Origin of the sequence: Arthrobacter sp. 2MCAF15 (genome assembly GCF_052115605.1) — a bacterium.
GTDB lineage: Bacteria > Actinomycetota > Actinomycetes > Actinomycetales > Micrococcaceae > Arthrobacter.
The window spans coordinates 1-57,671 of sequence record NZ_JBFRGZ010000030.1; the positions used below are offsets into that span (position 1 = coordinate 1).

50 protein-coding genes and 1 pseudogene (1 of these 51 running past the window's edge) are annotated in these 57,671 nt (G+C 64.8%); 38 read left to right on the forward strand and 13 right to left on the reverse strand.

What is annotated here, in order from left to right:
- Positions 1-281: 281 nt before the first annotated feature.
- Together AB4089_RS21610 and moaA are read left to right on the forward strand one after the other, a co-directional pair.
- Positions 282-449, forward strand: a complete 168-nt coding sequence (locus AB4089_RS21610; RefSeq protein WP_441411325.1) for a hypothetical protein — start codon at positions 282-284, stop codon at positions 447-449.
- A 355-nt stretch (positions 450-804) separates the two neighbouring features.
- A complete protein-coding gene (gene moaA, locus AB4089_RS21615; RefSeq protein ID WP_441411326.1) occupies positions 805-1,860 on the forward strand; it encodes a GTP 3',8-cyclase MoaA in 1,056 nt (351 codons plus the stop codon).
- A gap of 79 nt (positions 1,861-1,939) precedes the next feature.
- Here moaA and AB4089_RS21620 read toward each other — a convergent pair whose 3' ends face one another.
- Positions 1,940-2,488, reverse strand: a complete 549-nt coding sequence (locus tag AB4089_RS21620) for a COG4315 family predicted lipoprotein (protein WP_441411327.1) — start codon at positions 2,486-2,488, stop codon at positions 1,940-1,942.
- Positions 2,489-2,897: 409 nt separating this feature from the next.
- Here AB4089_RS21620 and egtA point away from each other — a divergent pair, with 409 nt between their 5' ends.
- Genes egtA through egtD form a run of 4 tightly spaced genes read left to right on the forward strand, consistent with a single transcriptional unit; the run spans position 2,898 to position 7,280 of the window.
- A complete protein-coding gene (gene egtA / locus AB4089_RS21625; RefSeq protein WP_441411328.1) occupies positions 2,898-4,190 on the forward strand; it encodes an ergothioneine biosynthesis glutamate--cysteine ligase EgtA in 1,293 nt (430 codons plus the stop codon).
- Entirely contained in the window at positions 4,180-5,529 is a 1,350-nt protein-coding gene (gene egtB, locus AB4089_RS21630; protein WP_441411329.1) for an ergothioneine biosynthesis protein EgtB, read from the forward strand. Before egtA ends, egtB begins: the two co-directional genes overlap by 11 nt.
- A 3-nt stretch (positions 5,530-5,532) precedes the next feature.
- Complete coding sequence (egtC, locus tag AB4089_RS21635; RefSeq protein WP_441411330.1) at positions 5,533-6,297, forward strand: ergothioneine biosynthesis protein EgtC; 765 nt, start codon at positions 5,533-5,535, stop codon at positions 6,295-6,297.
- On the forward strand, positions 6,294-7,280 hold the full coding sequence (gene egtD, locus AB4089_RS21640; protein WP_441411331.1) for an L-histidine N(alpha)-methyltransferase: 987 nt from the start codon (positions 6,294-6,296) through the stop codon (positions 7,278-7,280). The genes egtC and egtD overlap by 4 nt, the downstream gene beginning before the upstream one ends.
- 41 nt (positions 7,281-7,321) lie before the next feature.
- Here the strand turns inward: egtD and AB4089_RS21645 are convergent, their stop codons facing one another.
- Together AB4089_RS21645 and AB4089_RS21650 are read right to left on the reverse strand one after the other, a co-directional pair.
- On the reverse strand, positions 7,322-8,500 hold the full coding sequence (locus AB4089_RS21645) for an aminotransferase class V-fold PLP-dependent enzyme (RefSeq protein ID WP_441411332.1): 1,179 nt from the start codon (positions 8,498-8,500) through the stop codon (positions 7,322-7,324).
- 193 nt (positions 8,501-8,693) lie between these two features.
- Positions 8,694-9,443, reverse strand: coding sequence for a formylglycine-generating enzyme family protein (locus AB4089_RS21650; RefSeq protein WP_441411333.1), 750 nt, complete (start codon positions 9,441-9,443; stop codon positions 8,694-8,696).
- A gap of 518 nt (positions 9,444-9,961) precedes the next feature.
- Here AB4089_RS21650 and AB4089_RS21655 point away from each other — a divergent pair.
- The 9 genes from AB4089_RS21655 to AB4089_RS21695 all read left to right on the forward strand — a co-directional run bounded on the left by AB4089_RS21655 (position 9,962) and on the right by AB4089_RS21695 (position 19,854).
- Positions 9,962-10,345, forward strand: coding sequence for a hypothetical protein (locus tag AB4089_RS21655; protein ID WP_441411334.1), 384 nt, complete (start codon positions 9,962-9,964; stop codon positions 10,343-10,345).
- 143 nt (positions 10,346-10,488) lie between these two features.
- Positions 10,489-10,875 carry a VOC family protein gene (locus AB4089_RS21660; RefSeq protein WP_441411335.1) on the forward strand — a complete coding sequence of 129 codons (387 nt, stop codon included), beginning with the start codon at positions 10,489-10,491 and terminating at the stop codon, positions 10,873-10,875.
- 176 nt (positions 10,876-11,051) lie between these two features.
- Positions 11,052-11,519 carry a hypothetical protein gene (locus tag AB4089_RS21665; protein ID WP_441411336.1) on the forward strand — a complete coding sequence of 156 codons (468 nt, stop codon included), beginning with the start codon at positions 11,052-11,054 and terminating at the stop codon, positions 11,517-11,519.
- Between the two features lie 451 nt (positions 11,520-11,970).
- Positions 11,971-12,690, forward strand: coding sequence for a ZIP family metal transporter (locus tag AB4089_RS21670; RefSeq protein ID WP_441411337.1), 720 nt, complete (start codon positions 11,971-11,973; stop codon positions 12,688-12,690).
- A 357-nt stretch (positions 12,691-13,047) separates the two neighbouring features.
- The gene (locus AB4089_RS21675; protein WP_441411338.1) at positions 13,048-13,578 is read left to right on the forward strand and encodes a hypothetical protein; all 531 of its coding nucleotides are present in this window, start codon (positions 13,048-13,050) and stop codon (positions 13,576-13,578) included.
- A 111-nt stretch (positions 13,579-13,689) separates the two neighbouring features.
- Positions 13,690-14,322 (forward strand): DUF305 domain-containing protein, encoded by a 633-nt coding sequence (locus AB4089_RS21680; protein ID WP_441411339.1) that lies wholly within the window; start codon positions 13,690-13,692, stop codon positions 14,320-14,322.
- Between the two features lie 460 nt (positions 14,323-14,782).
- On the forward strand, positions 14,783-14,929 hold the full coding sequence (locus AB4089_RS21685) for a lmo0937 family membrane protein (protein ID WP_390202122.1): 147 nt from the start codon (positions 14,783-14,785) through the stop codon (positions 14,927-14,929).
- A 176-nt stretch (positions 14,930-15,105) separates the two neighbouring features.
- Positions 15,106-18,372: an ATP-binding protein gene (locus tag AB4089_RS21690; protein WP_441411340.1), complete on the forward strand. Its 3,267-nt coding sequence runs from the start codon at positions 15,106-15,108 to the stop codon at positions 18,370-18,372.
- Between the two features lie 75 nt (positions 18,373-18,447).
- Complete coding sequence (locus AB4089_RS21695; protein WP_441411341.1) at positions 18,448-19,854, forward strand: FAD-binding oxidoreductase; 1,407 nt, start codon at positions 18,448-18,450, stop codon at positions 19,852-19,854.
- A gap of 373 nt (positions 19,855-20,227) precedes the next feature.
- Here AB4089_RS21695 and nagA read toward each other — a convergent pair whose 3' ends face one another.
- The 3 genes from nagA to AB4089_RS21710 all read right to left on the reverse strand — a co-directional run bounded on the left by nagA (position 20,228) and on the right by AB4089_RS21710 (position 23,396).
- Positions 20,228-21,388, reverse strand: coding sequence for an N-acetylglucosamine-6-phosphate deacetylase (nagA, locus tag AB4089_RS21700; RefSeq protein WP_441411374.1), 1,161 nt, complete (start codon positions 21,386-21,388; stop codon positions 20,228-20,230).
- Positions 21,389-21,494: 106 nt separating this feature from the next.
- Positions 21,495-22,277 carry a glucosamine-6-phosphate deaminase gene (nagB, locus tag AB4089_RS21705; RefSeq protein WP_441411342.1) on the reverse strand — a complete coding sequence of 261 codons (783 nt, stop codon included), beginning with the start codon at positions 22,275-22,277 and terminating at the stop codon, positions 21,495-21,497.
- A gap of 105 nt (positions 22,278-22,382) precedes the next feature.
- Complete coding sequence (locus AB4089_RS21710) at positions 22,383-23,396, reverse strand: ROK family protein (RefSeq protein ID WP_441411343.1); 1,014 nt, start codon at positions 23,394-23,396, stop codon at positions 22,383-22,385.
- 371 nt (positions 23,397-23,767) lie between these two features.
- On the opposite strand from AB4089_RS21710, the gene AB4089_RS21715 reads away from it, so the two are divergent.
- The gene (locus AB4089_RS21715) at positions 23,768-24,559 is read left to right on the forward strand and encodes a sugar phosphate isomerase/epimerase family protein (RefSeq protein ID WP_441411344.1); all 792 of its coding nucleotides are present in this window, start codon (positions 23,768-23,770) and stop codon (positions 24,557-24,559) included.
- Here AB4089_RS21715 and AB4089_RS21720 read toward each other — a convergent pair.
- The gene (locus AB4089_RS21720) at positions 24,556-25,599 is read right to left on the reverse strand and encodes a LacI family DNA-binding transcriptional regulator (protein WP_441411345.1); all 1,044 of its coding nucleotides are present in this window, start codon (positions 25,597-25,599) and stop codon (positions 24,556-24,558) included. The two genes, AB4089_RS21715 and AB4089_RS21720, sit on opposite strands and share 4 nt — an antisense overlap.
- A 155-nt stretch (positions 25,600-25,754) precedes the next feature.
- Here AB4089_RS21720 and AB4089_RS21725 point away from each other — a divergent pair, with 155 nt between their 5' ends.
- From AB4089_RS21725 to AB4089_RS21740, 4 genes and pseudogenes are all read left to right on the forward strand, one after another.
- Positions 25,755-26,924 (forward strand): Gfo/Idh/MocA family protein, encoded by a 1,170-nt coding sequence (locus AB4089_RS21725; RefSeq protein WP_441411346.1) that lies wholly within the window; start codon positions 25,755-25,757, stop codon positions 26,922-26,924.
- Positions 26,924-28,138, forward strand: coding sequence for a dihydrodipicolinate synthase family protein (locus AB4089_RS21730; RefSeq protein WP_441411347.1), 1,215 nt, complete (start codon positions 26,924-26,926; stop codon positions 28,136-28,138). Before AB4089_RS21725 ends, AB4089_RS21730 begins: the two co-directional genes overlap by 1 nt.
- Positions 28,135-28,974, forward strand: coding sequence for a sugar phosphate isomerase/epimerase family protein (locus AB4089_RS21735; RefSeq protein WP_441411348.1), 840 nt, complete (start codon positions 28,135-28,137; stop codon positions 28,972-28,974). Before AB4089_RS21730 ends, AB4089_RS21735 begins: the two co-directional genes overlap by 4 nt.
- 27 nt (positions 28,975-29,001) lie before the next feature.
- A pseudogene (locus tag AB4089_RS21740) lies at positions 29,002-30,030 on the forward strand (glycerate kinase); the annotation flags it as partial.
- Between the two features lie 82 nt (positions 30,031-30,112).
- Here AB4089_RS21740 and AB4089_RS21745 read toward each other — a convergent pair.
- Positions 30,113-30,889, reverse strand: coding sequence for a CPBP family intramembrane glutamic endopeptidase (locus tag AB4089_RS21745; protein ID WP_441411349.1), 777 nt, complete (start codon positions 30,887-30,889; stop codon positions 30,113-30,115).
- 335 nt (positions 30,890-31,224) lie between these two features.
- Between AB4089_RS21745 and AB4089_RS21750 the strand changes: the two genes are divergently transcribed.
- From AB4089_RS21750 to AB4089_RS21775, 6 genes are all read left to right on the forward strand, one after another.
- Entirely contained in the window at positions 31,225-32,310 is a 1,086-nt protein-coding gene (locus AB4089_RS21750; RefSeq protein WP_441411350.1) for a substrate-binding domain-containing protein, read from the forward strand.
- A gap of 138 nt (positions 32,311-32,448) precedes the next feature.
- The gene (locus AB4089_RS21755; RefSeq protein WP_441411351.1) at positions 32,449-33,762 is read left to right on the forward strand and encodes an ABC transporter substrate-binding protein; all 1,314 of its coding nucleotides are present in this window, start codon (positions 32,449-32,451) and stop codon (positions 33,760-33,762) included.
- Positions 33,763-33,816: 54 nt separating this feature from the next.
- Positions 33,817-34,749 (forward strand): carbohydrate ABC transporter permease, encoded by a 933-nt coding sequence (locus tag AB4089_RS21760; RefSeq protein WP_441411352.1) that lies wholly within the window; start codon positions 33,817-33,819, stop codon positions 34,747-34,749.
- Entirely contained in the window at positions 34,746-35,672 is a 927-nt protein-coding gene (locus tag AB4089_RS21765; protein ID WP_441411353.1) for a carbohydrate ABC transporter permease, read from the forward strand. Before AB4089_RS21760 ends, AB4089_RS21765 begins: the two co-directional genes overlap by 4 nt.
- Positions 35,669-36,688: a hydroxyacid dehydrogenase gene (locus tag AB4089_RS21770; RefSeq protein WP_441411354.1), complete on the forward strand. Its 1,020-nt coding sequence runs from the start codon at positions 35,669-35,671 to the stop codon at positions 36,686-36,688. Before AB4089_RS21765 ends, AB4089_RS21770 begins: the two co-directional genes overlap by 4 nt.
- A 124-nt stretch (positions 36,689-36,812) precedes the next feature.
- Positions 36,813-38,840, forward strand: a complete 2,028-nt coding sequence (locus AB4089_RS21775; protein ID WP_441411355.1) for an outer membrane protein assembly factor BamB family protein — start codon at positions 36,813-36,815, stop codon at positions 38,838-38,840.
- Positions 38,841-39,022: 182 nt separating this feature from the next.
- Here the strand turns inward: AB4089_RS21775 and AB4089_RS21780 are convergent, their stop codons facing one another.
- Both AB4089_RS21780 and AB4089_RS21785 read right to left on the reverse strand, forming a co-directional pair.
- Positions 39,023-39,997 carry an ornithine cyclodeaminase family protein gene (locus AB4089_RS21780; RefSeq protein WP_441411356.1) on the reverse strand — a complete coding sequence of 325 codons (975 nt, stop codon included), beginning with the start codon at positions 39,995-39,997 and terminating at the stop codon, positions 39,023-39,025.
- Positions 39,994-41,214 carry an amidohydrolase family protein gene (locus AB4089_RS21785; protein ID WP_441411357.1) on the reverse strand — a complete coding sequence of 407 codons (1,221 nt, stop codon included), beginning with the start codon at positions 41,212-41,214 and terminating at the stop codon, positions 39,994-39,996. Before AB4089_RS21785 ends, AB4089_RS21780 begins: the two co-directional genes overlap by 4 nt.
- A 72-nt stretch (positions 41,215-41,286) precedes the next feature.
- Here AB4089_RS21785 and AB4089_RS21790 point away from each other — a divergent pair, with 72 nt between their 5' ends.
- The 8 genes from AB4089_RS21790 to AB4089_RS21825 all read left to right on the forward strand — a co-directional run bounded on the left by AB4089_RS21790 (position 41,287) and on the right by AB4089_RS21825 (position 51,326).
- Positions 41,287-41,685, forward strand: a complete 399-nt coding sequence (locus AB4089_RS21790; protein ID WP_441411358.1) for a hypothetical protein — start codon at positions 41,287-41,289, stop codon at positions 41,683-41,685.
- Positions 41,686-42,063: 378 nt separating this feature from the next.
- Entirely contained in the window at positions 42,064-43,566 is a 1,503-nt protein-coding gene (locus AB4089_RS21795) for a xylulokinase (RefSeq protein WP_441411359.1), read from the forward strand.
- A complete protein-coding gene (locus tag AB4089_RS21800) occupies positions 43,550-44,920 on the forward strand; it encodes an iron-containing alcohol dehydrogenase (RefSeq protein ID WP_441411360.1) in 1,371 nt (456 codons plus the stop codon). Before AB4089_RS21795 ends, AB4089_RS21800 begins: the two co-directional genes overlap by 17 nt.
- A gap of 229 nt (positions 44,921-45,149) precedes the next feature.
- Positions 45,150-46,901: a glycerol-3-phosphate dehydrogenase/oxidase gene (locus AB4089_RS21805; RefSeq protein ID WP_441411361.1), complete on the forward strand. Its 1,752-nt coding sequence runs from the start codon at positions 45,150-45,152 to the stop codon at positions 46,899-46,901.
- A gap of 424 nt (positions 46,902-47,325) precedes the next feature.
- On the forward strand, positions 47,326-48,738 hold the full coding sequence (eat, locus tag AB4089_RS21810; RefSeq protein WP_441411362.1) for an ethanolamine permease: 1,413 nt from the start codon (positions 47,326-47,328) through the stop codon (positions 48,736-48,738).
- Between the two features lie 174 nt (positions 48,739-48,912).
- Positions 48,913-49,737 carry an HAD-IIA family hydrolase gene (locus tag AB4089_RS21815; protein WP_441411363.1) on the forward strand — a complete coding sequence of 275 codons (825 nt, stop codon included), beginning with the start codon at positions 48,913-48,915 and terminating at the stop codon, positions 49,735-49,737.
- A 93-nt stretch (positions 49,738-49,830) separates the two neighbouring features.
- On the forward strand, positions 49,831-50,514 hold the full coding sequence (locus tag AB4089_RS21820; protein WP_441411364.1) for a hypothetical protein: 684 nt from the start codon (positions 49,831-49,833) through the stop codon (positions 50,512-50,514).
- A gap of 44 nt (positions 50,515-50,558) precedes the next feature.
- Positions 50,559-51,326: a GntR family transcriptional regulator gene (locus tag AB4089_RS21825; RefSeq protein ID WP_441411365.1), complete on the forward strand. Its 768-nt coding sequence runs from the start codon at positions 50,559-50,561 to the stop codon at positions 51,324-51,326.
- A 169-nt stretch (positions 51,327-51,495) separates the two neighbouring features.
- Here AB4089_RS21825 and AB4089_RS21830 read toward each other — a convergent pair whose 3' ends face one another.
- From AB4089_RS21830 to AB4089_RS21840, 3 genes are all read right to left on the reverse strand, one after another.
- A complete protein-coding gene (locus AB4089_RS21830; protein ID WP_441411366.1) occupies positions 51,496-52,182 on the reverse strand; it encodes a TM2 domain-containing protein in 687 nt (228 codons plus the stop codon).
- A gap of 133 nt (positions 52,183-52,315) precedes the next feature.
- A complete protein-coding gene (locus AB4089_RS21835; protein ID WP_441411367.1) occupies positions 52,316-52,702 on the reverse strand; it encodes a PLDc N-terminal domain-containing protein in 387 nt (128 codons plus the stop codon).
- Positions 52,703-52,799: 97 nt separating this feature from the next.
- On the reverse strand, positions 52,800-53,246 hold the full coding sequence (locus AB4089_RS21840; RefSeq protein ID WP_441411368.1) for a hypothetical protein: 447 nt from the start codon (positions 53,244-53,246) through the stop codon (positions 52,800-52,802).
- 481 nt (positions 53,247-53,727) lie between these two features.
- Here AB4089_RS21840 and AB4089_RS21845 point away from each other — a divergent pair, with 481 nt between their 5' ends.
- From AB4089_RS21845 to AB4089_RS21860, 4 genes are all read left to right on the forward strand, one after another.
- Positions 53,728-54,663, forward strand: a complete 936-nt coding sequence (locus tag AB4089_RS21845) for an alkaline phosphatase family protein (RefSeq protein ID WP_441411369.1) — start codon at positions 53,728-53,730, stop codon at positions 54,661-54,663.
- Positions 54,664-54,972: 309 nt separating this feature from the next.
- Positions 54,973-56,415 carry an APC family permease gene (locus AB4089_RS21850; RefSeq protein ID WP_441411370.1) on the forward strand — a complete coding sequence of 481 codons (1,443 nt, stop codon included), beginning with the start codon at positions 54,973-54,975 and terminating at the stop codon, positions 56,413-56,415.
- Positions 56,412-56,858 carry a hypothetical protein gene (locus AB4089_RS21855; protein ID WP_441411371.1) on the forward strand — a complete coding sequence of 149 codons (447 nt, stop codon included), beginning with the start codon at positions 56,412-56,414 and terminating at the stop codon, positions 56,856-56,858. Before AB4089_RS21850 ends, AB4089_RS21855 begins: the two co-directional genes overlap by 4 nt.
- A 3-nt stretch (positions 56,859-56,861) precedes the next feature.
- Positions 56,862-57,671, forward strand: the 5' portion of a protein-coding gene (locus AB4089_RS21860; protein WP_441411372.1) for a dipeptidase. The gene runs 537 nt beyond the window's last position; only the first 810 of its 1,347 coding nucleotides appear in the window; its start codon is at positions 56,862-56,864; the stop codon falls past the right edge of the window.

Below are 57,671 nucleotides of genomic sequence, written 5' to 3' on the forward strand. Positions count from 1 at the left end.
CAACACCAGCATCAAGCACATCAAACGAACCGCCCGCGGCTACCGAAACGCCGGGAACTACAAATCGATTATCCTCATGAGAAGTGCCGTCCGGACGGCGGCATGACACTCATCCGGGAATCACTTTCCCCACGAACCGTGAAGAGCCACGAAACCCCGTGCAAATCGTGGTGGTAGCGTCGCTAGCGTATCTGTTGGCTGGGGTGTCTTAAACATTAGTTACAACAGCCAGGGCGATGTCCTGCGAAAGTCCTCTCAACCGATCTATGGAGCTCTCCAACTTGGATTTCACTCTCACACTATTCGTACCGTTGATCTTTGCGGCGATATTTATGTATGCCCTTTATGGGGTAATTTACCGCGCCGTGAAGAATGCAATTAAAGATACTCGTCGCGAAATTGATCACGAAGAGCCGTCCAGCCGCGATTCCGGTGGTACCGAATTCTAGTGTCTAGTGCGATTCCAACAAGCTAGCCGCTGCGTCCTCCCATCGCTTGGACTCTGCATTCCACTCGTGTGAATGACCCACGGTGTCGAAGGCAACGAGTTGGACGACATCCGGGCGAAGATCGGAGACCTGCCGTGACACATGAAAGGGCGTTGAAGGGTCCTGCAGCGCATGCATGAGAAGAACGGGCTTCTTGATCTCACGTCGGGGTGTTGGAGCGCTACTGCGGTTTTGGACACCATGTCGTCGAAACCGTTCCATGGCATTCAACCCGACCCATTGTGAGGGCCTGGAGCGGGGCATACGCTGAGAGTTACAGGCGGTTGGCACTACTACCGCTTGGAGAGGGCGATGCATGGACGCCATTCCCATCACCGACACGTTTCGCCGGCCCCTGCGGGACCTGCGGATTTCCGTCACGGACCGGTGCAATTTCCGTTGCGTTTACTGCATGCCCAAGGAGATTTTCGGCAGGGATTTCGTTTTCATGCCCCGGGACCAGTTGCTTTCGTTTGAGGAAATCACCCGGCTGGCGTCCATCGCCGTCGCGCACGGGGTACGGAAGATCCGGTTGACCGGCGGGGAACCCCTGCTGCGGAAGGACATTGAGGTATTGGTCCGGATGCTGGCGCGGTTGCGCACCCCTGACGGGCTGGCGCCAGATCTGGCCATGACAACGAACGGCTCGGTTCTAGCGCAGAAGGCACAGGTCCTCAAAGATGCCGGGCTGAACCGTGTGACGGTGTCCCTTGACTCCCTCCGGGAGGAGACCTTCCAGGCCATGAACGACGTCGGCTATCCCGTGGCCAAAGTCCTGCACGCGGCAGAGGTCGCCCAGGCCACCGGCCTCGGGCCGGTGAAAATCAACATGGTGGTCAAGCGTGGGACGAATGACCAAGACATTCTTGATATGGCGAGGCATTTCAAGGGATCCGGGGTTATCCTGCGGTTCATTGAGTACATGGACGTGGGTGCGTCCAACGGCTGGAAAATGGACGAGGTGGTGCCCTCCGCCGAGGTCCTGGCCCGCATCAACGCAGTGTTCCCGTTGGAGGCAGTGGCGCCCAACTACCCCGGCGAGACGTCGGACCGCTGGCACTACGCCGATGGCAGTGGCGAAATCGGAGTCATTTCCAGCGTGACGCAGGCCTTTTGCCGCGGCTGCACGCGGGCCCGGCTCTCCGCCGACGGAAAGCTGTTCACCTGTTTGTTTGCCACAGCCGGCACGGATCTGAGGGCGCTGCTGAGGGGCGGCGCGTCCGACGTCGAGCTTTCCGCTGCATTGTCAGCCCTCTGGGGCGGGCGCACGGACCGCTACTCGGAACTGCGCCGTGCCCACACCCCCCAAGCGAATACCCCCGAGACCCTATCCGCCGCTCACAAGATCGAGATGTCGTACATCGGCGGCTAGCCGGGCCGACCCCGCCCGTTAACTCCAGCCCGACAACACCGGCCGCTTACGATCAGTGACCCTATGCCAGGTCGGCGGCTCAGTAGCCTGAGATTGAACTTGCTACCTTGCCACCGTCCGGCGCAACAGCCCACCAGGTTCCACCGACTCCCTGGCCCTTCACATCTCCGGCTGCAGCGTCGTTCGCGTAGGTGTACACCGGCAGGCCGTCGACGGTCACCTGCATCGTTCCGTCGTCCCGACTGATGGTTCCAACTATGCCCGTGACGCCTGTCACCGGTGGCGTCGAGGACGTGGCCCTGACCGCGGGCCACATCCCCGAGCAGTCGGCATTGCAGGCACTCTTGCCCGAATTCGCCGTGTCCCTGTCGAATACGTAGACGGTCATTCCCTTGTCATCAACCACGACGCTGCCCAGGGAAGTGCTGGCCGTCTTGAGGACCGGCACGGCGGACTGGCCCGGGGTCGGCGTCGCCGAGCCGGAGGCCGCCCCCGCACCGGCCGACGAAGAACCGGACGATGACGTGCCCGGCGGGTACGCCCCGCCGCCCGGCGACGGCCCGCACCCGGTGAGTGCGGCCAGCCCCACCGCACCCGCAAGGACTACAAGCCCGATGCCCTTTTTCATGATCATTTCCTGACTTCAGTATCCGCAGGCCGAATCTACTGGCCTCGCTGATCACACGTAGCCGGAGGCGGCCAGGTTCACCGGGCCGGGCAAGCAGTTACCCGGTGCGTAGGGTCCGAGTCCGTTCCGGTACCGCGCGCAATGGAGGGCGGCCAAGCGCCAGGAAGATGAGTGCTCCCACGCTAAGTCTCAGCCAGGCTGTTCCGGCGCCATCACACCGGACATTGAACCAGACAGCCATGTCGGGTGCCGGATGTTCGACCGCCGCGGCGCAGCCGGCTGACCGTCGGGAAGACCGTCCTTTCGCCCCCGTGGAAGTGCTTGCGAGTGGCTGAATCGTTGACAAGGCAGAAAGAGGGCTGTTTAGCTTGCTGCCTGAAGACAACCGCCGCGGAAGGAATGGTGTGGCGTGAGCTCTGCATGGCTGCCCGGGCGTGTCATCCGCCCGCTCACCGAGTCCGATGCCGAGGTGTATGTAGCCTCGGTGTGCTTCAAGACAGGGCCGCCGGGTCCTGCCGGAGTGGAGGTCGAGCGGTTGGTCCACGATGCCGCGAACCACAGGCTCCCGGTGCCCGTTGCACGGGTCAGCGAGGCCGTGGCGGCGTCGGCGGAACCGTTGCCTGGCGGAGGCGTGATCACCTTTGAGCCGGGAGGTCAGCTGGAAATCAGCTCCGCCTGCGCGGCTGATCTTGCGGCACTAGTCGCGGCGACACGCGCAGACCTTGCCGCCGTTGAGGCCCTGCTTGCGGACGGCGGCCTATGCTTCGGCTCATTGGCGCTGGACCCCAATCGGCCGCCCTTGCGATCACTGGATCATCCTCGCTACGCCGCAATGGAGCACCATTTCGACCGCCGCGGCCCTGCCGGGCGCACGATGATGTGTTCCACGGCTTCCCTGCAGATTTCCCTGGACGCCGGATTCGACAGCCCCGGCACCGCCGGCGCCAAACAACGGTGGGCCCGCCTGCACAATCTCCTGCCGGTCCTCGTAGCCATGTTTGCCAACTCCCCGTTCCTACACGGCGTCCCCAGCGGCTGGCACAGCAACCGTCAGCGTATGTGGCTGGCCACGGACCCGACCCGGACCGCCGCGGTCCCTAGCGCCGCGGACCCCCGCCTCGCCTGGGCACGCTACGCACTGGATGCACTCGTGCTCTGCATTCCCTCGGAGACGGCTTCCTGGAAAGCCCCGCCGGGGCTGACGATGCGAAACTGGCTGCGCGGGGAAGGCCCGAGGCCAGCCACGCTGGATGACCTGACGTACCACCTGACAACCCTGTTCCCGCCTGTCCGGCCACGGGGGTTCCTGGAGATCAGGGTGATCGATGCACAGGAAGGCAGCGATTGGGAGGCGGTCACGGCCATGGTGATCGCGCTCATGGACGATGCGCGCGCAGCCGACCTCGCCGAAGAGGCCTGCGCCCCGCTTGTGTCCCTATCCGATCCGATCCGGACGGCGGCCCATGACGCGCTGGCGGCTCCTGCGCTCGCCTCCGCAGCCCTCGGCTGCGCCGAGGCCGCGCTGATGGCATTGCCCCGATTGGGGGCCGACGCCGCCACGAGAAACCGGGCGGAAGATTTCGTTGACCGCTATACGGCGCGGGGCCGGAGCCCTGCGGACGAACGAGTGGGCAGGTGGCAAAGAACCGGCAGCTATTTTTGTTCGCCAGAGTATGAGAAGGGTTCCGAAAATGCCAGATAACCTTCCCGGGTCCGACGTCGATCCGGAAACTCTCAGGGCGCTCATCGCCGACGGGCTGGAAAGGGCACGGAAACGGACGCATGCGCTGACGGAGTGCGACGAGGAAGACCTGCTGAAGCAGCACTCACCGCTGATGTCACCGCTGGTCTGGGACCTGGCGCATGTCGGCAGCCAGGAGGAAATCTGGCTGGTGCGCGACGTCGGCAATATGGAGCCGGTGCGGTGCGACATCGACCAGATGTACGACGCCTTCGAGCATCCCCGCAGCGCCAGGCCCTCGCTGCCGCTCCTCTCGCCGGAGGAGTCCCGAAAGTACCTTGCCCAAGTGCGCACCAAAACACTCGACATCCTGGACCGGATCCCCTTGGAAGGCCAGCCGCTGGTGGATCGGGGCTTCGCATTCGGCATGATCATCCAGCACGAGCAGCAGCACGACGAGACGATGCTGGCCACGCACCAGCTCCGCGTGGGCGCCCCGGTCCTGCAGGCCCGGCCGTTGCCGGCCGACGTCCTGCCACCGGACCGGTCCTCCCTGACCAAAGAGGTGCTGGTCCCTGCCGGGCCGTTCATGATGGGGACTTCGGTGGAGCCGTGGGCATTGGACAATGAACGGCCAGCCCATGAGATTCATGTACCGGGCTACTGGATCGACACCGTTCCGGTCACCAACGGCGCCTACCGGTCTTTCATCGACGACGGCGGCTACAACGACCCTCGCTGGTGGACGGCCCAGGGATGGGACCATGTCAGGGAAGCCGGGCTGGTGGCACCCAAGTACTGGGAACGCCACGGTCACCAGTGGTTCAGGACCAGGTTCGGCGTCGTTGAACCGGTGCCCGAGGACGAGCCGGTGCAGCACGTGTGCTGGTTTGAAGCGGACGCCTACGCCCGCTGGGCCGGGCGCCGGCTTCCAACGGAGGCAGAGTGGGAAAAAGCTGCGCGGTACGACCCCCAGTCGGGACGCTCGCGCCGCTACCCGTGGGGCGACGAAGATCCTTCACCTCATCACGCGAACCTTGGCGGGTCGGCTCTCCGGCCGTCGCCGGCCGGCTCCTACCCGGGAGGAACATCACCGCTGGGAGTGCGCCAGCTCATCGGTGACGTCTGGGAATGGGTCTCCAGTGACTTCCGCCCGTACCCCGGATTCAACGCCTTCCCGTATCGGGAATACAGCGAAGTGTTTTTCGGGTCTGATTACAAGGTGCTGCGCGGAGGGTCCTGGGCGGCTGACCCGGCTGCGTGCCGGGGGACATTCCGGAACTGGGACTACCCGATCCGCCGGCAGATTTTTGCCGGGTTCCGCACAGCGCGCGACGCCGCACCGGCCGAGGTGCGTTAGCCCATGTGTCGGCATCTGGCGTACATCGGATCCCCGATGCCGCTCGCGGACCTGCTGCTCACCCCCGGCCATGGGCTGCTAACTCAGTCGTGGGCGCCCAGGCGTCAGCGTAACGGGACGGTAAACGCTGATGGTTTCGGCGTCGGCTGGTACGCCCCGGGCGATCCCCTGCCTGCCCGTTACCGCCGCGCCATACCGATCTGGGCGGACAGGTCATTCGCCGACGTCGCCAGAGTTACCTCAAGCCGGGCCGTTCTCGCGGCCGTCCGATCCGCGACATCAGGGATGACCCAGGAGGAGTCAGCTGCTGCCCCGTACGCGAGCGGCCCCTGGCTCTTCAGCCACAACGGACGCGTCGAGGGCTGGCCGGACGCGTTGGAAGGTCTGGCCGCGGGGCTTCCGACGTCCCGCTTGCTGGCACTCGAAGCCCAAGTCGACTCAGCTCTGCTCTGGGCCCTCGTCCTCGAACAGCTCGCCGGCGGGGACAGCGCCGGCGATGCGCTGACGCACGTAGTCCGCAGTGTCACCGCCGCCACCAGTGCCAGGCTGAATTTTCTGCTCACCGACGGCACGCACATCGCGGCCACAGCTGCCGGGGATACCCTTTTTTGGCGAACCGGCCCCGGGAGCCTCGTGGTGGCCAGCGAACCATCCGACGACGGCCCCGGCTGGCACGAAGTGCCGGACAACTGCCTCCTGACCGCAACCGCAGATCACGTCGACATACGTCCGATTCCCAACCTCACGAAGGAACAGGTGGCCCCATGAGCCTCTCCACCGAACGCTCCGAAATCATTCACCACCTGCCTCCGGACCACCTGGGGCGCAGCCTGCGCGCCGATGTGCGCGCCGGGCTCACCGCATCGCCAAAAACGCTGCCGCCCAAGTGGTTCTATGACAAGCTCGGCAGCGAACTGTTTGAGCGGATCACCGGGCTGCCGGAGTACTACCCGACGCGGGCCGAACGTGAGGTGCTGGAGCTCTACTCAGCGGAGATGGCGGCTGCGAGCCCTGCAGAGACGCTGATCGAGCTCGGGTCCGGATCATCCCGTAAGACCCCGCTGCTGCTCAACGCCCTCACGAAGACCGGATCCCTCCGCCGCTACGTTGCCGTGGATGTCAGCGACACCGCACTGCTGGATGCCCAAAGCGAATTGGCTCCGGCCTTTCCCGACCTCAAACTGCAGGCTGTGGCCGCGGATTTCGAGACCCAGCTGCACCTACTGCCACGGACGGGACGCCGCATGATCGCGTTCCTCGGGGGTACCATCGGCAATCTTGAGCCTGAGGCCAGAGCCCGCTTCCTCGCCGACGTCCGCGAGTTGCTCGGCGACGACGGCGGCTCGCTGCTGCTCGGCACGGATCTGGTGAAATCACCACACATCCTGGTTCCGGCGTACGCCGACGCGGAAGGAGTCACCGCCGAGTTTAACCGGAACGTGCTGCGCGTCCTCAACGCCGAGCTGGGTGCCGACTTCGACGTTATGGCCTTTGAGCACGTGGCGGTATGGAAGCCCCAGGAGGAGTGGATCGAGATGCGGCTGCGCGCCAGCAGACCAATGCTGGTCCGCCTCCCCGGAGTGGCCATGGACGTCCACTTCCACGAGGGTGAGGAACTGCGAACAGAGATTTCGGCAAAGTTCCGCCCTGAGGGCGTGGTTGAAGAGGTCGAAACAGCGGGGTTCGCCGCCGTCGGGCAATGGACCGACCGGCAGAACCGCTACGCCATGACCCTGGCCGAAGCCGTCTAGGCTGGCCGGTGCACGGGTACCGTCAGGTACCCCCGCGACGTTCACCGAAGGAAGTCGACCAGTCGCTGTAGCTCGCTCTCGGTGTTGTAGTAGTGCACCGAGGCCCGCACCACCATGTCCTCCCCCGGCCGCATGCCTGCGGGAAATGTGTCGGACAGGACAGATAGGGGCGCCACGGAGACATTCATCCGTTGGTCCGCCAGCCGGCTCCTGATGTTCCGGGCGTCGCTTCCCTTCACCGAAAACGTGACGATGCCACACCGGGTGATCCCGCGGTCATGGACAGTGACCGCGGGAACCGCCGCCAGTTCGCCCCTCAGCCGCTCCGCGAGCGCGGCAACACGCTCCTGAACAGCGTCCAGCCCCAGTGCCAGGGCGTAGTCTGCTGCCCGGCCCAGGCCCAGCCGTCCGGCGGCACTTGCCTCCCAGCTCTCAAAACGCCGGGCATCGCCGCGAACTTCAAAGCCCCCGGCACCGGTCGGAACGGCGGAATGCCCGTCCAGCATGGCCGGCTCAAGCCGTTCCAGGACTCCAGCGCGCACATAGAGGAACGCGGTGCCGCGTGGTCCGCGCAGGAACTTCCGCCCCGTGCCCGCCAGAACGTCGCAGCCCAATGACTGCACGTCCAACGGCATCTGGCCCACCGACTGGCATGCGTCGAGCACAAACATCACCCCGGCAGCGCGGCAGCGTTTGCCAACCTCCGCCGCCGGATTTACAAGCCCGTTGGCCATAGGCACATGGGTCAGGGCCACCATTGCCACGTCTCCGCGCTCAAGCTCCCGCTGCAGGTGCTCCACGTCAACCTGCCCGTGGGAATCGTCGTCGAGCACCACAAGCTGCAGACCATGACGACGCGCAAGGTGCCGCAGCGCAATCACGTTACCGGCATATTCGGTGTGTCCGATCAGCACGCGGGTTCCGGAGACGAAAGGGAAGCTGTACACCGCCGCCGCCCAGGCACGGCTGCCGTTTTCGGCCAGGGCTATCTCGTTGGGCCGGGCCGCGATCAGCCGGGCCACCGAGGAGTACACGCCCTCCAGCCGATCAGCAGCCTCCTCCGCCGCCTCATAGCCGCCGATCTCTTCCTCACGGCGCAAATGAGCCACCACGGTTTCCAACACGGGACTGGGGACCAGAGAACTTCCCGCATTGTTCAGGTGAGACACGCTCAGGACACCACGGGTCTGCCGGCGCACCGCTTCGACATCAATTGACATAACCCACATCCTGCCGCACTTGGGCCATGATGTGCTCCCTGCCCCGGCCGTCATCGTGGCTGCTTCTCTTTGGCCATGAATCCGGGAAATGTCTTCAAGAAATCCGGTCTCTCGAGGAGCTCGACGTCCGGCCAGCCAACCCGAGCTGCCGGGCAGTAACGTGACCGCTATACCCGCACACACAACCACGGCCCTACATGTCTTGCCGCGGAGTCCACCCGGCGGGGCGTGGGCCGGGCATTTGGGCGCGCTCACGATCGGTGCGCGCGGACCACCCCTGCACCGTGTCGCCGCCAGCTACGGCTCCCCGAGCAATCCGCAACCCCACATCCTCGTGATGCATATCGGGGGCACCCCCGCGTCGGACCGACGCTCGTACGCTCCACGCTTCATCAGCAAAGCCCCCACCCCGGAAAACGCGGTACTCTCCGTATCGAGCGGGATCGAGGAAGTCCCAGCACCACTCCCAGGTGTTGCCGAGCGTGTCGAACAAGCCGAAGGTATTGGGTCGTTTCATGCCCACGTTTTGCGGACTCGGCACACCGTCGGCCGCGGTCCATGCGACTTCGCCAAGATCGCCGTAGCGCGGCCCAGACGTCCCCGCCCGGCACGCATGCTCCCATTCCGCTTCGGTCGGGAGCCGGTAGCCTGGACGCTCCGGGTGCCACTCCGCCTCGCCATTGTCCAGTGTGTACGCAGCAGGCAGACCCGCGAGTGCAGAAGCCTCGTTGCAGAAACGAATCACATCCCACCAGGTCATGTCTGTCGCAGGCCGGCGGGAGATGGACGGCGCCAGCCCTGACACGCGCGCGTAGAGTTCTTCAGTCACGGGGACGCACCCGATTTCAAATGGCACGAGATCCACACTCCACCTGCGCTGACGTCGGGCGTCGTGCAGCGAGACGGTACCCCCTGCCAATTGCACAAGTCCGAAGTCGATCACTGTCCGATCATTTCATCCGGCAATGCTGAGTTCATCCTTGGACAGTGTGTGGCGCAGCCCTTGCTGCTGCCCGGGGACGCGAAACTATCCGGGCTGTCAGTGCCCATAGTCCCTTGACGCATGGCAAGCACCGGAGCAAAGTTCACACGAGAGCCATGCCTCTGATGGCCAATAGCCGTCCGGACCGAGCCCTCATGCCGCAACAACCGCTGCACGGCGGACCACAATGGATCCCTTGAGCTCTTCCCAAGCGGAGCCGCCTGCGGTCCACCACGGGAGCGCTTCGGTAACCTCTTGGACAGGAGAAGTTAAGGATGGATCTCGAGCATCCGCCCCCAGGCCCAAAGTCGGTAACTGCGGCTAGGGCCGCCAAAGACGCGGCGCGGGTGTCCATTTCCGCGCACCGGAAGAAAGTTTCGTACGGCGCCCAGGACCGCAGAGGACCACTCCTGTGGAATTCAGGCCTGGAAAGGCTCACCAACCGAACCCGCCTGCCGGGACAGCCAGCCGATGCGGGCATGAACCTGTTCTACCAGGACCTTGAGTGGAATCCCCTCTTTGGCCCGGGCGATCCCTTGGGGATCATTCCGAGGGACACGGACCAGGTTCCGCCTGGAAATATGGCCAATGCTGGAGGGCTGATTCTGCCCTGGTGCTCGAATTCGCAAGAGGTCCGCCAAAGGGCCATTGTTGTGCACCGCCTTGGGGAGGACCTGGATACGATCGAAGATCCCCTCACGTATGTCTTCCAGTATTACTGGGACAACGTGGGGTACTTCTTGCCGGCCACCTTTGGGTCTTTCGACGAGAAGATCTCTATGGGTGAGGGGCCCAGCTCATCTCTCAACGTGGACTTCATCCTCGGTCCCACAGGAGACCTGGTTGCCAGGGCATGGGCTTAGGGTCCTGGCCGAAGCGGCACGGCCCTGCGATCGCTTGGCGGCAACCGTGCCCGCCTCCGACACTGCACTTCCCCCGCTCTCTTGAATTCTTCCAGAGGCTGGACGTCAGATGGTGTCTGATAACCACACCCAAGGAGGCCACCATGACGGTCACTTTCAACCACACCATCATCTACGCAACAGACAAGCGCCGTTCGGCGAAGTTCCTGGCCAACGTACTCGGGCTGCCGGAACCCCAACCTATGTGGTCTTTCATCACCGTACCGCTTGACCATGGAGTAGCTCTCGATTTTGCTACGACGGACCGGCCCATCTCCCCGCAGCACTATGCGTTCCTGGTCAGCGAGGAGGACTTCGACGGAATCTTCGCAAGGATCCAGGCCCAGGGCATCCCCTACTGGGCAGACCCGGGACGATCCCGCCCGCAGCAGATCAACCACAACGACGGCGGACGCGGCGTCTACTTCGCAGATCCTGACGGACATTTCCTCGAGGCGATCACGCGCCCGTACGGAACGGGTGCTGCATGACCCCCCCGTGCGGGTTTTTCGCGAAGACCTTCGCCCACTTAGCCTCAGTCTCTTTGTCCTCCACCACGGCGTCGCCCTCGAGCACAATGCCTTGCGGACCTTTTCCGTTGTAAATAGCACCTGGGTCCCCGCGGCCCCCGTCACTCGCCACTTTGCGGATCGGTAGGCTGAGCCCCATGGCATTGGGGAATGCGGCGCAGCCGCGGGCAGTCCGGTCCCACAGAGTGGTCCTGGATGCGTACGCGTTGATCAAGGGTTGGCTCATCGCCACCTCGCTGTGGGTGGGCGTGCTACTTCTTCTGGTGGCGGCAGGCTATGGTGTGCCCGCCTCGCGCGACGGCACCGACGCCGGCCACGTGTGGGGCTTATTGGGCATGGTGGTTTTTTATGGCTTCGGAGTTTCCCTGGTGTTTGCGGCGCCACTGGCCTGGGTGTTGGCTTACCTTTTGCGCCCGGTCCGTTATCAATGGATCCACATCGGAGCCTTTTTCGCGGTGCCCACCCTCGTATTCTGGCTGCTGGGAAGCGTCCTGGGTCTCGGCTGGCAGCCCTGGTTGCTGATCCCATGGGCAACCGTTGGCGCAGCGGCAGCCATCGGCCGTTGGGCAATCCGCAAAGACGTCCTTGCAGCTGACCCGGCCTGACCGCTCGCTGCAGGATCCCTCTGCGGACGGGAGAAAAGCGCAGCACTAGAGCAGCGAAGCTGTTTTGGCGTGGGAGGCAGGGCTTTCAGTCGACGTCGTAGTCCTTCGGCTGTTTCCCGTCATCGCCTTTCCAAGTGATGCGGAGAACGCTCTCGTCGCCACAGAAGATCTGAGCTGTTCGACCGATGCAAAGTCACCCCTTCAGCCTCCTGCGTTCCAGTGTTCGTCATCTATGTACCCCAGCAGTTCGATCATGGGCTGGAAGATGGTCTCCGTATGGGCCCGGTTCTCTCCAAGGGGCTGCTGTCGCCATGATGCTCGGCCCCTTCCTCCGGGACCGGAGCGCAGTTTCCAGACCGCTGCGCCTCGCGCGCGGCCCTTGCCATTCCCGTGTCCGTTCGGGATGATGCCTAGGCACGGGGCTTTAGTGCCTAAGCCGAAAGGGGCGCCGATGCTGCAGGCATTTGGCTGGGGTCTGCTTGCCGGGTCCTCGTACTTCCTGGGTGGACTGCTCGCCCTGCGGTGGCGCGTTGGCAACAGCGTCCTGCTCGGCATCCTGACCGGGCTCGGTGCCGGCGCCCTGCTCTCGGCCGTCGCCTACAAGCTCGTGGCGGAGGCGGGGCGGCTGGCCGGCGGAAGCGGTTATGTCGGGGTGGGACTGATCGGCGGGGCCGTGGCGACGGCGTGGGTGGTGACGGGTGCCGTGCGAGGCCGGCGGCTGTCCGAACCTCCCGTCCACGAGCCCAGGTTCCTAGTGATCGGGCTGTCCGTGGTCGCCGAAGCGGTTGTTATCACCGGGGCGCTACTCGGCGGCTACGGCATCAGTGCCGCGGTGCTTGCCGCTGTCTTCCTCTGCGGCGTGCCCGAGGCCATGGCCGACACCGGACCGCTGCGCAAGTCAGGCATGACCACCCGCCACGTTATGTCCGCCTGGCTGGCCATGACGCTCTTGTGCGCAGCGTCGGTGGCCATCTTCACAGTGCTGCTTCAGGCAGCCCGGCCCGAGGTGGTGGCCTTCTCGCTCGCCTTCGCCGGCGGCGGCGTCCTGACGAACGTAACGACCCGCATGGTGCCGGAGGGGCTCCGGGACGCCGGCGCCGCCACCGGCATCGCGATCGCCGTCGGATTCGGCCTCTCGTACGCACTTGTGGAGATCCTCGGCGAGCACTAAGGCCGTAATCCTTGCGGTGGGCGATGACAGGTTCCATCACGCTGTGTTCGTTGATGCTGGCAGTGAAGTCGGGCGACAGTACCGCGTCTTTGCGGACGTTGATGTCCAGGCTCAGGGTGACCGGCTCGAGCATTTCAAGGGTTGGTGTGGCGTTGATCGTGTTGCCCCTTCTTGTCCGAGAAGTTGGAGTGAGTGGGGCGGCTCGGGTGATCAGCCAGCGTCCCTGCTCCCCCGTTGCTTGACAGAGCGGGATCGGCAGGCACCGGCAGCACGTGTCCCGGCGACGGCCCGGCCAACGCCCAGCCTGTAGCCTTAGCCTGTCCGACGCCCGACACTGCTATCCGGAGGGACAACACCGTGGCCGCAGCACTCATGAACTATGCCGCAGCTGCCCTCCGCCGCGGACTCCTGCTGATGGGCGTTCTTGCCGTCGTGGCCGGATTCCTCGGGATGCACATCATGACCGGAATGCATGGCGCCCATGCCATGACTGGGGTGACTTCCTCCACGGAACCCGCGGGGACGTCCTCCCAAACGGCACAGAGCCTCGAATCACATCCTGGCGCCCATGACCAGCGCGCCGGCACAACCGCCAACGACTCCATGGCGCCGCCCCGTGCGACCCCGTCGGGTCCCGGCCAGACGGGCAACAGCCGAACGGCCGAACCGTCGGCGACGTGCGCATGCGAATCGAGCTGCACCGACCCTGCATCAATGCACTCGGCCTGTGTGCCCTCGGCGGCCGTGACCTCCCTGGCCGCGCCCCCACCGGGCGCGGCACCCACGTCCATCCACACCCCGGACCCGCGCGAAAAGGACGCGGCCCGAACGTACTCCTATCTGCCTGCAAGTCCTTCACCAGGCGATCTGTCCATCAGCCGGACGTAAGACCGGACCGCGCCGTGTCATGCCCGGCGCCCCCACTTACCCGACACGTTCACGCCCGGTATTCCCGCAGCGCTGACGTGTCATCCGCAGGCGTGCAACAACGCCAATTTGATGATTGAAGGACTTAACACCGTGAAGAAGACCCTGACCATTTCTGCCCTGGGCATCGCCGCCGCCCTCGCCCTTGCCGGCTGCGCCGGCAACACCGGAAGTACACCCACCAGCGCCATGCCGGGCATGGGCAGCGGCGGCATGGGCATGTCGTCAAGCCCAGCCCCCGCAACCGCGGACCACAATGCCGCCGACACCATGTTCATCCAAGGGATGATCCCGCACCACACCCAGGCCGTGGAAATGAGCGACATGATGCTCAAGAAGCAGGGCATGGATGCGCGGATCACCGCGCTGGCCACGAAGATCAAGGCCGCGCAGGCGCCCGAAATCGAGCAAATGACGATGTGGCTCAAGACCTGGAATGAACCCACCCAGATGGCCGGCGGCCATGGCATGGGCGACGGGATGATGGGCGATGACGACCTGAAGGTGCTCGACGCCGCCCAGGGCACCGAAGCGGCCAAGCTGTTCCTGACCCAGATGATCGCCCATCACGAGGGGGCGGTGATGATGGCCAAGACTGAAAGCAGCCAAGGCAAGAACCTCGAAGCCATCCAGCTGAGCAAGGGGATCGTGACCGCTCAGGAAGCTGAAATCCAGGAAATGAAGGATCTGCTGGCAGGCCGCTAACCAGCGTCGGGCCCCGGTCCGCCTTCGGACCGGGGCCCGGACAGGTCCTACACGTCGACCAGCTCGGCGATCTTGGCGGCGATGTCTGCCATCGATTCTTCGTCAGTGTTCAAGCCGCTTCGCGAGCCGAGCAAGGGACCGACCTCTCGGTGAGGGTGCCTCAAGCCCTTTACCTGACAATCGCTTATTGTTTTCCATTTCCAAGAACCCGGTCCTGACATAGGGTGAACCGCACCACGCGATACTTGCGTGGGCCTTTGGCCGGAATCACCACCTGGATCCTGGGAAATGGATACGGCATCAGCGTTGATGAAAGCGGGAGATACGACGAGGAGACTTGCCGGTACCGTCACTCAACGCGGCTCTGACCGTCATGTCATTCCCGCCGTGCGCCATAATTTGCCGACCGGCCGGGACGCAAAATCAGCACGTCCATCCGCAGACACACAAGGAGACTCTCATGTTGCTTTGGATAGCCATCATCATCGCCGTTCTCTGGCTTCTCGGATTGCTCGGCGGCATCGGCGGGGGGCTCATTCACCTGCTTTTGGTTATTGCCGTCGTCGTTCTGATCTTCCACTTCATCCGCGGAAGGTCTCGCGCCTAAAAACGCCGAAAGCGTTTGCCAGCGCCTGGATTCGGTCGTCGTCGGCGATTGGCTGCTGTGGTTCTGGCGGTTAGCTTGCCAGTGGTGGGCCGCTCACAGAGTGCGCCATGGGCAGCGGGCGTGTGGGTAATTTCGTTGTTCGACAACGCCGGTAGGCGAGCGGATACTGAAGAACCATGAAGCCTACCCAAAGCGGGTTGCGCATCCAGCTTCTCGGCTCGTTCACCGTGTATGTCAACGGGAACGCCGTCGAGAACAGCCACTGGCGGCTGCACAAGGCAAAGGCCGTGGTGGCGATGCTGGCGTTGGCGCGTGGTCAGCGTGGCCGGCGCGAGCAGGTACTGGACCGCCTGTGGCCTGACATGGAGCCGGTGGCCGCCGCACGGAATCTGCATCAGACCCTGTACGTCGCTCGACGTACGCTCGCCAGCGCTGGAGCCGGCAGCGACGGGCTCCTCGCCGTCCGCGGTGAAGTGGTGCTGCTGGATGACACTGGCCCGGTCGATGTCGATGTCCTGCAGTTCGAGCGTTCTGCCGCGGCAGCGTTGGCTGCAGGTGTCGAGGCAAGCCTGCGCGATGCGGCCGACTTGTACAGTGGTGACCTTTTGCCGGAGCTGCCGGATGCGGATTGGCTGACGACACGCCGCGATGAGCTCCGGGAAGTCCACTGCGAAGTACTGGTGAAACTGGCGTCCACGGTGGCGCAGCGCGCGCCGGAGGAAGCGTTGGTCATCCTCACCCATGCGCTCGAATCCGATCCCATCCACGAGGGGGCTGTGCGCGCGCAGATGATGGTGCTGGCTGGGATGGGCCGGCGGTCGGAAGCTTTGGCACGATATGAGCGGCTGGTCGACGAACTCCTCGACGCGTTCGGGACCGACCCGGACACCCGGACGACCGGACTGTTTCGCGAGTTGTTGACCGGCTCGCCGCCCGAGGAACGCCTCCACCAGCCCGCCGGCGTGACCGGCAACGACGATGCCATCGGTTATCTGCCATCCCCGTTGACAAGCTTCATCGGGCGCGAGCGTGAGCTCGTTGACGTCGAGCGGCTGATGGGCCATGCACGCCTGCTCACCCTCACCGGGGCTGGCGGCAGCGGCAAGACCAGACTGGCATTGGAGGCCGCGAAGACAGTTCGTCCTGAGTACGTGGACGGAGTCTGGTTTGTCGACCTCGCGGCCGTCGGGGAGTCGCTGCTGGTGGCCGATGCCGTAGCTGAGGTCCTCGGGTTGGATTCCGGCGCGGCACCAAACCGCGTGCAAGCGCTGGTCGACCAACTGCGGCGACGCTCGCTGCTCCTCGTGCTGGACAACTGCGAACACCTGCTCGCGGCCTGTGCGCAACTCGTCGTCGCACTACTCGACGGATCCCCTGGGGTTAAAGTGCTGGCCACCAGCCGGGAGCCACTCCATGCCGATGGGGAGTACACCTACCGGGTGCCGTCGTTGCCCCTGCCTCCGCCCCTGCGGACCGACGGTCTCGACCTGGCCGTGCTGGGCCGTCTGCCCTCTGTCCGGCTTTTCGTTGAGCGGGCAGCGCAAGTCCGGCCGGGTTTCGTGCTCGACGCCGACAACGCGCAGGGGGTGACAGAGTTGTGCCGGCGGCTCGACGGGATGCCGCTGGCCCTGGAATTGGCCGCGGCCAGAACCGCGGTCCTCGAACCCGCCGAGATCGTCCAGAGATTGGGCGATGCTTTGTCCATGCTCGGCGGGGGGACCAGCGGTGTCACGCGGCACCAGACGCTGCGTGGCACCTTGGAATGGAGCCACGAACTGCTCACCAAACCGGAGCAGGTTCTGCTGCGCCGGCTGTCCGTGTTCGCGGGAGGTTTCACCCTCGACGCCGTGGCAGCAGTGTGCGCCGACGCGCCCCTCCAGCAGATCGAACTGCTCGACCTGTTGGCCAAGTTGGTGGACAAGTCTTTGGTGGTCACCGAAAGGAGGGGCGCCGAGACCCGATACCGGCAATTGGAGACGGTCCGCCAGTTTGGCCACGAGAACCTCGATCATGCAGGTGAGGCGGCTCAACTGGCGGCTGCGCATTGCGCCTACTTCCTTGCCGTCGCCGAATCCCACAATCCCGAACGGGCCACCGGGGTGGTCATCGAACAGCCGAAGGTGCTCGACCGCGAGCACGACAACCTGCGCGCTGCGCTGCGCTGGTCGTGCGCCCACGAGCCCGAGACCGCGCTCCGGCTCGCCGCCAGCCTGTGGCGGTTCTGGTTCGTCCGCGGTCACGCCGTCGAGGGAGCACGTTGGGTCGAGCGTGCCTTGGCGGTGGCTCCCGACTCGACCCGACCCCGCGCGGCCGCTCTAATCGGCCTGACCGGGCTGGACAGCCGGCAGGGCCGCGCAGATCGGCATCGAGCGCTCGGAGCGGAGGCCCTGGCAATTATGCGGGAGATCGGCAACCCTGACGAAGTGGTGATGGCCCGGCTCATTGAGACCTCGCTCGCCTGGAGCACTTTCGACTTGGAAGAGGCCGAACAGCTGGCAGCCGACGTGCACACCGAGGCAGTCGAGGGTGGCAGACCCGAGCATTGCGCTGCCAGCAGTTGGCTGCTCGGCCAGTGTGCGTTGTCACGGGAGGACGGACCACTCGCCGCCCGTCACCTAAGCACCTGCCTGAGCGAACTCTCGCAGTCTGACACCAGCATTCCACCCTTCCTGCCGGTAATCACGCCCAGCCTGCAACTTGTCCCGATCGCCAGACGGTTGGTCCCCTGCGTCGAGGAGACCCTGCTGTTGGGCCGGCGGGTTGGCGTTGTCCAAGCCAAAGGCTACGTGCTGTCCGCGATCGGCTACGCGGCCAGGCTTTCGAGAGACACGCAGTCGGCGATATCCGTCATCACGGATGCAGCCGAACATTTCGCCGAGTTAGGAGATGACCTTGCTAGGGCGCAAACACTTCATCAACTTGGCTGCATTCTGCGCGACTGTGGCGACTACAGTGCGGCCGATGAGGCCCTGTCCTTGGCGCGGGAGCTGCGGCTCGGCCTGGGCGACCGGCGCGGCGAGCTGCTGACCGAGATCAATATCGCCCTGCTCCGCGCCATGGGTGGTGACATCGACCGCGGCCTGACAGACGCTCGGCTTTGCCTCTCAGGGTTCGAGTCCGCGGGAGATCAGGTGGGGATGGGCGCCACGCTGACCATTCTCGGGGCCGCCGAACTGATCTCCGGGGAGGTCCGGGCGGCGCGGGAAATGTATAGGCAGGCAGCGGAAAGGGTCGCCCCATGGCGGCGACACACTGGCTGGCAACGGTTGATGGTCGCAGAACTATCCAACGAGCTCGGCGACCCACATCGGGCGGCCCGCGAAATTGACAAGGCTGGGGCGATTTTCGACCGAACGAGATGCCTCATCGCCGGTCAGCGGCTGGCCGCACTGCGTAGGCGGGACTCGGATGATGATGTTGAGACGGCGTTGAGTGCTCGTTGAGGACGGTTCACTAGCGTTACTCCTGGATCTGGCAAATGGATCTGACAAACAATCAGCAATCAGGAGGAACGCATCGTGACAACGACGCAGACTGGGCCGACCCGCATCGGCGAGGCCACCATCGCCGAGTTCGCCGCGGGCCTGCGCGGCACGGTCGTCCGGCCAGGGGACGCGGACTACGACCACGAACGCAGCATCTGGAACGGGGCCCACGACCGCCGCCCGACGCTCATCGCACGCTGTGCGGGTGTGGCAGATGTGACCCGCACGGTCGATCTCGCGCGCAGCGAGGGGTTGCCGTTGGCGGTTCGCGGCGGTGGCCATTCGATCCCCGGGTTTTCCACCGTCGACGACGGTATCGTGCTGGACCTTTCGCTGATGAAGGGGGTCCAGGTGGACCGTGCCCGCCGCCGCGTGGCGGCACAGGCAGGGTGTACGTGGAAGGACGTGGATGCAGAGACCCAGCAATTCGGGCTTGCGGTGACCGGCGGCCTGGTGTCCTCGACCGGCATCGCCGGCTTCACCACCGGCGGCGGCATCGGCTGGCTCGTGCGCAAGCACGGGCTGGCCAGCGACAACCTGGTCGGCGCCGACGTCGTCACCGCTGACGGGCAGTTTGTTCACGCCAGTGCGGACGAGCACCCCGATTTGTTTTGGGGACTGCGCGGCGGCGGCGGCAATTTCGGTGTGGTGACGTCCTTCGAGTATCAATTGCACGAAGTGGGGCCTGTCGTCCTGTCCGGCCTGGTTTTCTACCCCGGAGAAGAGGCGGAGCAGGTGTTGAGCGGCTATCGGGCTGCCTGCGCGGCGGCCCCCGATGAGCTGACCACACTAGTCAACATGACCACGGCGCCGCCGGTCCCGTTCCTGCCAGAATCGGTGCACGGCAAGCCGGTCATCGCCGTGGGAGGGTGYTGGTCCGGAGATCTCGATGCCGGCGAGGCCGCCACCGCGCCCTTCCGGTCATTGGGCACGGTCATCGCGGACGTCTTCGCGGCCAACCCGTACGCGGGGTGGCAGCAGGCGCTCGATCCGCTGTACCCGCGGGGTGTGCACAACTATTTCCGCTCGGCATTTCTGCCCGGCGCCGACGACGCGTCCATGCGCGTGCTGCTGGACTCGTTTGCAGCATTCCCCAACGCCATGACGGAGATTCACCTGCACCACCTTGGCGGTGCGGTAGGCCGGGTTCCTGCCGAAGCAACGGCCTTCGCACTCCGGGACCAGGAATTCATCGTCAATGTTATTGCGCGCACGCCGACGGCGGAGGGCTTCGCGGATGTCGTCGAATGGGCCCGGGGCGTGACGTCCGCGCTCGGTCCGGATACGGCGGCGTACGTGAATTTCACAGGTGAAGCGAATACTGCGCTCGTCCGGGCGTCATACCCGGCGGACACCTACCGGCGGCTCGTTGAACTGAAGAACGAATACGATCCCACCAATCTATTCCGGTTGAACCAGAACATCGCCCCCACAGTGTGACAGCACTGCCTGCGTGAGTTGAGGAAGGAAGATCCCCGGGTTTCCGGGGATCTGCCTACGTGGGAAGGTGGGAAGCAGGCAAGGCCATCGAGGCGCTGACAGCGGCTTACCTGCTACAGGAAGCCGAAACGGACGATGAAGCTGCGGGGCGGCTACTCGGGAGGGGAACCGCCGCCGTCCTCGGGCATCTCGGGCCACTGCTGACGGAACGGCTCCCGGCGGCACGGCTCCCGGCGGCGGCACTCGTGGAAGAGGCGCGGCGAGCGCTGGAAACAGCAATTGACGGGTTGGGACGGGAATCGGAAGGGCCATTTGCGTCTCGACGGCGATGACGATGTGCCGGGGCCGTTTGACCCGTCGAGGAGCTGCTGTTCTATCGAACGCGGTGGCCAGCAGCCCACACTTTCTTGACGCCGAGTCCGGCGTCCAGGAGGACCGCATCCGCCGCGAACCCGGGTTCCAACCGTCCCAGATCACTAGACCGGCCGACCGCCCGGGCCGGTGTCTCAGTCAACGCCTGCACCGCCGAGGGCAGAGCGATCCCGAGCTGCTGGACAGCTCGGCGAAGCGCGGCGTCCAAAGTGAGGGTTGAACCCGCGATGGCACCACCATTGGTCAGGCGCGCAACTCCTCCGCTCACCGTTACAGCCATCGACCCAAGCCGGTAGGCGCCGTCCTCAGCACCAGCAGCGGCCATTGCGTCAGTGACAAGGGCAATCCGCCCAGGAGCGGCATCGAAGGCGACTCGGACCACGTCGGGATGTACATGGACCCCGTCGTTGACGACTTCCAACATCACGTGCGGCGTCCCGATTGCGGCGCCCACCGGGCCCGGTTCCCTGTGGTGTAGTCCCTTCATTGCGTTGAAAGCATGGGTCAGAATGCTGGCACCGGCATCGAAAGCTTCGCGGGCCTTGGCATAGTCCGCATCGGTATGCCCGACAGCGACCGCAGTTCCCGCCTGCACGAACGAAGACACCGCATGGATTCCCCCTGGCAGTTCCGGTGCCAGTGTGATTTGGCAGATAGTGCCCCGGCCCGCTTCAAGAAGCGCCTCCACGGCGGCAGAATCGGGGCTGCGCAGTAGCGAGGGGTCGTGTGCGCCCTTATGCCGCGGATGAAGAAAGGGCCCTTCCAAATGACTGCCCAGGATCGTCTCATCCCCCGCCGCCAAATCGGCGATGGCTTCCAAGCGCTGCTTCACCTGCTCGAGGCCTGCGGTGACGAGTGAAAGTACAGAGCGGGTAGTCCCGTGGTGACGGTGCATTGCCAAAGCAGCGGCAATAGAATCAGGGCCGTCCTCAAAGGACGCGCTACCTCCACCGTGAGAGTGAATGTCGATAAACCCCGGTGTCAGCCACTCGCCCCTGCCGTCAACCACTTCGGCATTTTCCAGCCCGGCGAGAGCACGCCAGGAGCCACCCGAGCCGGTGGCTGTGATTCGGCCGCCGTCGAAGTTGACCCAACCATCAGCCAGTATCGTGCCGCCGCTGACGACGGACGCCGAGTGGATCACGCATCTTCCGAACTTCATCTCATCCCCTATCTTTTGCTGCAAGCAGTGGCCTCCTCCTCAGGTTGGAGGGTTGACGGCCCTGCCAGTCAGGCTTGCTCGCCTGAACGTGGCGAACTACCCGCTTTCAGAGCCGCTGCCATACCGGTTTGTTCTCGTAGGTGTACCGGTAGTAGTCCGCCAGTGCGAGTTGCGAGGCGGCCGCCTCATCGAGGATGACCCTCGCATTCGGGTGCAATTGCAGGATGGAGCCGGGGCACATGGCCGATATTGGCCCTTCCACGAGCCGGGCGATGGCTTCGGCTTTCTGCTCCCCGGTGGCCATGAGGACAATGCGACGGGCTTCCATGATGGTGCCTATGCCTTGGGTGATGACGTGGTGAGGGACGTCGTCCGGATCGTTAAAAAAGCGCGCATTGTCACGCCGGGTCGTGGGAAGGAGAGTTTTCACTCGAGTCCGTGACCCCAGCGAGGACCCTGGCTCATTGAAGCCAATGTGGCCGTTCGAACCGATGCCGAGGACTTGGACGTCGATGCCGCCGGCGTTGATGATCGCTCTCTCAAAGTCCGCAGCTTCAACCTTCAGATCGGGGGCGTTCCCGTTGGGTCCGAGAACCCTGGCAGGATCGATGTCCATACGAGTGGTGAACTCCCTGTTGACCACCTCCTTGTAGGTTTCGGGGTGCCCTACGGGCAAGCCGATGTATTCATCCAGGCTGAAGGCGCGCACGTCGCGGAAGCTCACCTGCCCGTTGCGGCTCCGACTCTCCAGCTCGTCGTACAACGGAACCGGGGATGATCCGGTCGCCAGGCCCAGGACTGCCGCCGGCTTGCGTTGGATGACTCGTTCGAAAGAGTCTGCGGCGGCCTGGCCGACGGCGCCAATATCGGGGCAAATAACAATTTCCATATCGCTCTCCTGCTAGGTCTTCTGATTTCGAATCGGATCGTCATTGGCTGGGATCCGCGGCAATGTTGGCCGACAGAGTGATGCATGGTCTCGTGTTGATGCCGGTCACAGCGTTGCCTGTCCGCTGTTCAGGAGCTCCCGGGCCTTCAGTCCTGAGCCGATCAGTCCAGCATTTTCACCCAGTTCCGCCGGGACAATGCCCGGCCGGGGTTGAAATGTCAGCAGGTTGTCCACGCGAGCGATAACCGGGTCAAAGAGTGCTTCCCCCGCTTGCGCCAGGCCGCCGCCCAGCACGACTTTCTCCGTGCCCAGGATGGCCACGCACTGGGCGATGTTGAAGGCAATAGCGTCCGCTGCCTCCGACCAGATCCGCCGGGCTACACTGTCCCCGTTTTGGGCCATCCGCAGTACACCTCGGGCGCCGTCGGCGGCAGAGCCACTGGCCTCGTTGTAGCGCCGGGCTATGGCCCCGGCCGCCCCTATGCATTCCAACCGCTGCAGCGAACCGTCCGGCACGGGAACCAGGGCATGGCCCAGCTCTCCGGCGCGCCCGCCCCCTACCACGCGGCGGCCGTCGCTAAAGATGGCCCCGGAAACTCCAGTCCCGATCACCATGACCATTGCATTGGTGCACCCTCGTGCTGCGCCGAGCCGGAATTCGGCCCAGCCAGCCATCTCGGCGTCATGACCGAATGCCACGGGCACATCGAGCCGTTCACTCAAGCGCTGCACAAACGGATAGTCCGACCATCCCAGGTTGAGCGAAAGAATGCCGATACCGGCGTTCCCGTCCACCAGCCCGGGCACGCCCACGCCGATGGCCGCCACCTCAATGTCAGGATGCGTCCGGCGGTATTGCCAAGTCAGTTCCACAATCCGGTCCACCACGGCGTCTCCGGGCCGTGCGGCGTCCCGAGGCGTCCGTATCCGCCGCAGATCCAGCACAGGCACGGGCCCTGAAGCGATGGACGGACCAAGCAGGACGCCGACCTTCATATCGGTCCCCCCGACATCGAAAGCCAGTACAGCGGGACCACGCATCTGCGCATTCGTGCCCGGCACCTGCTCGATGAAGCGGCTTTGAACCGTCCCGGCGGCCGTTCTTTCAACGATCCTCAATACATCTCCTAACCTGGAGGCAGACTCCCCCCGCTGCCCCCGGATGCTGCAGAATGACGGGCCTCCGGCCAATTCCGGCGCGGTCGTGGCATGGAAGTCCATGGCGGCCAGACAAGCAGCCTTCTCGAAAGAGCGCCGCATCATCACGGTGATGATGAACGTTGAGTATACGCATGATTTTGGGCTGATGGAAAGCGCTTACCCTGCTGCGCCCGCATCCCGCATTCGAGCCGCGCGTGGGGGCATCGATCAGAACGGAAAGGCCTGGCGGCCCGGTGCCGGGACGGCGTGGGCGCAATTGGATTGCGCGGAAAGCGCATTCCAGCTAGCGTGGAAAGGAACCAATCTCCTGACCAGACTGCGAGTATCTCATGGCCTCTTCCCCCGGCTCCGACCCGATGAAGCAGGCGGCGACGCTCACGCCCGGCATCTGCTCGGTGACGCTTCGCTCCCACGGCATCGACGAGGTGGTCGCGGTTGCCGCCGGGGCTGGCCTGTCCGGGATCGAGTGGGGCACCGACGTCCACGTCGTCGACGCCGCCTCCGCGGACCATGCCCGGCAGGCCTGCGACGCTGCCAGCCTGAAGGTCCTCTCGCTGGGCTCGTATTACCGGGCCGGCACGTTCGGCGACTTCGACCACGCCGTGGCGCTGGCCGTCCGGGCGGGCGCACCGCGCCTGCGCATCTGGGCAGGCACGGTCGAACCGGACGATGCCCCGCCGCAGCTATGGGACGCGGTGGTGGCGGACACCCGGCGCATCGCCGCATTGGCCGCCGAATACGGCCTGCAGTTGGCCTTCGAATTCCATGGAGGCACCCTGACCAGCACGGTTGAGGGCACACTGGAGCTCCTCGAACGGGTGGACAGGCCCAATGTGGGCACCTACTGGCAGCCGACTGAGGGGCTCAGTGAGCGGGACGCCCTGGCCTCGCTGCGCCAGGTGATCGGGCGAGTGGCCGCAGTGCACTGCTTCTCCTGGTGGCCGGGGACGGAGCGGCTCCCCCTGGAGGGCCGCACGCGCTTGTGGCAGGCCGTGTCCGAAGTCGTCCGGGAACACGGCCGGGACATGGACATGATGCTCGAATTCGTCGAAGGGGACCTTCCGGACAACGCCGTCCGCGACGCCGGCTTCCTTCGCAGGATCGCCGCCGACGCCAGCTAGGCGCCGGCCGTGCTCCGGCGAAGCTCCACGCTGCCTGCAATGGCGGCCGGACCGGCTTCGTCGGAGATGGCCCCCAGGGTCACGACCCGCCCAATCTCCTCCAGCGGCAGGCTCACCGTGGACAGCGCCGGCCGGAAATCGCGCAGCCATTCGATGTCGTCGAAACCGGCCAAGGCGGCATCGCGTGGAACCTTCAGTCCGCGCTCGCGCAGCGCGGCCGCTACTCCGATCGCCATAACATCATTGCTCGCGAAAATGCACAGCCGCGGATGCCCGGCCGCCTTCTTGATGTTCCGGGCGATCACGACGCCGGYATCGAATCCACCGTTCCGGTTGAACGGCGCGTGCATGACCTCCGCGGCGGGCCGGCCGGCGTCGGACAATCCTCGCTGAAATCCCCGGATCCGTTCATCCGAGGTGGCCAGGCCCTCCGGGCCGCCGACGACCATGAACGCACCCTCGTGGTTCCGGGCCAACTCCCGGGCCAGGTCCCTGGCGAGCCGTTCATTGGGGACAGCAACCATGAAGTACCCGTCCGGCTCGACCACGCCGGGGACCGGCAGGCCAAGGACGCCCACGCGCCCGCCGTTGCGGCAGTAGCGGTCCAGTTCCGCGGCGAGTTCGGCATTGGCCCCGGCGTCTTCGGCCCGCGTAGAGCGCGAGCCGGCGATGACGATCGACTCGGCCCGGCGCGAGGCAAAGGCGACCACGGCTTCCTTCTCGGCGGCGGGCGTGCCGTCCGTAGTGGCAAGCAGCACCATTCGGCGCTCCTGCCGGGCCGCTGCCTGGACACCCTGCGCGATGGCAGAGAAATAAGGGTCCGCGATGTCGTGGACGATCAGCCCGATCAGTCCCGTGCTGGCCCTGGCCAGGGCCTGGGCCTGGGCGTTGGCCACGTAGCCGAGCGACTCGGCGGCCGCCCGGACCCGCTCGGCAATGCCTTCGCCAGGCTTCCTCGCGGAGCCATTGAGGACTCTCGATGCCGTGGCAAGGGAAACTCCTGCCAGCTTGGCTACTTCGGCCAGGGTGCTTGCGGCCACGGGTTGTCCTTTCTTGTGGAGCGTCCCGACCACCCTATGGCAGTTTTCTTGAAAATCCGGATAGCGCTTGCCCGATTGAAGCCGGCAGTGCACACTGGAGCGGATGGGAATGCGCTTTCCCATCCTGAAACCCCCACACTTCTCGGAGGATACACATGGCATTTGAAGCAAAGACGATCCGCATCGCAATGAATGGCATCACCGGCCGGATGGGCTACCGCCAGCACTTGCTGCGCTCCATCCTTCCCATCCGCGACGCCGGAGGGTTCACCCTGGCGGACGGCACTAGGGTGCAGGTTGAACCGATCCTGGTGGGCCGCAACGAGGCAAAGATCCGGGAGCTCGCCGAGCTGCACAAGGTCTCCGAGTGGAGCACGGACCTGGACGCGGTCATCAACGATCCCACCGTCGACGTGGTCTTTGACGCATCCATGACCAGCCTTCGAGCCGCGACGCTCAAGAGGGCCATGCGCGCCGGCAAGCACATCTTCACCGAGAAGCCCACCGCCGAGACACTGGAGGAGGCCATCGAGCTGGCCCGCATCGGCAAGGATTCCGGGGTCACGGCGGGCGTCGTCCACGACAAGCTGTATCTGCCGGGCCTGGTCAAGCTGCGCCGCCTGGTGGATGAGGGCTTCTTCGGCCGCATCCTCTCGATCCGCGGCGAATTCGGCTACTGGGTGTTCGAAGGCGACGTCCAGGCGGCCCAGCGTCCGTCCTGGAACTACCGCAAGGAAGACGGCGGCGGCATGACCACGGACATGTTCTGCCACTGGAACTACGTCTTGGAAGGCATCATCGGCAAGGTCACGAGCGTCAATGCCAAGACCGCCACCCACATCCCCGTCCGCTGGGACGAGGCCGGCAAGGAATACGCCGCCACTTCTGACGACGCGTCCTACGGGATCTTCGAGCTCGAGACGCCTGCCGGCGATCAGGTCGTTGGCCAGATCAACTCTTCGTGGGCGGTCCGCGTCTACCGTGACGAGCTCGTAGAGTTCCAGATTGACGGCACCCACGGCTCCGCCGTCGCCGGGTTGAACAAGTGCGTTGCGCAGCAGCGCGCGCACACGCCCAAACCGGTCTGGAACCCGGACCTGCCGGTCACCGAAACCTTCCGCAGCCAGTGGCAGGAAGTCCCCGCGAACGCCGAGCTGGACAACGGATTCAAGCTGCAGTGGGAAGAATTCCTCCGCGACGTCATCGCCGGCCGCGAACACCGCTTCGGGCTGCTGTCCGCCGCCCGGGGTGTCCAGCTCGCCGAGCTGGGCCTGCAGTCCAACGATGAGCGCCGCACCATCGATATCCCGGAGATCACGCTCTGATGACGTCCCTCATTCTTCCCACAAGCGACGGCGGCACCCGCAAGTACCAGCTGGCAGAAGCCCCCCGCTGGGCCAGGCCGACGGCGCCGCTGACTTCACGGCGCGCCTACGCCGCGGCCCACGTCATTCCCGAGGTCACCGCCGACAACACGCCGGGCGCGCCGGCCCGTCCGGACTGGGATGCCACCTTGGCCTACCGGCACGAGCTCTGGTCCTACGGCCTCGGCGTGGCCGATGCCATGGATACCGCCCAGCGGGGCATGGGCCTGGACTGGGACGCGACCCAGCAGCTCATCAAACGCACCGGCGTCGAAGCAGCTTCGGTCGTTGCCTCCGGTGCTGCCGCGACCGCCGGCAAGTCGGTGCGCGATCTCGTCTCCTGCGGGGCCGGGACCGACCAGCTGGACCTGGCCACGATTCCCTCCGGCGCGGCCGGCATCGAGGCCGTCCTGAACGCCTACCGCGAGCAGGTCGCCGTCGTCACCGAAGCGGGGCCGAAGGTGATCCTGATGGCGTCCCGGGCCCTGGCAAAGGTGGCCGGCGGCCCGGATGACTACCTGCAGGTCTACTCGACCCTGCTGCAGGAGGTGGACCGGCCGGTCATCCTGCACTGGCTGGGCACCATGTTCGACCCGGCGCTGGCCGGGTACTGGGGCTCCGAGGACGTCTCCACCGCCACCGAGACGTTCCTCTCCCTCATCCGGGCACATCCGGACAAAGTGGACGGGGTCAAGGTCTCCCTCCTGGACGCCGGACACGAAGTGGCCCTGCGGGCCGCCCTGCCCCAGGGCGTGCGCCTCTACACCGGCGACGATTTCAACTACCCGGAACTGATCGACGGCGACGGCACGCATCACTCGGATGCCCTGCTGGGCATCTTCGCCGCGATCTACCCGGCAGCATCGGCAGCCCTGCAGAGCTACGACGCCGGCGACCCTGTCAAGGCACGCGCCGTCCTGGACTCCACGCGGGAACTGGGCAAGCACATCTTCAGCGCCCCGACCTTCTACTACAAGACCGGCATCGCGTTCCTGTCCTGGCTCAACGGCAAGCAGCCCGGATTCCAGATGGTGGGCGGCCTGCACTCCGGCCGGTCCGTGGTGCACCTGGCGAAGACCTTCGAACTGGCAGACCAGGCCGGACTGATCACCAACCCAGCCCTGGCCGCCTTCCGGATGTCGGATTTCCTGCGGATAAACGGGGTGGGAGTATGAGCGACTTTAAACGATTGTCACTGAACAGCGCCACCACCAAGAAGTGGACCCTGGCCGAGGCCGTCGACGGCTGCGTCCGCGCCGGCATCCCGGCGATCGGCCCGTGGCGGGACGTCGTGCACGACACCGGCCTCGACAAAGCCGCGGCCCTGATCAGAGACGCCGGCCTGCGAGTGTCCTCGTTGTGCCGCGGCGGCTTCCTCACTGCGCCCGACGCCGCCGGCCAGGCCGCAGCACTGGCGGACAACAGGGCCGCCATACTGGAGGCCGTGGCCCTGGACACGCAGGAACTGTTCCTCGTGGTCGGCGGCCTGGCGCCCGGCGAGAAGGACGTCGTGGCGGCCCGCCGGCGCGTCGCTGACCGTCTTGAGGACCTGGTGCCGTTCGCGGAGGACAACGGCATCCGGCTGGTGCTCGAACCCCTGCACCCGATGTACGCCGCGGACCGGGCCCTGATTTCCACCCTGGGTCAGGCCCTGGACCTGGCGGCTCCCTACGACGCGAAGGCGGTGGGCGTCGCCGTCGACACCTTCCACGTCTGGTGGGATCCGGAACTGAAGGCGCAGATCGAACGGGCCGGCCTGGAGGGCAGGATTGCTTCCTACCAGGTGTGCGACTTCAACCTTCCCATCGCAACGGACGCCCTGCTGTCCCGGGGCATGATGGGCGACGGCGTCATCGACTTCGCGACCATCGGTACCTGGGTCCGCGACGCCGGCTACACCGGCGACATCGAAGTGGAAATCTTCAACCAGGACATCTGGGACGCCGACGGCGACGCCGTTCTGGCAACCATGAAGGACCGCTACGCGAAGCTCGTGCTCCCGTCCGCCTGATACCTCCGGCCCAACCGCCGCGGGCGCCTGCCTTGTCAGGGGAGGCGCCCGCTGGGGTGCACCCTCGACGCAGCTGTCCGCGCAGGCTACGAGCCGCGGCAGACCACCGTGGCCGGACCCCTGCTGCAGGAGGTCGGCGCGTACTGGGCGCTGCGACCTACACCAGCCGGTGGTGCCACCGCAGTGATTGAAACAGCGCAGGCCTCGGGTCTGGCCGCCATTACCCAGACCCCTGACAACGCCCTCCGGGCCCACAGCTATGGTTGCGGCGAGTTGATCGCGGAAGCACTCGACGCCGGCGCCACGGAAATCATTCTTGGGCTGGGCGGCTCAGCCATGACCGACGGCGGCAGCGGCGCCCTGCGTGCCCTGGGCCTGCGCCCTCTGGACGCCGCCGGGAACGTGGTTGCCCTGGGCGGAGGTCCGCTGGCCGACGTCGTCGCCGTGGACACTTCCGGTTTGGATCCTCGGCTGGCTACCGTGAGGCTGCGCCTTGCTGTCGATGTCCGCAATTCGTTGTTCGGGAGCGACGGCGCGGCCCACGTCTTCGGCCCGCAGAAGGGGGCCGACGCCGGCACTGTTGAGCTGCTGGACGCCGGCCTCCGCACCTGGGCTGCCGTGTTGCGGGAAACGACGATCCGGGACGTCAACGTTCCCGGTGCCGGCGCGGCCGGCGGCTTCCCGGCATCGTTCCTGGCCTTTACGGAGGCCACCCTGGAAAGCGGCTTTGACCTCGTGGCGGAGCTGACGGGATTAGCGGAACAGCTGGACTCCGCCGACGTCGTAATCACCGGGGAAGGATCACTGGACGCCCAGTCTCTCTCCGGCAAAGCGCCCGTCGCGCTGGCGAACGCCGCCAAAGGGCGGGACATCCCCGTCGTCGTGATTGCCGGCCGCATCCTTGTCACGCCTCAGGAGCTGGCGTCCAGAGGTATTGCTGCCGCTGCCCAGCTGCTGGACTTCGCCCAACGCAGCAACGATGGTCCGGACATTGACGACGCGGTGGCGAAGGCCGCCTCATACATCGAACTTGCCACCAGAAGCGTGTTTTCGGGACTGGTGGGGCCCAGCCAGACGTCGTGTTGCTATGGAATCGCGGCAACCCCTCGAATCAGCCACCCAGAATTAATGAACGAGCTTAGGCCGCTGCACCTGCCGCGACCAGGGCGATGGTGAACGTGGTCCAGTCGTTGAGCACGTGGGCTCCAGTGGACACGAGGATGTTCTTGGTCCGCATGTACGCGAGGGTCAGTACGAGCCGAGCGGCCCCGATGACGAGGAAGGCCTGAGCGAAGTTCCAGCCATAGGTGGGCAGGTGCGCTGCACCGAACCAGGCCGCGGTGATCAGCCACGCGAGGATCACGGAGGTCTTTCTGGAGAGCTTTGCCTTGGTGAAGAGCAGGTACATGACGGCAAGGAAGGGCAGGATCGTGAAGATTTCCTCGCCGAAGAGCTGGATGCCGGTTCCTGCGTAGAAGGCGACGATTTGGAGCGGGCCGCCGTCAATGAGGCCGTTGGTTGCGGGGTTGGCATTAGCGCCGAAGAGGGCCATAACAATGAGGCCGACGCCTGATGTGACGACAAGGTTCAAGAGCCAGAAGACCACCATGTTCAGGTAATCGACGCCTGTCAGCCTATTGAAGAGTGCTTTCCAATAGCGCCCCGTGAAGCCGATAAACACTGTCAGGGGAATGGCCGGGAAGAGAATTCTTGGAACGAGTGACTGGAGATCATTAGTGGCCGGGTAAAAGATAAGTGCCGAGAAACCGACAACACAGGCGAGGACGATCAGACCCCATTTCCACCCCGCCACATCCACCGGCTCACCGTCGTAGTAAGGGAAGTCGCGGCCATCGGCCCGTTCGATCAGGCGGCCAAATCGTTGCTTGGGCTGAATTTCTGTTCCCGATGCCATCAATGCTCCTCAAAGGGGGTTCCATGTGATGCGGTCGGAGCATTTTGCTCACCGACCCATACAGCAAAGTACTAGAAACTCGCAGGGAATCCTTGCGAGCACCGCTATGCAAGCGATTCACACGCGCAAGAAGCCACTAACGTGCCTCCGCCGTCTCCGGCGTGCCGAACGTCCGACAAGAATCAACACCACTTTCGACCGGTGTTACGACGTTGGTGAGAAACCACCGGCAGTGCGCAACGAAAGGCACGTTGCCTTGACTCCCCCGAGTATGTTCGTTCTAGTTCAACTTGAATCATTTGAACAATTCTGAACTTTATTGAGGAGGAACGCGCATGTTGTCTACGGAGAGACATGGTCTGATCCTGAAGGAACTAGCGCTCAGCGGTTCGCTGACCGTCACCGAATTCGCCGCTAAGGCCGGCATCTCCGGAATGACTGTCCGGAGGGACCTGGCGGCGCTGGAAGCCGAAGGACTACTGAGCCGGGTACACGGCGGGGCCGTTCCGGCTGCCCCGCCCTCCGGATCCGAACGCCGCGGCCGCACCACCACTCGCCCGCCCCTGGCAACAATCGGAATGGTGGCGCCTTCAGCGGCATACTACTTTCCGGGCATTATCCGAGGGGCCGAGGCCGCGGCGCGGGAACTAGGTGTCCGCCTGGTCCTCGGCGTGTCGAACTACTCACCCTCGGAAGAACGCCTGCAAATTCAGCGGCTACTCGCGAGCGGCGTGGACGGCCTCATGGTCACACCCAGCCAGGAATCACTGACTGGGACGCCCACCCTGGACCTGCTGGCCGCCGCCGAAGTGCCCATCATTGTTGTCGAGCGTTCCATTGATGATGTTCTCGACCCCGGCAGACTGGAATCGGTGCGCAGCGACCACGTCCGCGGTGCGGAAATTGCCGTCAACCACCTGCTGGCGCTGGGCCATAAGAGAATCGCCCTGTGTGCACGTGAGGCCAGCCCTACGACAACTCCCCTGGGCGAGGGCTACCGTCTCGCCCTGCAGAAAGCCGGCCTTGACTACGATGCAGGCATGGTGCGCGCCATCAGCCCGGTCCCGAGCGACCCCGAGGTCCTCCGGCGGCAAATCGACGGCATCTTGGATTGGGTCCCCGACGCCGGCGTGACGGCCGTGATCGTCCACAACGACGACGACGCCCTCATGTTTGCCGACTCGTGCCAGGCGCGGAACCTCCGCATCCCGGGGCACCTTGCGCTGGTGGCGTACGACGACGAGATCGCGTCCCTGGGGTCAGTGTCCCTGAGTGCCGTGGCTCCGCCGAAGTTCGACGTCGGGTACCAGGCGTTGCAAATGTGCTTGAACCGCATCGGTTCCCGCCGCGGCACTTCCTCGGCGCTGCAGAGGGTCAGCCTGTCGCCCACTCTTGTTGTCCGGGACTCGACCATCAACTAGCCGCCGGGCTGCCACCGACCCCGAATGTTCAGTTCTGTTCACTTTGTTGTTGTTGTTTAAATCTGCGTGTTTCATTGACGTACACCAAGTGGCAGTCACCACATCCCACCTTCGCATCGTGGAATTCAAGGGAGAACAATGAAGCGTCGCAAACTGCTCATCGGGGCAGCAAGCCTGGCCAGCAGCGCATTGCTGCTGGCAGCCTGCGGAACGGGCCCCAGCCCGTCCGCAGCACCTACCCCCACCGAGGATCCCTCGGGCACCATTACCTTCTGGTCGGCACTGGCAGGCATGGACAAAGTGGCAGCCGCGTTCAACGCGAGCCAAAGCAAAATCAAGGTCACCTTCGAAACTGTCCCCAACGCCGACAGCGGCGGCTACGCCAAGCTGTCCACAGCCATCACCGCCGGAAACGGCCCCGACGTAGCAACCATCGAGTACCCGCAGCTGCCGCAGTTCGTCAGCAACGGCCAAGTGCAGCCGCTGGATGGACTGATCGACAAATCCGCCACCGTTGACAAGCTTGGCGGCGAAATCCGGGGCATGGTGCAGTTCGGCGACAAGACCTATGGTCTGCCGTATGACGCGGCTCCCATGGTCATGTACTACCRCCAGGACATGCTGGCCAAGGCCGGCGTCGGGGTCCCCAAGACCTGGCAGGAATTCGAAGAGGCGGCCCGGAAGCTCAAGTCGGTGGCACCTGACGCCTACTTGGCCAGCTTCAACCCCAATCAAGTAGCCGCCACCGCCGGACTAGCCTGGCAAGCAGGGGCCAAATGGTTCGGCACCTCCGGCGACAGCTGGYAGGTCGGCGTGAACGATGACGCCACCAAGAAAGTGGCCGGCTACTGGCAGAAGCTGATCGATAGCAAGCTCGTCAAGGTGACGCAGGCCTATAGCGATGAGTGGAGCCTCGACCTGGCGAACGGCACCGTGGTTGGCGTCATCGGCGCGAACTGGAGCGCCACGGGCATCCAGAAGCGGACCGAAGCGAGCGGACAGAAGGGACAGTGGATCGCCGCCGAAATGCCGAACTGGGGCACACCTGCCGGCGCCTTCTACGGTGGATCCAGCTTCAACGTCACCAAGGGCAGCAAGAACCCGGCAGCCGCTGCCAAGTTCATCGAGTTCCTCACCACAAACCAAGAAGCCATCAAGGCGCGCGGGAATACCGGCTCGGCCTTCCTGGCCTTCCCAGGCCTGACTCCCGTGGCACAGCAGGCCTACGACTCCAGCTACTTCGGCAACGACATCTACGCCGTCTTCGACAAGGCGTACGCAACAGTCAGCCCGGGCTGGCAGTGGGGCCCGAGCTGGGACCTCACCAACACGGCCCTCAAAGATGCCTACGGCAATCTCGGCACCGGAGGCACCGTCCTGGAGGCGGTAAACACGGCACAGACGGCAACGGTGGCCGGACTCAAGCAGAACGGTCTTTCCGTCAAAGAGTAGTTACAGCCCCTGGGCTGCCTCTACGGAGGCAGCCCAGTCAGTTAGGAGATCTTCATGGCCTCTCAGGCCCTCACCACTGTTCCGCGCCGCAAGCGCAGTGCAGCCTCAGGAACCGGCGGCAGGACCGCAGCGCTCTTCCTGGTCCCGTTCTTCAGTGTCTTTGCCATCGCCATGGTGGCACCGGTCATCTACGCGATTGCGCTGAGCTTCTATGCACAGCAGAAATCGGGCCTCGGATTCGGTGAAGCCAAGACGGCGTTTGTTGGACTCGAGAACTACCTGCAGGTCCTGCAGTCGGAATCATTCGTCAGCGGCATCGCCCGGCTCGGCTTGTACTGCCTGATCTACATTCCCTGCATGGTGGGCGGCGCGGTCATCTTTGCGCTCCTCCTCGACGCAACGGTCGCCCGGGCCCGCAAGCTGTTCCAGCTGCTCGTCTTCCTTCCGCACGCCGTGCCCGGCGTCATAGCGGCCCTGATCTGGGCCTACCTCTACACCCCGGGCATCAGCCCCCTGGTACAGGCACTCCAGGGCGGCGGCATCCAGATCAACTTCCTGGATGCACACATGGTCCTTCCGGCAATCGTCAATATCGGTGTCTGGGAATGGACCGGCTACAACGTCATCATCCTGTTCACCGCCCTTCAGGCCGTTCCCCGGGAAATCCTGGAAGCGGCACGGGTGGACGGTGCAGGCGAAATCCGGGCGGCGCTGAGCATCAAGTTCCCGCTCATCCTGCCGGCGCTGAGCGTGATCATGCTGTTCACCATCATTGGAACCCTGCAGCTTTTCACGGAGCCCTCCATCATCGCCAAGGCCACCCCGTCCATCACCAGTACCTGGGTACCGAACATGTGGGCCTTTGACGCCGCCTTCATCAGACACAACCTCAACCAGGCTGCCGCCGCCTCGATCATCATTGCCGGGATGGCAGCAGTCCTGTCCCTGGTTGTCACCCGTTTTAGCTCCAGGATGAACAAATCATGAGCACCAATACCCTGCCCCAATCCCGGGAAAAGGCACCCCAGCCCATCGCTAAGAAGCCAGCGCCGCGCCCCAAGTACACGGCACGCCAGGGCGGTTTCGCCAGCAAACTCACCGTCAACGGACTCCTGGTCCTGGGCTCCCTGTACATGGTGGTCCCGGTCCTGTGGCTGCTCTTTGCGTCCACCAAGAACGCCGCAGACCTCTACGGCACCAGCGCCTATTCCTTTGGCAACTTTGCCCTCTTCGAAAACATCGCAGCAGTGGCAGCCCAGGACGGAGGAATGTTCTTCCGTTGGATGGGCAACTCCATCCTGTATGCGGGAGTCGGTGCCGTCGTCGGCAGCCTCATTTCCGTCATGGCCGGCTATGCCTTTGACAAGTTCCAGTTCCGTGGAAAGGACTCACTGTTCGGATTCGTGCTGGTTGGGGTCCTGATTCCCAACACGGCAACGGTGCTGCCGATGTACCTGCTGGCATCGGTGGTGGGCATGACCAACACCATCTGGGCCGTCCTGATCCCTGTCCTGTGCAACCCCTTCGGCGTGTACCTGGCCCGTGTCTATGCCTCCTCCTATGTCCCGATGGAGACGCTGGAGGCAGCGCGCGTGGACGGCGCCGGACCCATCCGGTCCTTCTTCTCCCTGGGCCTGCCCATGATGATGCCGGGCTACATCACTATTGCCCTGTTCCAGTTCGTCGGGGTGTGGAACAACTTCATGCTTCCCCTGGTGATGCTCCAGGACCAGCAACTGCTGCCGCTCAGCGTGGGCATCTCCATCTGGCAGGGCTACGCGGTGCCCCAGCCCGAGTTCGTCCCCATGGTGATCACGGGTTCGCTGCTCTCCGTGATTCCGCTCCTGCTGGCGTTCATCATGCTGCAGCGCTTCTGGAAGTCCGGACTGACAGCGGGAGCCGTCAAATGAGCCTTCACCCGGAAAAGCTAAACGTAGCGCTTGCCATGAGGGCCGACGTCGCCGCCCGGATGTTCCCCACCCGGCGCTTGGATTCCCTAAACCCTGGCCTGCGGCTCCTGAGCCCGAAGCCCATGGAAGACTTCGTGTCACCCCAGTCGCTGGGGCTCCTCGCCGAAACCGACATCCTCATTACGGGATGGGGCTGCCCCACCGTGAATTCCGCCGTCCTGGATGCCGCTCCGCGGCTGCGCCATATCCTGCACGCCGGCGGGACCGTCAAGAACCACGTGGGAGACGAGTGCTGGGCCCGGGGCCTCCAGGTCAGCACCGCCGCAGACGCCAACGCCATCCCGGTGGCGGAATACGCCCTGGCCATGATCCTGCTGGCCAACAAAAGAGTCCTGCAAATTGCCCGGAAGCTGCACACCGAAAAGTCAGCCATCGACCCGGACGGCCTGTTCCCCGAGATGGGCAACTACGGCAAACGGGTAGGCATCATCGGCGCGTCCAAAATCGGCAGGCACGTCATTCGGCTGCTCGCGCCGTACGAACTCGACGTCGTGGTGGCCGACCCCTATCTGAGCCCTGACGAGGCCGCGGTACTCGGCGTTCAGCTGGTGAGCCTGACGGAACTCGCGGAAAGCAGCGACGTCGTGTCGCTGCATGCGCCGTCACTTCCCTCTACCCAGAACCTGATCGACGCCGCGCTGATAGCACGCTTCCGGACCGGGACCACGTTTATCAACACCGCCCGCGGGGAACTGGTGGACCAGGATGCGCTCCTTGCGCGCCTGGAACGGCACGAGCTGTTTGCCGTTCTGGACGTCACCACTCCTTGGGTCCTTCCGGCGGACTCGGGCTTCTACTCCAACCCGAACGTCCTGCTGACCCCGCATCTTGCCGGATCGCTCGGCACTGAGCTGGACCGGCTGGCCGCCACCGCCGTGGCCGAAGCCCAGCGGGTTTCCCGCGGTGAGCCGCTGCTCTTCCCCGTCCGCTTGGCGGACCTGGCCGTCACCGCATAACTGGAGCACCGCCGTCGTACTCTGCAATCTCCGTGGGCTTCCCCGCGGGCAATTCCGCGCGCAAAAGTTCGACGGCGGCAGCTTTGCAACAGCCTCACATCCCCTTCAGAACAAAGGAAGTTCAATGCAGATTTCCAACATCAGCAGGCGGGCCGTCCTCCAGGCAGGCGGCGCAGCCGGTCTCGCCGCCGCACTGGGCCTGTCCGCGTCCGGACCGGCAGCCGCTACGAACCCGTCCGCCCAGCGCGGCGGACACGGCACCACCGAAATAGTCGATTTGGGACCGGCGGTTGTCCAGTTCTCGCTGATGAGTTCGATTCTGGTCGGCGACATTGTCTACATCGGTTCCCGCAACCTCGACCCCGTCCGCATCGTCGCCTTCCACGTGCCCACGGGCAAGATAGTCGGCGAGACCGTGCTGGACACGGGTTACAGCATTCAGGCCCTGGCGGCCGATTCCACGGGCCGCTACCTGTACGCCGGGGTCCTCCAAAATTCCGGTGGAGCGCAGCCCAACCTTTACCGCTGGGACCTGGCCACCCTGTCCACGAAGGCGACGCCGATTGGCCGGATCGGTGAGCGCGACGTGCGCGACCTCAGCGTGGCACCCGACGGCCGCCTGTACGCGGTGGGCGGAGGGAGTCCCACCAAGCCGGCTTTGTGGGAATACAACCCGGCAAGCGGCCAGGTCATCAGCCTGGGGATCCCCGATACGGGCGCCACGCTGGCGCGGGCGGTTGCAGCCACCGATACCACGGTCTTCTTCGGCGCCGGCAGCACCCTCGGTGGCGGCGGCAGCGCAGGCCGGGCGTGCCTCTGGGCATACAACCGCGCCGTCCAGACCTTTACCCTGGTCACCCCCTCAGAGATGTTGGCGGACCCCAGCATCCGGGAACTTGCCATTCTGGGAGACAAACTCCTGGTAAGTTCCGCCGCTTCGACCCAACAGTCGAAGGTTGCCCTCATGACGCTGGACAACCCCTCGTCCTATTCCGTGACGACGTCGATCGGCAAGACCGCCAAGAACTTCACAAGCATCGGCGACCAGGTGTACTTCGCCAACGAATCAGGCCTGTGCGTGTACTCCGTGGCATCGAACTCAATCTCCCAGCTGACGCTCAGCGGCCCGTCCCTGGGCGAAATCTGGGGCGTGGACGCCCGAAACAACAAGGTCCTGGCCACCTCGGGCTACGGCTTCGTGGCCGAGATCGACCCCGGCTCAGGAAGCATGGCCGTCACCGACCTTGGGCAAGCCGGCGCCTCCGCCACTCCCCAGGCCGTCATGGGCCTGGCCGCTGGTGCGGGATTTGTCTATGCCGGAGGCAACGGCGTGATCGCCCGCCACTCGCTCGCCAATGGCGGCGCGGTCAACCTGCAATCCCAGGGTGAGGCCAAGGACGCCGTGATTGTGGACGGTGTCCTCTACACCGGTCAGTACAGCTCGCAGGGCATCTGGAAGTACGATCCGCTCAGCGGCGAGCCGATCCACCAGGCCGCTGGCTTTCCCGCCGCGCAGAACCGGCCGCTGGATGTCTGCTGGGACGAGGTCAACAAACTCGTGCTGGTCGCCGCTCAGGCCGACACCGAGGGCGGCGGATCGTTCTGGACCTACAATCCCGCCACAGGCGCGAAGCAGTGCTTTATCAACCCCATCGACGACCTTCAACTCCTGCGCGCTGTAGCCATTCGCGACGGCGTGGCCTACCTCGGCGGCGGTCTTCCCACACTGGACGGTCCGGGCACCATTGTGGCCTTCGATCCGGTGGCCGGCAAGGAACTCTGGCGGATCGAACCGCGGATGGGAGCGGGCATTTCCGCATTGGCCGTCCAGGGACGGAACCTGTACGGGCTGACGCGTAAGGGCGGCATCTTCGTCATCGACCTCCCAAAGCGCCAACTGGTGCACCAGGCAGACATCAGCTCCCTGTCCTATGGGTTCGGTGCCCTGGTGGCCAACCGCAGCGTGATCTACGGCGTCTCGGATACCAACGTGTTCCGCTTCGACCCCAAGACGTTCGAGGTGGCAACCGTGCTCGCAGACACTAAAGGCGGCTGGTACAGCGGATCCCACATCACCAACGACGAAAATGGCTACCTCTACACCCTGCGTGGCCGCAACCTCGTTCGGATCGATGACCACCCAAGGCCCTGATGTCCGGGCGCGGTAGGCCGGGTTCCGGCCGAAGCAACGGCCTATGCACTCCGCGACCAGGAATTCGTCGTCAATTGCAAGGAGCGAGCCACTGGGCTCCCGCGGTAACGAACCCCGGACGGCGGCCGCGCACCCAAGGGTGTGCGGCCGCTGGCCGCGCCAGTCTGGGAGGGAGGCCCGCTTCACCCAGCTCCGGGATGCTCATTGAGTGTTCCGGAGGCGAGCTCGAACGCCCGGGACGCCACCACAATGTCCTCCCAGGACATCCCCACGGCTGTATAGAGGGCGGGCGCGTCGGGCCGTGTGAAGCGGCCCGCAATCAGCTCCGCCAGGTTGATCAACGGCAGCTCATTCCATTCCTCAACGGATCTAGCCGGAATCAGGTTGCCTGATTCCTGCATGGCCGACGCCCTGCCCTCAACCACCACGTCGGCACGACGCGCCAGGGCAGGGTCGATTTCCCGGGCGTGGAGACCGTGCGACCCGATGGCGGCAACTACGGCGCCATCGGCCACCGCAGCACTGTCCAGGACCGGGGTCGAGGACGAGGTGGCGCACACGATGACGTCCGCGCCCGGAATGTCCGCGTGGCTGCCGGCGCGGGCGGTCCTGCCGCGGCGGCCCCATTTGGCGGCCAGCTGAGCTGCGGCCTCATCGCGGCGGCCGATCACAACCACCTCGGCGACGTCGCAGATTTCCGTGATTGCCCTGATGTGCCGATCCGCCTGCAAGGACGTTCCGACCACGGCCAGGCGGCCGATCGAAGCCGTACCGGCAGTCCGCCGGGGATCTGCTGCCAGCATGTTCTTGATGGCCATGGCTGTGACGGACGACGTCCGGATCAACGTCAGCTCAGCACCGTCCAAGACCGCCACCGGCGCTAGACTCCGGGCATCAAACAACAGATAGCTGCCTTGGATCTTTGGCTCACCCCGTGCGGGGTTGCCCGGGGCGACGGTGAGCACCTTGATTCCGGCATAGCGGCTGGATTCCGCCGGCATCAGCAGGAATTCGCCGGCACCGAGCGGACTGAACAGCCGGGGCGCGTCCTTTTCCGGATCCAGTCCGTCCAGCAGTTCCGCTTCAAGGGCCGCCACGGCAGCTGCCGGGGTCAGCAACCCTGAGAGCGACGCCGCGTCCAGGAAGGGCAGGGTCATTGCTTTCCTGCGTCGGAAACGATGCGCCCGTGCTGGATGACCGTCCGCGGACGCTGCCCGTCCCATAAAACGGCCGGGTCATCGAACGGGTTGCCGTCCAGGATCAGGGCGTCCCCCGCAGCACCGGGGGCGATCCGGCCAAGGTCAGGGTTCTGGAGGATCTCGGCGTTCACCGCAGTCATCGAACGCAGCGTCTCCAGGACGCCGGCGGCCTCGATCTGCAGCCGCACACCGGTCAGCTGGTCGTCCTCCAGTTCGCCCATCAGATCAGAACCGAAGCCCACCTTGACACCGGCATCCAGTGCCAGGCTGATCGCCGCCTTGCCGGACTCGAGCACCTCGGCGTTCTTTCGCTGGGAGATGGGATTCAGCCCCAGCGCCTCACCCCTGCGGTCCATGGCATCGTAGGCAGCCAGCGTGGGAACCAGGAAGCTGCCGAGTTCGGCCATGAGTGCCGCCGTCTGCCTGTCCAGGAGGTTTCCGTGTTCAATTGACCGAACGCCGTTCTCAATGGAGTGCTTGATGGCCTCCGGAGAATAGGCGTGGGCGGCAACGTAGCTCCCCCTCCGCGAAGCCTCGTCCACCACGGCACGGATTTCTTCTGCCGAGTACTGGGGAAGCCGGATGGGGTCGGTCAGCGAAACCACCCCGCCCGACGTCATGATCTTGATGGCGTGGCTGCCGGTGCGGAACCGGTCACGGACCGCCCTGCGGAGATTGTCCACCCCGTCCACGACCGCACACATGTGGCCGTGGCTGAAGCAGATGTCCACGTCCGCCGAGCGGGGGTCCCCATGGCCGCCTGTCTGGCTCAGGGCCGGGCCGGTGAAGTAGTACCTTGGTGAGGCGAACAGGCCGCTTCTGATGGCGCGGTCCAGGCCGATGTCGCCGCCGGCAACGTCCCGGACTGTGGTGAATCCGCGGTGCAGTGCGGCACCCAGCCGCTGGGCCCCGACAATGGCGGCATAGCTCAGGGCACTTCGTTCGACCTCCAGACCGCCCAGGCCCACTGCGTAGGCGTGGAAATGTGCGTCAATGAGGCCCGGCACCAGCACTTTTCCGCCGGCATCGATGATGTTGCCCTGCGGGCTCACGTCCCCGACTGCCTCGATATTCCCGTCCCTGAACAGTACGGATCCGGCTGCAAGTTTCGCGGAGGATCCGTCGAAGATCAAGGCATTCTTGACGGTCAAAGTCAGGTTGTTGTCGGTCGACAATGTGTGTTCCTTTCAAGCGGAGTGGCAAGTTCGGGGGAAGTCAGTTGAGGGTCGAGAGCAGGTGCTTCATGAGTGGATCTTGCCACGCTGACCTATGCCGCCGTGCATGCCCTGGGCGATCGCACGGCAGCCCTCCTTTCCAACGACCATGATCTGCAGGAAGCGATTGTCCACGCGGCCGCCGAAACCGGCGAAGCAGTGTGGCCGATGCCCCTGCCTGCATATCTTGAGGATCAGCTCCGTTCTGCGGTAGCGGACTACAGCAACTTTCCCGGAAGTTCCAAGGCCAGGACCCTGACGGCAGGAACGTTCCTCAAGGCCTTCGTTCCCGAAGGGATCCCGTGGGCGCATCTGGATATTGCCGGACCGGCCTGGGCTTCAGCCGGCTACGGAGTCACTCCGGCCGGAGCAACCGGCTTCGGTGTGAGGCTGCTCGGCGCACTGCTTATTGGGCTGGATTCCCAACGTTGAGGCCGTGACGTTTGCCTTTCAACCCGACGGCCGGTCTCCACATGGATCTGCGCCTGGCGCCGTACTCCGGCTGATCCGCTCCCCCGGCTTGGTCCTCTGCCGATGAGCGGATTACCTCACGGCGTTGAGGCAGATGTTGCCTCGCGGAAACGTTCGGAATCCGGAGCGTACCGGCAGGGACTTAAGTCTCTCTAATGCGGCTGGTGGTTGGGCGCCGACGGCCGAGGCGGCCTGCTGCCGAGAGGCCCGATCCGGGCGGTCGGCTCGATGAGTTGACGGATTACAGAACACACCTCTACTCTAGTTATTAGACGTCTGACGACTAGCGCAGATGAGATGGCTTCGGGGGAAGGCCGCTGGGATACAAAGGAGTATTTCATGGGATATGTAATCGGATGTGATCTCGGGTCGCAAAGCGCCAAGGCGGTGCTCATGTCGCCGGAGGGCGACATCGTCGCAACAGCAAACACTGGCTACGCAATGGCGCATCCGCACAGTGGCTGGGCTGAACAGGACCCGGCGCATTACCGGAACGGCATCGCCTCAAGTGTCCGCGCGGTGCTGGCCCAGACGGGCGTCAAGCCGGCCGACGTGGCACACATTGGGCTCTCGAGTCAGGTGGACGGCGTGGTTCCCATTGACGGGAACATGCGCCCTCTGCGGCCGGCAATCATCTGGCTTGACCGGCGCGCGACCGAGCAGGTGGCCCGGCTCGGCCGCGCGATCGATCCGGACCGGCTGTTCGCCCGGACCGGGCTGAACCTGGACGCCTCGCATACCGGGCCCAAGCTCATGTGGCTGGCCGACAACGAGCCGGAGGTTTACGCCCAGGCGGCGTCGCTGCCCTCGGTGGGAGGCTACGCGGTCGCGTGGATGACCGGCCGGTCCATTCAGGACCACGCCAACTCCTCCTCGTCGCTGCTCTACGACGTCGTGGCCCGCGACTGGAGCGATGAACTCATCGACGCGGCCGGACTCGACCGGGCAAAGCTCCCCGAGATCGGCCGGGCCACCGACGTGGCCGGCACGCTGACCGCAGAAGCCGCCGAAGCGCTCGGCCTGACCACAAACTGCGCAGTCGTCGTCAGCACAGGCGATGACCACGCCGCATGCCTGGGCGCGGGGGGTGTCCGCCCCGGGGTGGTCGTCGACATCCTGGGCACGGCCGAGCCGGTCGGCGTCTCGAGCAACTTCCCGGTCTTCGACGAGACAAAACTCGTCGAAACGCATGCCCACGCGGTCGACGGCACCTACCTGATCGAGAATCCCGGCTTCGTCTCCGGCGGCAACACGTTGTGGTTTGCCAAAAAAGTGTTGGGCATCAGCCAGCAGGAGTTCTTCGATCGCGCCGCCCAGTCGGAGCCGGGGGCCCGCGGGGTCCGCTTCATCCCGGCATTGACCGGATCGATGGCGCCACGGTGGAACGACGGGCTGCGCGGGACGTTCTCCGGGCTGTCCATGAACCATGACTCCGCCGACATGGCCCGCGCGATCATCGAAGCGAACTGTTTCGCGTTCCGGGACATCTACGACCGAATCGACGCCATGGGCCTGGCCCAGTCGGTCCGGGTCGTCGGCGGCGGAGCCCGCAGCGCGCTGTGGCTTTCGGCGAAGGCGACCCTCTGCGGCACGCCGATCGCCAAGGTGCTGACCGAAGAGACCAGCGCAACGGGTGGGGCACTACTCGCCGCCGTTGCCGCAGGGACCTTCCCCAGCCTCGAATCAGCAGTCGACTCGGTGGTGGAGCTTGATCCGGCCACCATCGATCCCGAACCAGCCCACGCCGAGGCCCTTGAATCGGCCTACCAGGAATACCGCTCCCTTTTCGACGCAGTTGAATCAATCCCCCAGAAGGAATCATGCTATGACGCTCTCGTCTGACCTGGACCACTACCTCACCCACCCGCTGGTCGGCCTCGACCAGGTCGTCATCGGCCCCGACGTGCTGGACTCCGTCCGGGACATCGTCGCCGCCCTGCCGGCCCACAACAACATCGCGCTGCTCACCGACGAGGACGAGTACACCACCGGCTCCGGCACGTTCCTCAAGCCCGCCGTCACCGGTCTCCTGGAAACCCTCGGCACAGTGACCAAAGTGGTCCTCCCCGGCCACGTCCACGCCGACGAAGCGACGGTCAGCGCCGCGACTGCCGGCTGCGAGGACGCCGACGTTGTCGTCACTATCGGCTCGGGCACACTATGCGACATTGGCAAGGTCGCCGCCGGGAACCGGCCCCACGTCGTCGTACAAAGCGCCGCCTCTGTCAACGGCTTCGCCGACGACCAGTCCGTGCTGCTCATCAACGGCGTGAAGCGCACCGCCCACTCCGGCTGGCCCAGCGCCCTGGTAGTGGACAGCAACGTCCTCGAGGGCGCCCCGGCCCTGCTGAACCGCTCCGGCCTCGGCGACATGATCTCCATGTTCACCGCCCCCGCGGACTGGTATCTGTCCTCCCTAGTCGGGATGGACCGGGGCTTCTCAGCCGAGGCCGCGACGATGACCCGCCGCCACGGCGCCGAACTCCTGGGCCTGGCCGAAGGCGTGGGGGCCTCCGATCCCGATTCCCTGGCCACCTTGGCCAAGTTCGTGACCCTCTCCGGCATCTCGATGGGCGTCGCGGGACAGACCTCCCCCTCCTCCGGGATGGAACACGTCGTGAGCCACATGCTGGACATGGCCAACGCCGCCCGGGGCAAGGACACCGCCCACCACGGCGCCCAGGTGGGCGTAGCGACCGTCGTTGTCGCCATTCTGTGGCGAAAGATGAACGAGCGGCTCTGTGCCGGAAACATCGATACCCTCCGGCTCCCCGAAGCAGCGGACGCGGAGCGCACGGTGCGGGAGGCCTTTGACTGGATGGATGAGGCCGGCGCCACGAGCAACGAGTGCTGGTCCGACTATTCCAAAAAGCTTGAGCACCTTCGCTGGGTCGACGCCGGAGCGAAAATCCGCGAAGCGGCCGGATCCTGGCCTGCCCACGCTGAGGTGCTTTCGGGCCTGCTGGGGGCCCCGGAAGACATTGTCGCGGCGCTGCGCGCCGCCGGCGCGCCCACCCGGTTCTCCGAGCTCGAAAACCCCAGCAAAGAGGACGACGTTATCTGGGCCCTCACGAACTGCCACCTCATGCGCAACCGCTTCAACATCGCCGATCTCGCCTACCTGACAGGCTCCTGGACCAAGACCGATGTCCTGGCTGCACTGTCCGAGGCAGAACGGATCGGCGCCGGCCTCTAACCCCCGGCACCACCCGCCGCGTTTCCGGTGCACTACCCGGCGTCCCGGGAACGCGGCGCGCCCCGGCAGCCGCCGGCAAGGACCACGCGGTCCACCGGCCGGCCTGATGACCTTACATGAGCACAACCAATACCTCGCAAAACAACAAGAATTTTTATTCGTCAGACGTCTAACGGATAATCCCTATTGAAACCTGCCTGCGAAGGCAGGCAGACCCTTGGAGGCCAGAATGAGCAAGTCCGCCACTCCCCCCGGAACCGGGCGACTCAACATTGCGCAACGCGAATCAGCCCGCGCTGCGATGAAGTCACAGGTGCTTGACGTGCTTGTTATTGGCGGCGGCGTTGTCGGCGCGGGTGCGGCACTGGATGCGGCATCGAGAGGACTCACGGTCGGCATTATCGAGAAGAGCGACTGGGCCAGCGGGACCTCCAGCCGGTCCTCCAAGTTGGTTCACGGGGGAATTCGCTACCTTGAGCAGCTCAACTTCAAGCTGGTGAAGGAAGCCCTTGTGGAGCGCGGGCTTCTCTTGCGAAGAATCGCACCCCACCTGGTAAAGCCTGTCTCGTTTCTCTATCCCGTCACCACCCCGTTGATTGAGCGGCTGTACGTGGGTGCCGGGATGGCCCTGTATGACCTGTTCAGCTATGCAGGCGGCCGGCACCCGGGCGTTGGATTGCATCGTCACCTCAGCCGCAAGCGTGTCCGGGCTGAACTGCCGGGCCTGAACCGCGCTGCTTGCCGCGGAGGAATCAGCTACTTTGATGCCCAGGTCGATGACGCCAGGCTGGTCACAACCATCGTTCGCACTGCGGTGTCACGGGGCGTCCATGCCATGAATCGCGCCGGCGCCGTGGAGATCTTGCCCGGCACCGGCAGCGCAAACCATACGGTGCTCGTCTCGGATGAAGAGACAGGCGAGCGGTTCGAGGTGCAGGCACGCTCCATCATCAATGCCACGGGTGTGTGGACTGCCGAATCGCAAACCATGATCGGCATCGACTCTGCAGTGGAAGTGACCATGTCCAAGGGCGTTCATATCCTCGTTGACCGTGATCGTTTCCCGTCACCGATGGGATTGATCCTGCGGGCAGGGGCCAGCGTCCTTTTCGTCATCCCCTGGGGGAACTACTGGATCATCGGCACTACCGACACGCCTTGGGACCTGGGAAAGACGAACCCCTCCGCCACCTCCGCCGACGTCCAGTACCTGCTCGATCATGTCAACAAGGTGCTCGAAGTCCCGATCGTCCACGAGGATATTCTCGGCGTCTACGCCGGACTCCGCCCGCTGGTGAAAGGCGCGGCAGGCTCCACGGCGCAGTTAAGCAGGGAACACGTGGTTGACGTGCCCCGCGAGGGCATCGCGGTCATCGCCGGCGGCAAACTCACCACCTACAGGGTCATGGCAAAAGACGCTGTGGACGCGGCGACTAAGGGGCGGAGTACTGCCCGCCCGTCGCAAACGCTGGACCTGCCCCTTCTCGGCGCCGAGAAATTCGTTGCCGCCGATGTTGAACGCGTCTGCGCCTACATGCTCGAAACCCTCGGGATGCCACCCAGTCACGCAGCACGCTTGGTCGGTCGCTACGGAAACATGGCGACAGAGGTCTTGAAGCCTGTGGCTGAGAACCCTGTGCTCGGGCTGGAGATTTGCGGCGGTGGCGGCGCCCTCCTGGCAGAAGCGCTATACGCGGTCACGCACGAGGGCGCCCTTCACCTGGAGGACATCCTTGAGCGCCGCTTGCACATTTCCATCGAATCCAAGGACTTCGGCGAAGAGGCCGCGTCCGAGGTCGCCCGCGCCGTGGCCCCGGCCATGGGTTGGACTGCACAAGAGGTCGACGACGARCTGGAGCACTATCAGGAATTTGTGCGTCTCCAGCGGGAAGCGACCTCTCTACCCAACGATTTCTCTGCCGATGCCGTCATGAGGAATGCCACGCCTGCCGCTCACGCGGCGGCCGGCGTCCGCTTGTAACCACCGCGGTGCCGGGCCCCTAATGTTCAAGCCCGGCATCCCGCGGTCCCGCCGGCCAGCTCCCGGTGACGTCGCTGATTCACTGGCTTCGCCGACGCCGCTGACGTCACCATAAACACCACCACTCCGGGCAGAACCAATCCCGGTAAACTCGTGAAGACTTTCTCTTGTTAGACGTCTAACGACTTGGTATGCTTGATGAAGAGGCCACGAAGGCCCGTTCCGGACAAGTTCCCTGCCGAAGACGTCAGAGAAGAACCAGGCCGCCGCCCGCCGGCAGCCGTTCGTATCACCCCGGCGCCGGAACGTTGATGTTCCAGCCGCCACCCAGCCACGGATTGTCCCCGGGGCTTCCTCGCCAAAAATCAGACGGTCCATGTCCCGTGGTGCCGATGATTGATACAACCCGCAAAGGAGCAGGTCAGTGTCACAAACAGTTGCAACTCCCCCCGTGCAGGCGGAGGGCAAGAAGAAACACCTCACCAAGGTTGCAGGACCCGTACTGCTGTGGGGCATCGGCGTCGGCGCCGTAATCTCCGGCGACTACTACGGTTGGAACGCAGGCCTCGGACTCACCGGCTACTGGGGCTACCTGATCGCGATCGCCATCATGGGCCTGCTCTACGCCGGCCTCTCAACGGTCATCGGCGAACTGTCTGCAGCAGTACCGCATGCCGGCGGAGCCTACGCCTACGTCCGCACAGCCCTCGGCCGGGTCTGGGGATACCTCGCCGGGGTGAGCGTTCTTCTCGAATTCGTATTTGCCCCGGTCGCAGTGGCGCTGACCGTCGGCGCCTACGTCCAGGTCCTCTTCCCCGACGTACCGATCCTGGTCAGCGCCGCGGTCCTCTACATCGGCTCCACGGTGGTCCACCTGCTGGGTGCCGGTAACTCCATGAAGATCGAGTTCGTGTTCACTGCCGTCGCGGTCATCGGCCTCATTGTCTTCATGGTCATCGGTGCTCCGAAGATGTCACTGGATAACCTGAACGCCTACTCCGGCGGTGCCATCCTGCCCAACGGCATTGGCGGCCTCTGGGCCACCCTGCCGCTCGCCGCCTGGTTCTTCTTCGCCATCGAAAGCCTCCCGATGGCGGCGGAAGAGACCAAGAACCCCGCCAAGGACATCCCCAAAGCCCTGATCATGGCCTTCATCACCCTCGCCGTGGTCGGCATCGGCACCCTCACCGTCGCCGCTGGCGTCGGCGGGTCCGACTTCCCCGGAGCCGCTGCCCCGCTGACCGTGGCCCTGTCCAACGTCGTGGGCTCCCAGACCTGGATCGTCCCAGTGATCGCCAGCTTCAGCCTCGCGGCCCTGGTCGCCTCATTCCACGCGATCGTGATTGCCTACTCACGCCAGACCTTCGCGCTCTCCCGGGCCGGCTACCTGCCGGCATGGCTGTCCAAGCTCAACAAGCACCACGCCCCGATCGGCTCGCTCGTCGTCCCCGGCGTCGTCGGCTTCGTCTTCGTCGTCCTCGGCGCCACCATCCTCCCGGACGCCATCCCGGTCCTGGTCACCCTGTCGGTGCTCGTCGCGGCCGTGTCCTACATGCTGATGATGGCGGCGGCTCTGGTGTTGCGGAAAAAGCGCCCCGAGCTGCACCGCCCCTACAAGGCCCGCGGCGGACGCGTCACGATGTGGATCGCCCTGGTCCTGGCCGGGATCCTGATCCCCGCCGCCCTGGTCAGCTTCCCGCTCGCATTCGTCATCGCCGCAGTCATGGTGGCCCTGTTCATGGCCTACTACTTCGCCGTCGGCCGCAAGCGGGTCGGCAACTACACCGCCGAAGAAGAACTGGCACTGACCGATCACGCCCTGACCGAAGAAGCCTGACCCAACAGGTCTGACCGCCCGGCGGGGGCCGCTGCAACCCAGCAGCCCCCGCCCGGCACCCCACCGCCTTACCGTACAAACGTTTCAGCAAGACCGCATCCAAAACTTGAGTCGTTAGACGTCTAACGTTAGACTTGTATTAGAGGCTCCACAAGAGCCGAAAGGAGGGCAAAGATGCCCGTTCAACTACTGGCCAAAGAAGAAGCGACCCGGACCGCGACAACCCCGCTGTACCGGGGCTACGCCTTCGACCTGGACGGCACCCTGTATCTCGGTGATGACCTCATCGAGGGCGCGGACGCCGTCGTGGCAGCGCTGCGCGAATCCGGCGCCCGGGTGGTGTTTGTGACGAACAAACCCCTCGAGACCGCCGAGGCCTACGCGGCGAAGCTGACCAAGCTGGGCATCCCGGCAGTTGCAGAAGATGTGATCTCGGCCCTGGACGCCCTGACCCTGTACCTGGCCGACCGGCATCCCGGGGCCCGGGTCCTTGCGGTGGGCGAGCCGGTCCTCATCGACTCGCTGCGCCGCGCCGGGTTCACCGTGACCGAAAACCCGGCGGAGACCGACGTCGTGGTCGTGTCCTTTGACCGGACCTTCGACTACGACAAACTCACCAGGGCATACCAGGCGGTCAACGCCGGCGCCGTCATCGTGGCCACGAACCCCGACCCGTACTGCCCCACCCCGGACGGAGGCCTCCCCGATTGCGCAGCCATGCTCGCAGCAATCGAGGCCTGCACCGGCGGCCGTGCCGAGGCGATTGTCGGCAAGCCGAGCGTCCACATGGCCAACGCCTTCCTGCACCGGCTCGGAGTTCCGGCCGACCAGGCCGTCATGGTCGGTGACCGGCTGCTGACCGACGTCGCCATGGGCCTGAACGCCGGCATGGCCTCGGCACTCGTGATGTCCGGGGCGACAACGAATGACCATCTCGCCGCTTCAACGATCCACCCAACCCACGTCCTCGACGACGTCCGCGGGCTCATCGCAGCCTGACCGCGCCGGGGCACCAAGTACCTAACAAGCCCAAACCTTCAACGCCCAACCCCGAATACGTTCCACACCAAACACCAAGAAAGAACCAGAACAATGTCTGAATTCATCTTCATGCTCACCCACAACGACCGCACCGTCGACAACGCCCTCGAGGTTCTCGAGCAGGTCAAGGACACCGGGCTGCGCCACATCGGTTTCAAGGACGTCGGCGCCACCCCGGAGAAGGCCCGCGAGCTCACCGCCGCCGCCCACGCCGCAGGACTCGTGGTCTACCTGGAGATCGTCTCGGTGGACAAGGCCGACGAGATGAACTCGGTCGACGCCGCCATCGCCGCGGGCGTGGACTGGATCGTGGGCGGCAAGTTCGCCGCCGAGGCCATCGACAAGCTCGCGGGCACCGGCATCAAGTTCGCACCCTTCCCGGGCCGCGTCGCCGGGCACCCCAGCGCGCTGCTGGGCACCATCGAGGAGATTACCGCGCACGCCGCCGAACTCTCCAAAATGGATGGCGTCCACGGTGTGGACCTGCTGGCCTACCGCCACGCCTCCGTTGACCCGCTGGAACTCACCGCCGCCGTCGTGAAGGTCGTTGACGGGCCCACCATCGCCGCGGGCTCAGTCGTCACCGAGGACCAGATCCGTGGACTCGCCGAAGCCGGCGCGTGGGGCTTCACCATCGGCGCGGCCATTTTCGACGGCAAGCTCCCCGGTGAGAAGGATGTCGTGTCCCAGGTCCGCACCGCGCTGGCTTTCGCGTACGACGGCGCCAGGGTCTAACCCCGCCGCCAGTACACTGGAATCATCGTCACAGGGAGGACACCATGGCAAGTCGCCGGCCAAATCTTGCAGAACAGGTTCGAGATGAACTCACCGAGCTCATCAGCAACGGCACGTATGTGGTCGGCGACCGGCTCCCCAACGAAGACGAAATGTCCGTGAAGTTCGCCGTCAGCCGGGCCACCGTCCGCGAAGGCTACCGGGCCCTGATCGACGCCGGGTACCTCTCCCGCCTCCACGGCAAGGGAACCTACGTCACCCGGGTCCCGCAGCGCCACGCCCTGGACCTAAACGTCAGCTACACCGCGATGATCCAGGCCGCCGGGTTCACCCCCAGCATCCGGATCATCTCACAAAGCGTGCAGCCCGCCGACGACAGCGACCGAGCCCGGCTCCACCTGGACCGCGGAGCCGCGGTCGTGGTCGTCGAACGGGTCCGGTTCGCCGATGACCGCCCCGTCGTCTACAGCGTGGACCGGGTGCCGCTGGCCCTCGTGCCCGAAGCGATCCGGGGCAACCTGGGCCCGTCGCTGTTCGACCTGCTCGAAAACCTCAATCACGGGGTCAGAAACGGCCGGGCCAAGCTCCTCCCCGTCCTCGCCGGACCCCCGGAAACCGCGCAACTGCAGGTCAAGGACGGCGTCCCTCTGCTCTACTTCGACGAGGTCGACTACGACGAGAACGGCACACCAGTGCTCGCCTCCTTCGAATGGCACACCAGCGACGTCTTCGAGATGTGGCTCAACCGGCGGGCACAACCGCCAGCGCAACGTTTGGAGAACGCACCGGCTCTTACTGAATCGCGGTCGTAAATCCACCCCGAATAACTGCCGAACAACGGCCGGTCACGCCCACAGCGTGCCCGGCCGTTCTCATTTGGGTTCCGTCCGTGGGCGGCACGGTGGGGGCCGGCTGATTCGGCCATGGACGCGCCACATGGAACACTCGGGCGCACCTCCCGCGTCGGCCCATAGCGCACAGCTACCGGGGAAGCCGGTATTCCGCGGCCGTGAGGTGCCAGAGGGTGCCCGTAGTGCTGATGATCAATGTGTAGATCCCCGGCCGCAGGGTGACGCCGATCGCCCCGGCACGGGCCTTGACCAGGGCGAGAATGGTGAGGGCGGGTCCTTTCGCGGGCTGGAGGTAGACGACGGCCGGCCCCGTGAAGGTGTACTCAATGTGGAGGTTGCCGGTGACCGTCACCACCGGCCCAGGGGGTTTGGTGGCGGAGGCCTCCGCTACGGTGACCAACTCTTTCACCGGTGGCGGCGGGGCCGGGTTCAGCAGTTCGTTCAGGCCGGTAACAGTGGCCGTGATTGTCCCGGTGACGGGGGCCGCGGTGACGTAGACCACCGCACCCACGAGGGCGGCGGCCACGGCGATCGAGGCCAGGCGCAGGCCGCGGCGCTGGGAGTTGGTCCCCAAAAGTGGCATGGATGCACCGTCTGCGGCGAATTCGTTGGTGATCCGGAACAGGTCAATGAGCCACCAGATGCCCGCTCCCCCGAGTGTCAACAGCTTCAGGGTGCCGGTGACAGGCTTGTGAAGGTAGAACCGGTCCGCGCCGGTGAAGCCAAGGAACAACGCCAGCAACCAGGCGGTGCGCAGGGAACGACGCGGCGGAAGGTCGCGTTCGAAGAAGAGCCCGTACTGCTCGGTCAGGGGCACATATCGATTTTCGAACATCCGGAACGGGAAAGTCCACGGTCTTCCGGCCTAGTGAGGATCCCCCGCCCGCGTTCGCATACCTTGGATTGCCGGGCCTTGATCAGTGTCTCGGCCCCGTAGGATTTCATGGCTGTCAGGCCAGTACTTTGCCCTTGATCTTCTCAAACTCCTCAGCGCTTATAGTCCCGGAGTCCCGAAGACCCGTGGCCTTGGTGATCTCCTCGCTCGGACTCGCTGTAGCGACGCTGCGAATGTAGGCATCCGAGGCCTCCCGGTTCGCCCGTGCCCGTTCCATGGACCGCTCCGTCAATCCCTTGCCGCGGGCAATCAAGTAGACCAACACGCCCAGCAAGGGCACGAAGACCAGGAAGAGGATCCAGAGGGCTTTCCACCAGCCACTCAGTTGGTCGTCGCGGAACAGGTCGCCGATGACTACGAAGAACGCCCAGAGGAAGGCGATGACCGCGTAAACGACGAAGAACCACCAGAAAATATCCCAAAAGTCTTCCCAGAAACTCATGTCAACTTCCCTGCTTTCGGTAAGAACGCTGTTGTACGGGAACTCGGCCTGGGCGGGTCCGAGGCTGGCAGCTGGCCTCCCGGGAGAGGCCTGGGAGTCAGCATTTGGTCGCCGTCTGGAGGTCGCTGACTGCGGCCTGGACGTTGGCGGCGTCGTCCCGCAGTGAGGCGGCCGCCTGGGTCAGCGTGGCGTCATCCGGGACGGCTCTGACGGCCGCGTCGAACTTGTTTTCTGCCGTCTTTAGGGCGTCCATCTCGTCTTTGGCCACGTCCTGGCCGGCCTTGACCAGGTCGTCATAGGTCTTCGCGACCTGTTCTCGTGCCGATTTGATCTGGTCTATCGTGGCGCCCGGTTTTAGTGTTTGTTTGAAATTTGTCAGGGACGCGGCGAAGGCGCTGGCAGCAGCGCAGGCCTGCGAAACGTTCTTCTCCGCTCTGGCGCTGCTGACGCTGGTGCCGGGGCTGGATGTGCCGCAACCGGTGAGCAGTGCGATGGCTACTCCTGCTGCGATCGGTCCTGCAAGGATCGGGCGTGCTCTGGACACTGGGGGCTCCTTTCCGAAGTGGATTGCGGCAGCCGGACCCGCCACACGCAAGTCCGACCATTGTCTGCCCGTACCGTGGGCGGGGACCTCATCCGGGGAAGATGATCCGGTCATGGCAGCGCCCTGAATCCGGCGGCCCATCCATGAACTTCTCTTCAGGGAAGGCCGGTTTTATGCCATGATCACACCCGGTACGTGGTTTCAGCGCTGTCGATAGGTTCCCGGGTCTCCCGCGTAGTCCGGTGGTTCGCAGGGCACGCCAACGACTGATAGAAAGCCAGAACCGATGAGCCGGAATGTTTCAAATTTCCTGGGGTTGAACCGTGCGGCACGGCGGCCGGCGGTACTGCTTCTGGCTGCCATCCTCGCTGTTGCGGCCACGGCCTGTGAGCCCTCAACGCCGGGAGGCGGACCCTCGCCGGGCCAGAGCACAGCAACGTCCCAATCCCCACGGCCCCCGGGGAAGCCCGGTCACGTCTTCGTGATCAACCTGGAGAACAAGGACTACGACGACGTCTGGGGCGCCAGCTCGGCGGCCCCCTATTTGTCGAAGACCCTGCGCTCGCAAGGCGTGCTGCTCACCCAGTATTACGGGACGGCGCACAACTCCAATCCCGACTACCTGGCCCAGATTTCCGGACAGGGCTCGAACGTCATGACGCGCATCGATTGCCCGATATATGCCAAGTTCAAACAAACCGGTGTGTCCGAACTGGACCAGGTGCAGGGCATCGGTTGCGTGTACCCGGCATCGGTTCCCACACTTGCAGGACAACTCACTTCCGCCGGCAGGACCTGGAAGGGCTACATGGAGGACATGAGCACTCCCTGTCAGCACCCCGAGCCCGGCTCCAAGGACGACCACCAGCGCGCAAAGGTCGGCGACCAGTACGCGACACGCCACAACCCGTTCGTATACTTTGAGGAAATCACGTCGTCCCCGGATTGCCAGAAGAACGTTGTAGACTACACGCACTTCGCTGATGACCTGAAGTCCTTGGACACGACACCGAATCTTTCCTACATCACCCCCAACTTGTGCAATGACGGGCACGACACCCCCTGCGTCGACGGGAGCCCGGGCGGCCTCGAAAGTGCCGACAGCTGGCTGCAGCAGCAGATCCCGGCCATCCTGGACTCCCCAGCCTTCAAGCAGGACGGGGTGTTGGTGATCACCTTCGACGAATCCGAAAGCAATACCTCCGGTCCGCCAGGGGTCCCCGGAGGCACGGCGGGAGGCCGGGTCGGCGCGCTGGTGCTCTCGCCGTTTACCAAGGGGGGAACGACGTCGGACAGGATGTACAACCACTTCAGCCTGCTCGCCAGCATCGAGGACATCTTTTCAGTACCCCGGCTCGGATACGCGGGAGCACCCGACCTGAACAGCTTCGGCCCGGACGTCTTCAACGCCGGGTAAGCGCCAATGCCGGCGGCTCTCCCGGCATTTGCCTTTCCCGATCCTGGGCCCTCGTCTAACATCACCGCGGTGATCACCGACCTGCTCTGGAAGCGCACCCGAAACCGCGCAAATTAGCACCCCGGGGACCCCGAGTATAGAGGAGATGGAGACTGGTCCCAGCGAATTCCGAGGTCCATGCTGTAAATACCGAGCACTTTGTGTGATAGGGGGCAGGGGCATGTTCAAGCAGTTGACTGTTCGCCCCAGGCGCTTTAGCTCCGCCTGGCCCGTGGAAGATACCAGGGGACACCCAAGGGTGTGGCTTACGTGAGCGAACAGGCAGCGACCCTGCCGAAGGCGCCGCCGGCCGTGTGGATCTCCTGGGTGGCTCTGGCGCTGATGACCACCAGTTCGGTGGCCAGTCTCCGAGCGGCCCCGACCATGGCCGTCTACGGTCTCGCTTCGGTGTTCCTCTACGTGGTTCCCGCGATTGTCTTCCTGCTGCCCACCTCCCTTGTGTCCGCTGAACTGGCGTCCGGATGGAAGGGTGGCGTCTACAACTGGGTCTCGTCCGGAATCTCCAAACCTATGGGCTTCCTGGCGGTGTGGTGTCAGTTCGCGATGACGATTTTCTACTATCCGACCCTGCTGGGGTTCGTCGCGAGCACGCTCGCCTACGTCTTCAACCCGGCGCTGGCCAGCAGCGGCGTGTGGACGGCCTTGGTGATCGTGGTGTTCTACTGGGCCGGCGTGTATGTCTCATCCCGCGGCACGAAGGGTGTGGCAGGCCTGGCCAGCGGCGGCCTGATCATCGGCACCCTGATCCCGGGCGCCCTGCTCGTCATCCTGGGCATGGTCTTCCTCGGCCAGGGCAATCCGTCCGCCGCTCCGATGACCGCGGCAAATTTCTTCCCCGAGTGGGCCGGACTGGCCAGTCTGGTGCTGATCGTGAACAACTTCCTGTCCTACAGCGGCATGGAGATGAATGCGGTGCACGTGTCCTCCCTGAAGGATCCGGCCAAGGAGTACCCAAAATCGATGTTCCTGGCCATGGGTCTGGTACTGCTGATCTTCATCCTGCCGGCTCTGGCGATCAGCTGGATCGTCCCGGCCGATGAGCTCTCCCTCACCGCGGGGGTCATGCAGGCCTTCGACGCGGTGTTGGCGTCCTTCAACATGCAGGGCCTCACACCGATCCTCGGCATCATGCTGGTTGCTGCCTCCCTCGGCGGCATGCTGACGTGGCTGGCCGGTCCGTCCAAGGGCTTGCTGCTGATCTCGCGTGAGGAAGGCTACCTCCCGCCGTTCCTGCAAAAGCTGAACAAGAACGGCATCCAGCAAAACCTCCTCGTCGTTCAGGGGCTCGTCACCACCGTGATCGCGCTCGGCTACGCGCTGATCCCGGATGTCTCCAGCGCATACTGGATTTTCTCGGTGATCACCACGCAGGTCTACCTGATCATGTACCTGCTGATGTTTGTGGCCGCGGTCCGGCTCCGCCGCAACGACCCGGACCACCCGCGTGGCTACCGGGCGCCGATGCTGATCGGGCTGTGCGGCGTCGGATTCGCAGCCTCCCTGGCAGCCCTGCTTGTCGGGTTCGTCCCGCCGTCGCAGTTCGGCAACGRCGATCCGCTCATCTATTTCCTGATCGTCGGCGGCGGCGCACTGGGGCTCGGCCTGCTTGTGCCGTTCCTCTTCTACAGGTTCCGCAAGCCCTCCTGGAAGCTGCCCGACCAACAACCGCAGACGGAGCTCCCGAAGTCATGAGCACGCAGACTGAGTCCTCAACCAGGCGCGGCCGATCGGTCATCTACATCGTTTCCATCATCCTGCTCGTGATATTCGCCCTTGTCGCACTGCTGAACTTCAGGTCGGCGAGGGAGACGCAACAGTCCCTGGCGAAGGCCGACCAGCTGATAGCGGCGATCGAATCGGCCGGAGGGACGGCACCCTCACGCGAGCAGATAGCCCGGGTGCTAGGCGACGACGGCGGCGCGGTCTGCGCGAATCCGAACGGCGCGCTGAGCCGGGCCACCTTCCTGAGCCAGCTGACGAACGGGACAACGGGGCCTGGGAACAGGCCGGTAATCGCGAACGCCCGCGTCGCCATCGGTGAGCTCGCGATTATCAAGATCTACTGCCCGGACCAACTGGCTGAATTCCAGCAGTTCATCGATGGCCTCAAGACGTACCACACCGGTGGTGCGTGAGCCGTGGACCTGCGCGCCCGCATCACCGATCTGATGCCTCCGGCATGGGAGGAGCTCGCCGAGTTGGTGGCCATCCGGTCGGTGGCGGATGCGCGGCAGTTCCCCGCGGAGGAGTGTGCCAGGGCTGCGCAGTGGGTGCTGGACAAATTCGCCGGGCTCGGATTTTCCGACGTCCACCTGGAGCGGACGCCGGACGGCTCTGACGCGGTGGTCGGCTCGAGGCCGGGGGCCAATCCCGATGCGCCCACCGTGCTCCTCTACGCGCACTACGATGTGCAGCCACCGCTCGATGATTCGGCATGGCGCACCCCGCCCTTCGAACTCACAGAGGTCGACGGCCGCTGGTACGGCCGGGGCGCCGCTGACTGCAAGGGCAACATCCTTGCCCATCTGCTCGCACTCAGGGCGCTCGGCGATGATGTGCCCGTGAATTTGAAGCTGGTGGTCGAGGGGTCGGAGGAACAGGGCACCGGTGGGCTCGAAGCGTTCGTCGCGAGCCACCCGGACCTGCTCCGCGCCGACACCATCCTGGTCTGCGACACCGGCAACGCGGCCGTGGGACACCCCGCTGCGACCGTGACCCTGCGCGGGATGGTCAATGTTGTGGTAACGGTGGAGGCGATGGCCTCCGAACTCCACTCCGGCATGTTCGGCGGTGCAGCCCCCGACGCGCTCGCGGCGCTGATCTCAATGCTGGCATCCCTCCGGGACGGGCAAGGCAACACTACGATCACCGGACTGGACAACACGCAGACCTGGGCCGGCGCTCCCTATCCGCCCGAACAGTTCCGATCCGACGCCGGCGTGCTCAAC

Bases quoted from the DNA above. Each gene is read 5' to 3' on its own strand.
- AB4089_RS21770 (WP_441411354.1), top strand. From the start codon at position 35,669: ATGAGCCTTCACCCGGAAAAGCTAAACGTAGCGCTTGCCATGAGGGCC.
- AB4089_RS21680 (WP_441411339.1), top strand. From the start codon at position 13,690: ATGATTGAAGGACTTAACACCGTGAAGAAGACCCTGACCATTTCTGCC.
- nagB (WP_441411342.1), bottom strand. From the start codon at position 22,277: ATGGAAATTGTTATTTGCCCCGATATTGGCGCCGTCGGCCAGGCCGCC.
- AB4089_RS21795 (WP_441411359.1), top strand. From the start codon at position 42,064: ATGGGATATGTAATCGGATGTGATCTCGGGTCGCAAAGCGCCAAGGCG.
- AB4089_RS21855 (WP_441411371.1), top strand. From the start codon at position 56,412: ATGAGCACGCAGACTGAGTCCTCAACCAGGCGCGGCCGATCGGTCATC.
- AB4089_RS21730 (WP_441411347.1), top strand. From the start codon at position 26,924: ATGACGTCCCTCATTCTTCCCACAAGCGACGGCGGCACCCGCAAGTAC.
- AB4089_RS21750 (WP_441411350.1), top strand. From the start codon at position 31,225: ATGTTGTCTACGGAGAGACATGGTCTGATCCTGAAGGAACTAGCGCTC.
- AB4089_RS21745 (WP_441411349.1), bottom strand. From the start codon at position 30,889: ATGGCATCGGGAACAGAAATTCAGCCCAAGCAACGATTTGGCCGCCTG.
- egtD (WP_441411331.1), top strand. From the start codon at position 6,294: ATGAGCCTCTCCACCGAACGCTCCGAAATCATTCACCACCTGCCTCCG.
- AB4089_RS21775 (WP_441411355.1), top strand. From the start codon at position 36,813: ATGCAGATTTCCAACATCAGCAGGCGGGCCGTCCTCCAGGCAGGCGGC.
- AB4089_RS21685 (WP_390202122.1), top strand. From the start codon at position 14,783: ATGTTGCTTTGGATAGCCATCATCATCGCCGTTCTCTGGCTTCTCGGA.
- AB4089_RS21800 (WP_441411360.1), top strand. From the start codon at position 43,550: ATGACGCTCTCGTCTGACCTGGACCACTACCTCACCCACCCGCTGGTC.
- AB4089_RS21715 (WP_441411344.1), top strand. From the start codon at position 23,768: ATGGCCTCTTCCCCCGGCTCCGACCCGATGAAGCAGGCGGCGACGCTC.
- AB4089_RS21815 (WP_441411363.1), top strand. From the start codon at position 48,913: ATGCCCGTTCAACTACTGGCCAAAGAAGAAGCGACCCGGACCGCGACA.
- AB4089_RS21725 (WP_441411346.1), top strand. From the start codon at position 25,755: ATGGCATTTGAAGCAAAGACGATCCGCATCGCAATGAATGGCATCACC.
- AB4089_RS21620 (WP_441411327.1), bottom strand. From the start codon at position 2,488: ATGAAAAAGGGCATCGGGCTTGTAGTCCTTGCGGGTGCGGTGGGGCTG.
- AB4089_RS21760 (WP_441411352.1), top strand. From the start codon at position 33,817: ATGGCCTCTCAGGCCCTCACCACTGTTCCGCGCCGCAAGCGCAGTGCA.
- egtC (WP_441411330.1), top strand. From the start codon at position 5,533: ATGTGTCGGCATCTGGCGTACATCGGATCCCCGATGCCGCTCGCGGAC.
- AB4089_RS21780 (WP_441411356.1), bottom strand. From the start codon at position 39,997: ATGACCCTGCCCTTCCTGGACGCGGCGTCGCTCTCAGGGTTGCTGACC.
- AB4089_RS21820 (WP_441411364.1), top strand. From the start codon at position 49,831: ATGTCTGAATTCATCTTCATGCTCACCCACAACGACCGCACCGTCGAC.
- nagA (WP_441411374.1), bottom strand. From the start codon at position 21,388: ATGAAGTTCGGAAGATGCGTGATCCACTCGGCGTCCGTCGTCAGCGGC.
- AB4089_RS21660 (WP_441411335.1), top strand. From the start codon at position 10,489: ATGACGGTCACTTTCAACCACACCATCATCTACGCAACAGACAAGCGC.
- moaA (WP_441411326.1), top strand. From the start codon at position 805: ATGGACGCCATTCCCATCACCGACACGTTTCGCCGGCCCCTGCGGGAC.
- egtB (WP_441411329.1), top strand. From the start codon at position 4,180: ATGCCAGATAACCTTCCCGGGTCCGACGTCGATCCGGAAACTCTCAGG.
- AB4089_RS21825 (WP_441411365.1), top strand. From the start codon at position 50,559: ATGGCAAGTCGCCGGCCAAATCTTGCAGAACAGGTTCGAGATGAACTC.
- AB4089_RS21670 (WP_441411337.1), top strand. From the start codon at position 11,971: ATGCTGCAGGCATTTGGCTGGGGTCTGCTTGCCGGGTCCTCGTACTTC.
- AB4089_RS21645 (WP_441411332.1), bottom strand. From the start codon at position 8,500: ATGTCAATTGATGTCGAAGCGGTGCGCCGGCAGACCCGTGGTGTCCTG.
- AB4089_RS21655 (WP_441411334.1), top strand. From the start codon at position 9,962: ATGAACCTGTTCTACCAGGACCTTGAGTGGAATCCCCTCTTTGGCCCG.
- AB4089_RS21765 (WP_441411353.1), top strand. From the start codon at position 34,746: ATGAGCACCAATACCCTGCCCCAATCCCGGGAAAAGGCACCCCAGCCC.
- AB4089_RS21735 (WP_441411348.1), top strand. From the start codon at position 28,135: ATGAGCGACTTTAAACGATTGTCACTGAACAGCGCCACCACCAAGAAG.
- AB4089_RS21835 (WP_441411367.1), bottom strand. From the start codon at position 52,702: ATGAGTTTCTGGGAAGACTTTTGGGATATTTTCTGGTGGTTCTTCGTC.
- AB4089_RS21690 (WP_441411340.1), top strand. From the start codon at position 15,106: ATGAAGCCTACCCAAAGCGGGTTGCGCATCCAGCTTCTCGGCTCGTTC.
- AB4089_RS21665 (WP_441411336.1), top strand. From the start codon at position 11,052: ATGGCATTGGGGAATGCGGCGCAGCCGCGGGCAGTCCGGTCCCACAGA.